Here is a 57671-nt window from a genome sequence, read left to right on the forward strand (position 1 = left end):
CGGCACCGAACCAGGAGAGTCGCTGGGGGACTGGGCACTGGCCCGTGACGTCGACCTGGAAGGGGCAGCACAGTCCGACATGCCCGTGGGCTCGGTACTGGACGTCAATGTCGTTACCACCGAAATCTCGGGTGCACCACACATCGGTGCCACTATCGCCTATCCCACTGACGTGCTGGCAGAGCGCGATGCTCGCGCCTTCGCCGAACTCTGGGTGCAGGCGTTGCGCGCTCTGGCCACGTTCGCCGAGCAGAGCGAACGCGGCGGCCTCACACCGTCGGACATCGACCTGATCGACCTGGACCAGGAGTCCATCGACCGCCTCGAACGCGAGTTCCCGACGCTGACCGACGTCTGGTCCCTCTCACCGCTGCAATCCGGACTGCTGTTCCATGCGCGCTACGCAGAACACACAGTCGACGCGTACACCGTCCAACTAGCACTCGAACTCGACGGCGTCGACGCGTCCCGGTTGCACCGCGCCGCACAGGCACTGCTCGACAGACACGAGAACTTGCGCGCGGCCTTCACGACCGATACCGGTGGGCGATCGGTGCAGGTGATCAGCGCCGACGTGGACGTGCCGTGGACCGAGATCGACATCTCTCCGCTGGCTCCCACCGAACAGGCAACCGAGATACGCGAACTCCTCCATGCGGATCGGGTGCGAGGCTTCGACATGGCTACGCCGCCCTTGCTGCGGTTCCTGCTTCTGCGCACCGGAGACGACGCGTACCGGTTGATCCTGACCAACCACCACATCCTCCTCGACGGATGGTCGATGCCATTGCTGGTCCGTGACCTGCTGACCCTCTACGCCACCGACAGTGATCACAGTGCCATCCCACGCGTACACCCCTACCAGGACTACCTGAGCTGGATCAGCACTCGCGACGACAGCGTGTCGATCGAAGCCTGGGGCGAAGCACTCCGCGGACTCGACGACCCGACACTGCTCACCGGAACTCACGCCGTCGACGAGGACGGCGCTACCTCACGCTCGACCACCACAGCCCTCGGAGAACGTGAGACGGAACTTCTGCGGGGATTCGTCCGCTCCCGTGGCCTGACGACAGCCTCCCTGATCCAGGTGGCCTGGGGAATCGTGCTCGCCGAACTCCTCGGCCGCGACGACGTAGTCTTCGGTGGAACCGTCTCCGGAAGACCACCCCAGGTTTCGGGCGTCGAGTCGATGGTGGGTTTGTTCATCAACACCGTCCCCGTCCGAGTTCGTCTCGACCCGCGAGAGTCACTGGCAGCGCTGTGCATTCGCGTCCAAGCGGAACAGGCGCGGTTGTCCGATCACCATCATGTGGGGCTTTCGCACATCACTTCGGCAGTGGGAGCCGCTGCATCGTTCGACACCCTGACTGTCTTCGAGTCGTATCCCGTCGACCGCGGTGGACTCTCCTCCGGCACCGACATCGCCGGAATGCACGTTCTCGACGTGCACGACGCCGAGGACGCCGCGCACTATCCACTCGCGATCGTTGCCTCCGCGGCAGACGGGCGCTTGCGGCTCAAGTTCGAGTACTTCCCGGGGGTCCTGGGCGATCACGACATCGACGCGATCGCGGACCGGTTGCTGCGCACCCTCGAGCTGATCACCGCACAACCGGATCTCCCGCTGGCGAAGCTGCGCCTGATGCCGGATTCGCAAGTGCAGCAATTGGTTCCCGCGCGAGGACAGCAAGGCCGCTCGGTCAGGACCCTCGATCGCATCTTCACCGACACCGCCGGCAGATTCCCCGAACGGGTCGCACTGTCCTGTGGTGAGAGAAAGATGACGTACCGAGAACTGGACGAGGCGTCGAATCAGTGGGCGCGCGTGCTGATCGCGGAAGGCGCCGGCCCGGATTCACGGATAGCGATCTGTGTGGAACGTTCCTTCGAATCGGTCGCGGCGGTCTGGGCGATCACCAAGACCGGCGCCGCCTTCGTGCCGATCGATCCTCGCTACCCGAGTGACCGGATCTCGTTCATGCTCGAGGATTCGGCATCCGCGCTCGGATTGACCACTGCAGCCCACACACCCGGCGACGGCGGTGCGACGAGGTGGATTGCACTCGACGACCCGAACAATGTCACTCGCTTCGCCGGTATCTCCACGGCGCCGCTACGTGCGGACGAGCGCCGAGGAACCCCACGGCTGGAGAACACCGCCTACCTCATCTACACCTCGGGCTCGACCGGACGACCCAAGGGCGTCGTCGTCACCCATACCGGACTCGAGAACTTCGCCGACGAACAGCGTCATCGATACGGCCTCACGGAGCATTCGCGCGCACTGCACTTCGCCTCGCCGAGCTTCGACGCCTCCGTCCTCGAGTATCTGCTCGCCTTCGCCGTCGGCGGCGAACTGGTCGTGGCTCCCACCACCGTCTACGGAGGAACCGAACTGGCCGACGTTCTCCGTGAGGGACATGTCACCCACGCATTCGTCACGCCCGCAGCGCTCACGTCGGTGGATCCCCAGGGGATCGACGAACTGACCACCATCACGGTGGGCGGCGAGGCGCCCTCGGCAGACCTGGTGCGCACCTGGGCGCCGGGAAGATCGTTCGTCAACGTCTACGGACCCACCGAAACGACCATCTCCTGCAACCTCAGCGACCCGATTCCGGCCGGCGAGAAGGTGTATCTCGGGCCGCCGAACCGCGGATTCAGTGAGGTCGTCCTCGATCGCAGACTTCAACCGGTGTCCGTCGGAGTTCCCGGCGAACTGTATGTCGCCGGAGTCGGACTCGCGCGCGGCTATCACGGGCGCTCACCGCTGACGAGCGAACGATTCGTCGCGAACCCGTACGGCGAGCCGGGGGAGCGGATGTACCGCACCGGCGACGTGGTGCGCTGGCGCAGTGACCGCACCATCGAATACCTCGGACGCAGCGACTTCCAGGTCAAGATCCGCGGATTCCGTATCGAACTCGGTGAGGTCGACACGGCGTTGGGTCAGCTGCCGGGCGTCGAGTACGCGGTCACGTTGGCGGTGCGCGGACCCTCCGACGAGCAGGCTCTGGCGGCATACGTCGTCTGTGACGACGAACGCCCGGTGAGCGCCGAGGACATCCGAGCAGCGGCACGGGAAGTACTGCCGGCACACATGGTGCCCGCGAGCGTCGTCGTGCTCGACGAACTACCACTGACCGGCGTCGGCAAGGTCGATCGGGCTGCACTTCCCGCGCCTCGTTTCGACACCGATGCCGAAACACTCACCGCACCTGCCACCGAGCTCGAACGGCTGGTGGTGGGCGTTTTCGAGGACGTGCTCGGCGTGTCCCCGATCGGCGTCGACACCCACTTCTTCGACGTCGGTGGAAACTCCCTGACCGCGACCCGCGTCATCGCCCGCGTCAACGCACTCCTCGGCACCGACATCGGCGTTCGAGGATTGTTCGAATCCCCGACAGTTCGGCAGCTGTCGCGCCTGGCGGAGAGCGTCGGCCGCGGTGAGCATCCCAGACCACCGTTGACTCGGCGATCTCGCCCGGACCCACTGCCCGTGTCGTTGGCACAGAAGCGGATGTGGTTCCTCAACCAGTTCGACGTGACGTCCCCTGCCTACAACGTTCCCCTGGCTGTACGCCTCGACGGCGACCTGGACTTCGCCGCATTGCAGGACGCGGTAGCGGACGTACTGGGTCGCCACGAAAGCTTGCGGACGAAGTTCCCCTCGATCGACGGACAGCCGGTGCAGCAGGTGATGTCCAGCGAGGAGGTCGTGCCGATCCTGGAGCCGGAAATCGTCACTGCTGCACGAGTGTCCGATCGAATCCTCGAACTGGCCTCGGCAGGCTTCGACGCCTCGGCCGAAGTTCCGATCCGCTGCGCGGTCCTGCGCGTCGACGGGGACCCACGCAGGCACGTACTCGTTATCGTCGTCCACCACATCGTCGCCGACGGGTTCTCGATGAACCCCCTGGCAGCGGACGTGGCAGCGGCCTATGCGGCCCGTAGCGCCGGCAGCGCGCCGAACTGGTCGGAACTGGCCGTGCAGTACGGCGACTTCGCTGTGTGGCAGCACGAAGTGCTCGGCTCCGAGGACGATCCGGACTCCGCCCTGACCCGTCAGCTCGACTACTGGAAGGACCGCCTCGCGGGGCTGGGCGAGCCGATCGCGCTGCCGACCTCGTCCGCACGTCCGGCGAAGCCGACCATGCTGGGCTCGGTCCACCGGTTCGCTGTATCGCCGCAGATCCATCGAGCGCTGACCGATCTGGCCCGCGAGCACGGCAGCACCATGTTCATGGTCATGCACGCAGCCCTGGCAGTACTCGCAGCGCGCCTGGCTGATACCGAGGACATCGCCATCGGTACACCCGTCGCCGGACGCGGAGAGGCCGAACTCGATCACCTGGTCGGAATGTTCGTCAACACTCTCGTGCTGCGGACACAGATCGAGCCCGCCGCGACGTTCGAGGACGTACTCGCCCAGGTTCGCGAGGGCGATCTCGGTGCGTTCCAGCACGCAGACTTGCCCTTCGAACGGTTGGTCGACGCGCTCGACCCGGAACGCTCGACGTCACACACTCCGTTGTTCCAGATCCTCATCGAGTTCCGCAACAACGCGTTGCCGAAACTCGAACTGCCAGGGCTGTCGGTCTCGGGAGTCGAGTTCGACCTACCCGTCGCCAAGTTCGATCTGCAACTCTCGGTCACCGAGCGTTACGACGCTGATGGCGGAACCGCTGGAATCGACGCCGAATTCATCTACGCCACAGACCTGTTCGACGGTGAATTGATCGAATCGTTCTCACGCAGACTGCTCACCCTCCTCGAGGTGGTCTCCCGAGAGCCGTCGACTCCTACCGGTGACATCGACGTCGTGGGCGCCGACGAGCGTCGACAGATGCTGACCGAGTGGAACACTCACGCCGAACCGGCTCCGGCCGACAACATCGCGGACCGATTCTTCGAAGCTGTTGCAGCACATCCGTCGTCGACCGCCGTCAACGACAGCGACGCTGCGATGACGTACGCCGAACTGGACGGGCGCGCGAACCGCCTGGCGCGGCTACTGATCGGCCGCGGTATCGGTCCGGAATCCGTGGTTGCCGTCGCGATGCCCAGAACCACCGATCTCGTGCTCGCGCTCGTCGCCGTCATCAAGACCGGTGCGGCATACCTGCCGGTCGACATCACCTACCCGGCCGAGCGCATGCGCTTCCTCTTCGACGACGCGCGGCCGGTATGCCTGGTCACGACCGGAGACTTCCGAAGCGACCTTCCTTCGGAGATCGTCGAATCCGGCATCGACATCGTCGAACTCGGATCGCCGGAGATCGCGGTACGCCTCGATCACTCCGCGCCCCATCGCATCACCGACGCGGACCGGACCACACCACTTCTGCCCGACTCGATCGCGTACATCATCTACACCTCCGGATCCACCGGGCGCCCCAAAGGCGTCCAGGTCAGCCACCGGAACGTGCTGACCCTGATGGACAACACATCCCCGACGTTCGGATTCGACAACACGGACGTGTGGACGATGTTCCACTCGTACGCATTCGACTTCTCCGTCTGGGAGCTGTGGGGTCCGCTGCTGCACGGTGGCCGGTTGGTCGTCGTCGACTACTACACGACCAGATCGCCGGACATGTTCCACGAACTGCTCCGCCGTGAGCGAGTGACGGTGCTGAACCAAACACCCACCGCCTTCTACCAACTCGCCGAAGCCGATCGCGCGTACTCACCGAACGGTACGGACCCCGACCTTGCACTGCGTTACGTCGTCTTCGGTGGAGAAGCGCTCGATCTCGGGCAATTGCGCAAGTGGTACGACCGTCGCGCGGACACAGCGCCGACGCTGGTCAACATGTACGGGATCACCGAGACGACAGTGCACGTCAGTCGAATCGCGCTCGACCGCAACGACAGCGAGCATGCATCGGCGAGCATCATCGGGCGAGCCGTACCAGGATTGTCCGTCTACGTACTCGACCGGCGACTGAACTTGGTACCACCAGGCGTCGTCGGTGAAATGTACGTCGCCGGCGATCAGGTGACTCGGGGATACCTCGGGAAACCCGCATTGACTTCGGTGCGGTTCCTTCCCGATCCATTCGGTAGTTCGGGGGATCGAATGTATCGGAGCGGGGACCTGGCGAGGTGGAACGACGCGGGGCAGTTGGAGTACGTGGGCCGCAGTGATTTCCAGGTGAAGGTGCGTGGTTTCCGCATCGAACTCGGAGAGATCGAAGCCGCAATGCTCCGCTGCCCCGGCGTCGCGGCCTCGGTGGCACTTGTTCGCACGGAGGGAGCGTCACCGCGGATCGTCGGGTACGTGGTCGCCGAAACAGGCAGTACCGTCGATTCAGCGACGGTGACCAACTTCGTCGCCGCCGAACTCGCGGAGTACATGGTGCCCACCGCGATCGTCGTCCTCGAGTCGCTTCCGCTGACAGTCAACGGAAAGCTCGACCGACGAAGCCTCCCGGCTCCGGACTTCACAGTGACCGGAACAGCGGAGGCGACGCGAGCACCAGCCACCGCTACCGAAGCGGTCCTTGCCGACCTCTTCGCGGAAGTACTGGGGCGGGGCAATATCGGAGTGGACGATTCGTTCTTCGGTCTCGGCGGCGATTCGATCATGTCGATTCAACTCGTCTCACGGGCGAAGTCCGCAGGTCTCGTCTTCACTCCGCGGGACGTCTTCGAAGCGAAGACAGTTGCCGGACTCACCAAGGTGCTCCTTGTCGAATCATCGGAAACCACACCGGTTCTCACGGAACTGCCGGGCGGGGGAGTCGGTATGCTACCGCTCACTCCGATCATGGAGTGGCTCGTCGAACGCGGTCGCGGTGACCTGAGCACGATCCGCAGTTACAGCCAGAGCGCACTGATCGCACTGCCGTCAGACGTGTCCGGCCCCGCGCTGGAGCGAGCACTGCAGACGATCCTCGATCGCCACGACGTGCTGCGGGCGCGCCTGGACGCCGCCACTCACCAACTCGAGATCCGCGAACCCGGCACCGTCGCAGCCTCGGACGTCCTGCGCCGAACCCCTGTCGTGTCCACCAGCGGGAACGAATTCGTCCGCGCAGCAGAAGCCGCGATGCAGGACGCGTCCAGCCGACTCGATCCCGAGCACGGCACGATGATCAGCGCAGTCTGGTTGGATCCCGTCAGCGCGAACGGCAACGGGCCCGAGGCGGGACGGTTGCTCCTGGTCCTCCACCACCTCGCGGTCGACGGTGTGTCCTGGCGAATGATCGTCCCCGGCCTGGTCACCGCATATGCTTCGGCGTTCGAGGGCGACACTCCGATACTTCCGCCTGGCGGAACCTCGATTCGTCGCTGGGCGACAGCGCTCGCCGAGACCGCCGCGGATCGACGCGACGAGGTCGACCTGTGGTCGAAGATGCGGACCGACGAACCACTGCTCGGGACGCGCGGGCTCGACCCCGCCGTCGACGTCGGAGCGACAGTCGACCGCATCAGCGTCGACGTACCGACCTCGGTGACCGAGAACATCATCTCGACCGTGCCGCAGCATTTCGGTGGCTCGGTGAACGACGGACTGCTCGCAGCTCTCGCGATTGCCGTCACCGCCTGGCGTCGATCGCGCGGACAGCGCAGCGGGGAAGTGCTCGTCAATCTCGAAGGACACGGACGTGAGGAGAACGCTGCACCGGGCGCCGACCTCTCGCGCACGGTCGGCTGGTTCACCACCCTGTTCCCGGTGCGAATCGACCTGACCGGGCTCGACGTCGTCGACGCGCTGTCCGGTGGATCAACCGCCGCCTCGGCCGTGAAGCTCGTCAAGGAAACGCTGCTCGACCTTCCCGACAACGGAATCGGCTTCGGCATCTTGAAGTACCTCGATCGAAGCGAGGAACTGAGGGCGCTGCCCACTCCGCAGATCTCGTTCAACTACCTCGGACGTTTCGCCGGCTCGGACCCCGAGCACGGCGAAGTACCGTGGCTGCCGATCTCGGAGGTGACCCTCGACGAAGCGCACAGCGGAGAGCTTGCCGCCGCGTCGGTGCTCGACATCAACGCCGTCACCACCGACACCGCACACGGTCCGATTCTGCGCGCTACGTGGTCTTTCCCTCGCGGCATTCTCAGCGAGGCCGAGGTCGCCGAACTGGCGGAGCTCTGGGCCAGAGCACTCGGCGCGCTGAGTGACTACGTGGACCGACACTCCGAGCGCGAGCTCACGCCTACCGATCTCGATCTCGTCACCACAGATCAGCAGAGCATCGAACAGCTCGAGCGCAGATTCCCCGACCTGACCGACGTCTGGTCACTGTCACCCCTGCAGTCGGGCATGCTCTTCCACGCCCAGTTCGACGAAACCGAAATCGATCCGTACATGGTGCAACTGACGCTCGAACTCGGCGGACGGGTGGACTCGTCGCGGTTGCGCCGCGCGTCGCAGGCCTTGGTCGACCGTCATCCGAGCCTGCGCGCGGGGTTCGTCTCCGCGCCGGGAGGTCGGGCGCTGCAGGTGATCCGTTCCGGTCTCGAGATCAGCTGGGCCGAGATCGACCTGTCCGGGGCCGAAGACGGTGAACTCGCATTCGGTCAGCTGCTCGAACGCGACCGCGCTCATCGTTTCGACATGGAAACAGCACCACTGATCCGGTTCATGCTCGTGCGAACCGGACCGGACACAGCACGCTTCGTCGTGACGAACCACCACATCCTGCTCGACGGCTGGTCAACCCCGCTGTTACTGCGAGACCTGCTGACTCTCTACGCAACCGACGGCGACCCCGAGATTCTGCCCAGAGTTCAGTCGTATCGCGACTACCTCACCTGGATCTCGAAGCAGCACCCCGACTCGTCGCTGCGCGCATGGCAGGAAGCGCTACGTGGCGTGGACACATCCACCCGACTCTCGCAAGCGAGCACGGCCGCCGAAACCGTTGCCAGTGACATTCACTCGTACTCGCTGCCGAACGAACGGGCCCAGACCCTTCGGGCGTTCGCGCGAAGCCGTGGACTGACCATGGCGACCCTGGTCCAAGTGGCGTGGGGAATCGTGCTCGCCGAACTCCTCGGCCGCGACGACGTCGTCTTCGGTGGAACCGTGTCCGGACGCCCACCACAGGTGTCCGGTGTGGAATCGATCGTCGGCCTGTTCATCAACACAGTGCCCGTACGAGTCCGCCTCGACGCCCGAGAAACCCTCGCGGAACTGGCCATTCGCGTCCAATCCGAGCAAGCGTCACTGCTCGACCACCACCACATCGGACTGTCGGACATCGCGGGAGCAGTGGGCGCCGCGGGTTCCTTCGACACACTGACGGTATTCGAGTCGTATCCCGTCGACGAGGCAGCCCTGACCGCCGAAACCGACATCGCGGGAATGCACGTTCTCGGCATCGACGGACGCGACTCGGCGCACTATCCGATTGCCGTTGTCGCGTCGGAAAGTGACACGCTGAACCTGAAGATGGAGTACTTGCCGACGCACTTCTCCGCCCGCGAAGTCGCGAAGATCACCGAGCGCGTGGGCATCGTCCTCGAGCAGCTGGCCTCGGCACCGGATCAGCCGCTGGCCCGCCTGCAGGTTCTCACAGAGTTCGAGAGCCGTGATCTTGCGCCGGTCTTCGGCTCCCCGGGTCGCTCTGCTCGCACGCTCCCGGAGATCCTCGCCGACGTCTCCGCCACGTATCCCGACCGCATCGCGCTCTCGGCCGGCAGCCGGTCGATGACCTACGCCGAACTGGACCGGCGCTCGAACCAGTTGGCCAGAGCCATGATTCGCCGCGGCGCCGGGCCCGAGACGTCGGTAGCCATCGGCATCGAACGGTCGGTCGAATCAGTACTCGCGGTGTGGGCAGTGGCCAAGACCGGCGCGGCATTCGTACCCGTCGACCCCACCTACCCGGCCGACCGAATCGAACACATGCTCAGCGACTCCGAAGTGTTGTTCGGGTTGACGGTCGTCGACGCCATCGACACATTGCCACCCATCGTGTCCTGGTTGGTGCTCGGAGAAGAAGCATTCGACGACGACGTCGCCACCAGTTGCACGCTGCCGATCGCCCAGGACGAACGGCGTGCACCGGTAGTCATGGACAACGCCGCGTACGTGGTCTACACCTCGGGATCCACCGGCCGACCCAAGGGAGTCGTCGTCACTCACACCGGACTCGACAGCTTCGCGCTCGACCAGCAACGTCGATTCCACGCCGATCAGCACTCTCGGACCCTGCACTTCGCCACCCCCAGCTTCGACGGAGCCATCTTCGAGTACCTGCAGGCATTCGGTGTCGGAGCAACAATGGTGATCGTCCCGACCGACATCTACGGCGGCGCCGAACTGGCAAGTCTGATCCGCCGTGAACACGTCACTCACGCGTTCGTCACCACGGCAGCGCTCGCCACCGTCGACCCGGCCGGTCTGGACGAATTCCGGCACGTCGTCGTCGGGGGAGAGGCTCTACCGCCGCATCTCGTCGGTCTGTGGGCTCCCGGACGAGAATTCGTCAACGCCTACGGCCCGACCGAGACAACCGTCATGGCCGACATCAGCGAACCCATGACGGTGGGCGCACCCATCACGATCGGTGGCCCGATCCGCGGTGTGCACGAGATGATCCTCGATTCGCGCCTGCAACCTGTACCCGTCGGAGCTCCCGGTGAGCTGTACATCGCCGGCATCGGCCTGGCTCGCGGATACCACCGGCGTCCCGGCCTGACCAGCGAACGATTTGTGGCCGACCCCTTCGGCAAGCCAGGCGACCGGATGTACCGCACCGGTGACATCGCCTCCTGGCGAAGCGATCACACCATCGAATACGTCGGGCGCAGCGACTTCCAGGTCAAGATCCGCGGATTCCGTATCGAACTGGGCGAGGTGGACGCCCAGATCACCGCAATGGCGAGTGTCACGAACTGCGTGACACTCGGCGTCGACGGACCGGCCGGCGCAACAGTTCTCGCGTCCTACCTCACCGTCGAGGAAGGATCGACGCTCACCGGCGCAGAGATCACCGCGCACCTCGCCGGACGTGTTCCCTCGCACATGGTTCCGGCCAGCATCATGATCGTCGACGAGCTACCGCGCACCGCGGTCGGCAAGCTCGATCGAAAAGCCTTGCCGACCCCGGAGTTCACCGGAACCGGCGTGGAATTCCGGGCTCCCGGCACCAGTCTCGAGCGTCGGATCGCCGATGCCTTCATCGATGTACTCGGCGTCGAGCGGGTAGGCGTCGACGACAACTTCTTCGAGCTCGGCGGCAACTCGCTGATTGCCACTCGCGTGGTCTCGCGGCTCAATTCCGCACTGGACATCGACGTCGGGGTGCGAGTGCTCTTCGAGGCGCCGACGACAGCGCAGCTCGCAGAACGGCTTTCCGACGCTGTCACTGCCGTCGGCACTGTGCCGCTCACTCCCATGGAGCGCGACGGAAACGTCCCGCTCTCGTTGGCGCAGAAGCGTATGTGGTTCCTCAACCAATTCGACACACGCTCAGCCGCGTACAACATCCCACTAGCTGTTCGCCTGACCGGTGACCTCGACGTCACCGCCATGCAACAGGCGATCGCCGACGTCGTCGAGCGGCACGAAACACTGCGGACCGTGTTCCCCGCCGTCGGCGGCGATCCGATTCAGAAAGTGCTCACCGCCGACGAGGCAGTACCGCCGGTCCGTGAAATGACCGTGGGGGAGCACGAACTCTCAGAGCGCATGCAACGACTCGCCACGACCGGCTTCGACGTGTCGGTGGACCTGCCGCTACGCGTGGCACTCTTCCGACTCGACACCGGTGAACCCGTTCACATTCTGTTTGTCGTGGTCCATCACATCTGCGCCGACGGTTCGTCGATGGCGCCGCTCGCACGCGACGTGATGACGGCCTACCTGGCGCGGACGGCTGGGACCGAGCCCACGTGGGCACCACTCGAAGTGCAGTACGCAGACTTCACGTTGTGGCAGCATCGCGTCCTCGGATCGGAAGACGACCCGGAATCTGTCATCAGTCGCCAATTGCGCTACTGGAGCGAGCAACTCGCCGGACTCGACGACGTCATCGCACTGCCCACCGACCACCCGCGGCCCGTGCAACAGACCTTCCACGGTGACCGATTCACCTTCGACATCGACGCGAACACCCACCGCGCCCTCGCGGACCTCACCAGGGCAAACGGTGTCACGATGTTCATGGCACTGCACGGCGCGCTGGCCGTGCTGATGTCCAAGCTGTCGGGCGCCGACGAAGTCACCATCGGCACACCGATCGCCGGCCGAGGTCAGGCAGCACTCGACCATCTCGTCGGAATGTTCGTCAACACGCTGGTCCTGCGAACCAGCGTCGATCCCGACATCACGTTCGCCGAACTGGTGGAGCACGTCCGGGAAATCGACCTGGCCGCATTCCAGAACTCCGACCTGCCATTCGAACGGCTCGTCGACGTCATCAACCCCACCAGATCCACGTCGTACTCACCGTTGTTCCAGGTCGCCCTCGAACTGCAGAACAACGAACCCGCACATTTCCACCTACCGGGCCTCGACATCGAAGGCCTGACCGTGGAAACCAAATTCGCGAAGGAGGACCTGGAACTCATCGTCGACGAGAAGTTCGACGAGTTCGGCATCCCGGCCGGGATGTCCGCAGCCTTCGACTTCGCAACCGATCTCTTCGAACCCGCCACCATTCGGCGGTTTGCCGACCGACTTCGCCTGATCCTGGGCGCGGTCGGACGCGAACCGGCGACACGCATCGCTGACATCGGCATCCTCGCCGCCGACGAAACAGCGGCTCTGGTGCCGGCATCCGGTGCAGCCGCGACTCGAGCACGGGTGTGGCCGGAGATCCTCGCCGAGGCAGTCGCGTCCAACCCGGATGCGCCGGCCCTCTCGAGTCGAGAGAGGTCGATGACCTACCGCGAACTCGACGACGAATCGACGAAGCTGGCGCGAGCGCTGTGCCGGCGCGGTGTCGGACCCGAAGACTTCGTGGCTCTGGGTCTGCCGCGGTCCACGGCGGAGATCATCGCCATCTGGGCGGTCACGAAGACCGGAGCGGCATTCCTGCCCGTAGACCCGAACTATCCCGACGACCGCATCAACCACATGCTCGACGATTCGCGGGCCGTACTCGGCATCACCGACGACGCTCACCGCAGTCAACTTCCCGACACGGTCGAGTGGATGGTCCTCGATGCAGCCGAGACCGTCGACGAGATCGAGCACCAGAGCGCCGCCGCGATCACCGATCGCGACCGGACGATACCTCTGCATCACGGCCACCCCGCTTACCTGATCTACACCTCGGGTTCGACCGGGAAGCCGAAGGGCGTCATCGTCACCCACCTCGGGTTGTCCAACCTCAACGCCGAAGAACATCAGAGGTTCAACGTTCAGCCCTATTCGCGGATCTCTCACTTGGCATCACCGAGCTTCGACGCCTCCGTCTTCGAACTCATGATGGCGTTCGGCAGCGGTGCCTGCTTGGTCGTCATCCCACCCACGGTCTTCGGCGGATCCGAGTTGGCCGAAATCTTTGCCGACGAACACGTCTCACACGCGTTCATCACGCCGACCGCACTCAGCTCCATCGAAAGTTCCGCGCTGCCCGAACTCCGCGTGCTCGCCGTCGGTGGCGAAGCCTGCCCACCCGAACTCGTGGACATCTGGGGCCGCGACCGTCGCATGTTCAACGGATACGGACCTACCGAATCCACGATCCAGGCCAGCGTCAGTGAACCCATGCGGCCGGGCAAGGACATCAACATCGGCCGACCGGCCATCGGCTTTGCCGGCCTGGTCCTCGACGGGCACCTCAAGCCCGTGCCAGTGGGAGTCATCGGGGAGCTGTACGTGACCGGCCCCGGACTCGCCCGCGGCTACCACAATCGTCCCGATCTCACCGCTGACCGGTTTGTCGCCGATCCGTTCGGCGACCCGGGCCAGCGCATGTACCGCACGGGCGACCTGGTGCGCTGGCGCTCCGACAGCACCCTCGAATACCTCGGCCGCAGCGACTTCCAGATCAAGGTCCGCGGATTCCGCATCGAGCTCGGCGAAATCGACTCCGTCCTGATGGCACACCCATCCGTCTACTTCGCCGCGACACTTGGGCACGAAGCGCCGTCGGGGGAGACGATGATTGCCTCCTACATCCAGCCCGTGGACGGACAGACCGTCGACGACTGGGAACTTCGACGCCACCTGTCGTCTCGCCTGCCCGCGCACATGGTTCCCGGCGCGATCGTCGTCGTCGACCGCATTCCGGTGACACCGGTCGGCAAGCTCGACCGCAAGGCACTGCCGACCCCGAGCTTCGAGCGTCGTACGGTCCCGTACGCACCGCCGACAAACGACACCGAACGAACGGTCGTCGACATCTTCGAGACGGTGCTCGGCCACGAGCACATCGGCGTCGACGACGACTTCTTCGAACTGGGTGGAACGTCGATCGTGGCCACTCGCATCACCATCGAACTCGAGAAGCGACTCGGGATGCGCGTGCCGTTGCAATCGCTTTTCCTGGACCCGACCCCTGCCGGTGTCGCCCGGGCGGCCGACGGAATGGACGCACACTCGCCGGACGATTCGTCGGATCTGCTCGCCCCGATGATCACGCTGCGTGCCGGATCCGATCGTGCACCACTGTTCTTCGTCCATCCGGGTATCGGATTGTCCTGGGGTTATGCAGAATTCGTCAAGCACCTCGAGCTGGATCAACCCGTATACGGTCTTCAGCTACCGTCCCTGAGCGGCGGGCCCAGCTTCGACTCTCTCACCGAACTCGCCGACGACTACGCGAATCGCATTGCGGCCGTGGCATCGACCGGCCCGATCCATCTGGCCGGCTGGTCGCTCGGCGGCGTCATCGCACACGCCGTGGCGCACAGCCTTACTCGCACCGGCCGTGACGTGACGCTGTCGATCCTCGACAGCTACCCGTCGTCGGATTCCGATCAGCCCGCAGAACTCTCGGTCTCCGAACTACTGGCCGGGCTCGCGATGCCCGCGGGATCCAAGGCCGTCGAGAGCTTCGAAGAAGCGGCGGAATTGCTGGAGCAGACCCTTGGCGCCGGAATCGGAATCGAAGCGGAGCATCTTGCGCGGATCAGTCGCGGTTACTCCCACTCCGTCGAATTGACGAATCGGCACCAACCGCCTGTCCACCGTGGAGACGTCGAGTTCTTCGTAGCCGGAAGATCTACGGAGAACGGACACGACGTGGCCGAATGGCGACGGTTCGTACAAGGCGACATCCGAGTCGCGGAAGTCGATTGTGAACACAACCAGATGATCGAACCGGGCCCGGCGGCAAACATAGCTGTACGATTGCGAGAAGTTATCGCTCAGTGGGGTGTCTGAACCAGGTTCGACATGGGTATGAGTGAAACACACAGGGTGATGGACCCCGGGTGGGTTCGGACGAGGGGAAAACGTTGAAACTGCGAACCAGACGCGTGTTTACCGGATCGATGCTGACTGCCGCTGCACTGACTGCCGCACTGCTCTCCGGAGGGACTGCACAGGCAGATCCCGCATATCCGGCACCTGACCCGGACCCGTTCTATTCGCAAGCTGCGGCCGAGGGGGTCGCCGGCACGCCGATCTCCGTGCGCCGGGCCCCTGACCTGATGACTTTCCCTGGTGTCGCGATCTGGCAGGTCAGTTATCGGTCCACGAACTCCGAGAACAAGCCGATTGCCGCGGTCAGTACGATCCTGGTCCCGCCGAATCAAGCGCAAGACGGACCGTTGCTCTCCTATCAGCACATCGTCAACGCACTCGGAACGGGATGTGCGCCATCTCGCGCGCTTTACGCATCGGATCCCAACATCGTCATCCGCGAAGCGCCCATCCTCAACGTCGCGCTTCAACGTGGATGGACCATTGCCCTTCCCGACCATCTCGGACCCAACAGCGCGTACGGCGCCGCGCGCCTGGGCGGACAGGTCACGCTCGACGGTATCCGCGCCGTTCAGAAAGTCCCCGAATTGCGTAGTGGCGCCAGCCCTGTCGGTATTGCCGGTTACTCAGGCGGTGGTATGGCCACTGCGTGGGCGGCCGCACTGGCCCCGAGCTACGCACCCGAGGTCAACCTCGTCGGCGTAGCCGAAGGCGGCGTTCCGATGAATCTGTCCAAGATGGCCAACGGCCTCGGACAGGATCCGCACCCGGCATTCGGCCTCGCGTTCGCCGCAGCAATGGGCCTCGAACGCGAGTATCCCGACCTTCTTCCGCTGAGCAACCAGCTCAACGACCTCGGTCGATCGATGCGGGCCGAACTCACCAACGCGTGCACCAACGACATCTTGAGGGTCGGTGCCGGGCGCAGCGCCTCTCAGGTGTCGACGTCGACTTCCCTGTTGTCCAGTCCTGAAGTGCGAAAGGTGATGGACGACAACAGCGTCGAACTCTATCCCGGTGTGCCGACTGCCCCGGTATTTGAATGGCACACGCCCGACGACGTTCTGATCCCCATCGATTCCGTGGTCAACACGATTTCGCGGTACTGCGCCGCCGGAGCCACGGTTCAATCTCAGCTGTTCCCCAGCCCGGACCACCTCACCACTGCGGTCCTCGGTCTGCCCACCGCATTCGAGTACCTGCAGGACCGGTTCGACGGAGTGCCGGCCCCACGTTCGTGCTGAATGTCTCCGGAGTGATGTATCGGGCAGGCGCGGCACATGGCCAACTCGGTGTGCCCGTGGCATCGTTGATCGTATGAGCGACACGGATGACACCGGCGCGGCCGGCAATGGCGATTACAGTCTCGATCCCGACGACCAACTTCAACCCGAAGACACCCTGATCGATCGAGGCGTGGACGACATTCTCGACGAGGGAATCTCACCACCCGAGCGCCCACTCGGACTGGACGCTCATGGGTTGACCGGCAGCGAGGAATCGGCGGGGGAGACCCTCGACGAGCGACTTGCCGAAGAAGAACCAGATCCGTACGCGTCGCTGGGAGATCCCCTGAAGGATCCGGCAGATGCCGACGAATTCGAACGGGAGGAAGAATTCCCGAACGGTGACGAAGTCGGAAATCGCCGCGTCGGGCGTCTCGTCGCCGAAGACGAGGGCCGATACGAGGACGAGGAAAGCGAACTCGTTGCCGGAGACGTCGGAATCGACGGCGGCGCCGCATCGGCGGAGGAAGCCGCGATGCATCTGATCGACGACTCAGAGGACTGAGCGTCCGTCTGACCGTTGTGGCTGCTGTGGCTGTTGATCGGTGAGAACGATGGAATGGACGCGGTTTCCGCCCATTCTCTTGCTTTCGTACATCGCCGAATCGGCTAGGCGATGGAGGTCGTGAAGGCCGCTTTCTGCTGCTTGCACGTCCGGCCAGGCGCCGTTGTGTATGGCTATGCCGATGCTCGTCGTCGAGAGTGGTTCGCCTGTGGGGGAGTTCATGATGGGGGCAATTCGTGCCAGTAAATCGCCGACGTACGGCAACGGCATCATCTGCACGACGACGAACTCGTCACCGCCGACGCGAGCGATTGCTGCGTCCGATCTGGCCCAGTCGTGAAGTCGATAGGCCGTGCGCAGTATGACGCGGTCGCCGACGTCGTGACCGTAGGTGTCGTTGAAGTGCTTGAAATTGTCGATGTCGATCACCACCACCAGCAAGGACTGGTCGAGGCCGGATTTCGCTTGCAGGAGTTCGGAAGTCCGCCGTGAGAGTCCGCGTCGATTCAACAGGTCCGTCAACGGATCGAGTTCGGAGCTTTGAGCGTCGTTGCTCAGGAGCGCCAGAGCAATCTGCGTGACCACCGGTATGACGGTGATGACAGGAATGGCAAAGGCAATGCGTCCCAGGACGTCTGAGAGGCCGGAAGGTACATCGGTGAATACGCCGATGCTCGCAACAACGATGACCGCCCCGGAAAACAGCAAGTGCCACAGCTGAGCTCGAAGATTGTGAAAGAACGCTATGTACGATCCGACGAGTCCGAAGACGAGGCATCCCAGCAGCCTTTGATCCGGATTGGCCTCCGCCAGCACGATCACCGCGACAGCGAAGTCGCCCGCGATGACGAAAAGATACGACCGTTCCCGGGTGGTCGCGGTGAACGGCAACGCTGTACCGCCGATCATCACGAGCACTGCGACGACGACGTCCAACGGAAATCCGATGGCTTGTACCGAGTGTGTGCCCAGACGCTTGAGAAGAATCGTGACGCCCAGGATGAACACCAACACGCCGATGCCTATCCGAGTCGGCATCAGAATTCCGTTGTCGCGCAGGAATCGTGTGAATCGGTCAAATTGGTCTGGCACTGCGAGCCAGCGTTGGACAGCCTTGTCGGTGCCGCTCATCGTGGCCACCGGCAATGAGCGGCCGGTCGAATACAACGCATGCGGCGATAGTAGTCCGCGGCGATGACAATGAACCTGCGCCGCCTCCAGCGATTCCAACTCAATACGTCACAGTGACGTATTAGGGTGGTGTGGCTGGAGGTGGCCTAGACTCGTTCATTGTCATCAATCCGCATCAGACGGCTTGTCGAGTGGTCTTGCCACCTGAGCGGCAAGGCTACTAGGCAGCCGCCAAGCAGCCACCTGAGGTCAGTAGCAATCCAAGGCAGCCTGCCGGCGGGCAGCCGACTCGAGATGATCAACTCACGCAAGGTGGCCGGCAAGTCAGGACGGAAGCACGTGAGCAGTGTGCAAATACACCTACGGATCGACATACGAAGGTGACGTGCGACAAGGATGCGGGAAACGAACCATGGGCTGATATCCCCAGGTCGGTAATTTGCCGATAATCTACATTATGTCAAGTAATGGATATTCGAACGTCCCCCGCCAACTCGTCGGTTAGCTTTGTCCACATGGATTCCGTTGCGCTCGTCCTCGGCTCACCGCGTGGTCGTCGGTTCTGCGCGAACGTCGGGCATGCGTGCCATGCCGATGCACGCTCGTCCGGTAGACACTGGCCACAATCGACGGAACACGCCCTCGAAGTTCTCGACGCTGTTGATGTCCGCGCGATCGCAGAAATGTCGGAACTCGAGATGTTGCACTGTCTCGCATATGCCGTGGATTTCGCGCGCTACTGGGAGCCACCCGACGAGGAAGACCTGATCTTCGTCCGTCCTGAGGTGATCGCGGCATTGCGCCCGATCACCCGAGCCGTTCTCGACTCGCCGCACACTGCCTGGTGGACCGAACCGGTTGACCTCCTGAACCAGCACCTGGTTGAGAAGCGAAACCCCATCTACGGCTGGTCGGACCTGCCCTTACGGATTTACCGTACCGAAGACGGCCTCGAACAGTGGCGCGCCGAGGCCCTCGACTACGAACGTCAGTTTCTGGAGTATCAGATCGAAGATCCGGACCGTCATATCGGAGGCGAATGGTGGTCCACCCCTTTTGCCAACGGCACCACCGAAACAACCAGAGCTCGCGACGGTATCGGGGCTCTCGGGGTATTTCTCGAAGAAGACAGCTCCTCGAACGAAGCTCGGGTGCAGCCGGTAAGGACCTACGGCGCGCCCCGCATCTACGAGATTACGGGTCCACGGGACTGGGCGAACCTGGTCGATACCTATCCCCTGCCAGTGCCGGCATCACGTCGCTCCGTTTGGTACGACACGACCGGTGAATACCGTGACTGGTTCATTCCGGACTGGGTTTCGATGGCCGCAGATTACGACGCAGTCCACCTGACAATGATGGCGTACCTGACCACGCCGGGCATCGCGATCCCGTTGTCGCGCAACGCGGGTGCCACCGTACTCGCCGGGTGGGATCCGGACGCCACAGTCTGGCTGCGAAGCAACAACATCACCGTTGACGGCGACCCGATGGGCTGACGTTCGGCTACACCGAATTCAGCAGGTGCGGCCGCACGGCCAGCCACCGTGCGGTGTCCTCGATCCCCTGTTCCAGGGTGAACGTCGGCACCCACCCGAGTAGTCGCAACGCACGATCGTTCGACGCGTAGGCGCCGGCAGTGTCACCGGTGCGTCGGCCTGCAACGACCACGTCGATGTTTTTGCCGAGCACGTTCTCGAAGGTGCGAATGAGTTCCCATACCGTGGTTCCCCGCCCACTGCCCACATTGACCACAGTCAGGCGTGATGAATCAGCGGTGATCCGGTCGAAGCTTTCCAATGCGCGAACATGAGCGTCCGCAAGGTCCCACACGTGAACGTAGTCGCGCACGCCGGACCCGTCGCGCGTCGGCCAATCTGTCCCCGCGACTCTGAAAGGTGTTCGTGTCGAATATGATTCGAACAGCTTTCCGAGTGCGTGTGTGGGGCGTGCCGATGCTGTTCCGCTTCGCAGTTCGGGATCTGCCCCCACAGGGTTGAAGTATCGGAGAGACATCGCCGACAAACCTGTGGCCGCCACGATGTCGTCGAGCATCGTTTCGAACTGCGCTTTGCTGTGCGCGTAGGGACTCTGCGGTTCGATCCGCCAATGTTCGTCGACACATCCACCGTCGCTCGGCGCGTACACCGCCGCAGAGGAACTGAATACGAAACGCTTGCACCCGTTCCGAAGGACACTCGAGACCAGCGTCAGTGACTTGGAGACATTGTTTTCGTAGTACCGCGCCGGGCTGCTCACGGAATCTCCGACCACGATCAGAGCCGCACAGTGAACTGTGGCATCGATATCGGGATGATCCGCGAATATCCTGTCGAGCAGTTTCTCGTCCGCGATGTCACCGCAGTAGAACGGGAATCGGTGTGCAAACTCGGCACGGCCGGTCAGCAGGCTGTCGAGGACAATGACATCCATCCCGGCGTCGACGCATTTCGACGCCACGGTGCTTCCGATGAATCCCGCTCCGCCGGTGATGAGGACTTTCATGCTGCTCCCCCGGCATCCTCGACGGCAGTCCTCGCACGACGGAGGAAGTGAGACACGCGTGCGCGCGCCAAGTCCCATCCGCGTAGGTCGCGCCCGTCCCGGATGGAGAGCCGATCACGGTCGAGAAAGAGCGGCACCATAACCAGATCGCGGTACAGCGAGTGCAGCCGCGGGCGATCCGCCAACCACAGCGTCCATTGCCACCACCAACGCGTCGAGATGGTCGTCACTCCGGTACTGACGCCGAAGATCGATTCCACCGCCGCCCAGTGGACGTTCACCGCCCGACGGACATCGCGTGGCAACTGGCGTCTGGAGAGCGTCACAGCGAGTTCCGGTTCGGAAGTGAGCAGGTACCCCACGTCGAAGACGCTGTTCAACGACAAATCGGCGCGAATCAAGGCCCGATCGGCGAGTCGCGCGTGAGCGATGACATGCAGCGTGACATCGGCAATCTCGAGTCTGGATCCTTCGGTCCCCGCGCTGATTCCTCGTATCGCAGATTCTCGGGTCAACGCATGACGAGCGAACCGCGGAAGCAAGTGCGAATGAATTTCGACGGAGCCGTGACGGTCGTCGCGCAGGAGCGCAGGTTCCTGGTGATCGTCGCGATCGATGGAATCCCCCACCACCTCGTCCGGGCGGACCATTCGATAGCCGAAGTCGAGGATCGCGTCGTTGGCCGGAACGGCGTGTGCGGGATCGACGACCAAGAGGTCGATGTCCGTCATCCGTCGCGCTGCCGGATTCGGCCAGATTCTTCGCTCGAGAAGGGCAGCACCTTTCAGTGCGACCGTTGGAAATCCGCTGCTGTGTAACAACTCTTGCAGTTCTACGCGCTGCGCGTCGAGGTCCGCGATACGACGCGCGTTTCGGTGATGGACAAGGCTCAGCGTCAATTCCGGACTCGACGCGGTAGCGCCGGACTCCGACAGCATTTCCGCGAAACTCGCAGGCAGGACCGAGGCGAAGCCGGCGTCGACTGCGCGGGCGGCCAGCAGCGGCAACACCTTGTGCCTGGCAGCGGTGTCGATGACTCTCGGCCAATCCTGCGGCGAACACGAACGGATGAGGTCGGCCCCGTGCTCGGAGTCCAGCATGGAAATCAGGTACCGGGTGTCACGCATGACGCCACCAGTTTCTCCACGGCGTCGGCGCCGGTATCGCCGTGATGCCGAATCATTCTGTAGCACGGGGCATTCGAGAGTAGAGCAGCGGTGTTTCTCAGAGTCAATCCGTGATTGTCGGACCACAGGGCTGATTGCTCGGCCAGTGACTGTATCGCCTGGGCTGCAGGCATCGGTGCGATGCGTGTCGTCCCCTCGTCCCAACCGTCGAGAATCAGCACCAGATCGATTCCGCGAACCGCCGAGTCGGCGTCTGGCGGTATCGACAGAGTTGACGGGTCCAGCGCCCACACCGGCGGGGCATACGGGAGATACAGCGAATCGTGTGCCTTGACCTCGGGGAGAACATCGAACGTACCCGCTTTGAGGTGAACTCGACGCGGTAAGCCCACCGATTCGGTGCCACGAATGAAGACGCCTTCGTCAGCGCGCAATTGTGCGCCCCGTAAAGCGAGGGCGAGAGCCAAGGTGGTCTTGCCGGCGCCGGAGTGTCCGGCGATTGCCACTCGCACACCGTCGCAGTCGACCAGAGCAGCGTGCAGGCGAGTCCACTGTTCGCCATGGGCGGCTTTCATGACATCCCGGTGCACGCTGCGGTACACGTTCTCTGCGAGGTGGAGGGCGTCGAGACCGGTCAGCGTGTCACTGCTGCCGTCGATGGTCGATTCGATGGTGGCGTCCCAGAGCCCGAACGTCGATCGGTTTCGCTCGATCCGGACTCCGACGTCGTATCCCGCAGGCCAGGGGCTCGCAATTCGATGCTCGACGACACCGAGTTCAGGGATGGCGGGGCCGCGCACAATCGCATCGACCCACAGGTAGTGCGCCCGGAATTGCGGTACGTGGTTGCCTGTCACTGGATTCTCACACCAGCAGACGCGAGGCGCTCAGCTGTCCATAGGTCTCGTTCACTACCGACTCCGCATCATGGACGGGGATCTCGAGTACCTCAACGACCGCCTGGACGATGTCACTGACGGTCCGGCCGTCACACAGTTCCCACACCAAAGTCGCGACGGGGTTGAGGTGATGGGCAACTTCGCTGGAGCTGTCGTACAGCACGACACCGTCGGTGAGATCGTTGCTCTCCACCGCCTGTGAGCGTTGGGGCCTCGCGTCTTCGAGTAGTTCGGTCAAGATACCTCCTTGTTGCGGCGAATCCGATGTTCGTGTCGGTGGTGAGGTCAGAGCGAGAAGCGTCGTGAGTATTCGGATTCGATTGCGCCCGAACGAAGCAGGCTGCGGGTGGAGGCGATGCCGGGGGCGAGTGTCAGACAGGTGAGCATTCCCCCGGCATTCGCCTCCACCAGGTAGTCGCCCAGTGTTCGGTGGTGACCCGCCCACTTTCCGAATGCTTCGGGATCTGCCTCCGGATCCGCAATCGCGTCGAGAATTCGCTCGAAGGCGCGCGAGTGAAGGAGAACAGCGTGAACTCCACGGTTCTCGGGACTGGTGCGTAGCATCGCCGAACCGTCGAGCAGCGCTCCGTCCCCCGATTTCGCGTCGTGTCCGAGTTGGACGACATCCCAGGGGCGGAGGTCGAGCTCTCGACGTGCATGCTCCAGAATCGACGCCGATGCGTCCAGCACATTCACGTCGTCGGCAGTGATGAGGACCGAATCCCAGCCCTTCTCGGTAGCGCGAGCAACCGCACGACGCCACGAGACGGCAAAGGCGGCATCCTGATTCGTGGCGTCCTCGAAAGCCGCCACTCTTTCCACCGCTGCCACGCGCGGTAAGCGAATGAATCGATGCCAGGACGCCTTCCACCTGTCGATGTCGAGATCGAGATTCACGACGACAACACCGAGGTCCGGCTTCGAATCCTCGATAACCGGGTCGGGCTCTCCCAGTACTCGGACCGGCGACAGAGAGCGATCGAGCACGACGTCGACTGCGCCCCGCGCGAGCAGATAGGTTGCCAGTGATAAATCTGATGGCAGGGATCCGCTGATGCTTCGTGAGAGTTCGTCTCGCAAAGTTCGGTATGCCGCCGCACGAACAACCAGTGCAGCCCCGACCGGGTCTTCGCCGTGCGCGTGGACGACAGCCGAATCGGCCTCAGCGGGGAGGTCGTCGGCAATGTTTCGCAGTTTGTACGCAAGGGCGGGTTCGATCACGCGCGCCTCGTCCAGAAAAACCACAGACTTCCAGCCCAGCAGAATTGCCTTGTCGAGTCCGGCGACGAACGCAGACGCCGTCCTCCACCCGTCCAGACCGTCGTCCTGCGACGGAATGGCACGGTGAACGGTCAGTTCGATCGACTCGGCCTCCGCCAGGCATGAACGCCAGGGAGCGACTCGGCGGTCGTCGCTGAGAACGATCACCCCACCAAAGGCCAGCTCGGGTCGCTGGACGCTCAACTCGGCACGGCGACGAATCTCGGGATATGAATCACCGAGGTATTTGGAGAACTGACGATGGAGCGAATCGATGTCCCAACCGACCTCGTTCCACCCGAGCAGGTAATTGTGAACGCGGTCTTCCCAATTTATGCGGTACGGAACACCCGCGGGACGCTCGAATCGATGGTGCCAACCGAATTCCGGAAGGCAGACGACCTTGCCGCCGTTGATCCGGAACTTCTCGTGGATGTATCCCTCTTCACCGCCGAATCCGGTGAAGTGCGAGTTCAATCCCGGCCAAGCCTCACGCCTGCAGGCGAAAGCGCCGAGGCCTTGCATGACAATCTCGAAAGGCATGTCGGGGTGCTGCTTCGCGCGCGGATCGACTCCCCACGAGCCGAACATTCCGTTGCGCCACTTGGGGTCCATGTGGGTAGCCGCGATGTGTGAGGAATCCTGGGAGAGCATCGGTCCCTGGATCAAATCGGCGGTTTCCGGATTTGCGTCGAAATACGCCAGCAGCGCCGACAACGATCCCGGTGCCAGGATCACATGCGAGTCGAGGACCAGGACATACTTTCCGGTTGCCTTGCGGAACAGCACGTCCCGCACCGCAGTCGATCGAACGTCGGTGAACGGAATGTAGCGGAACCGATCGATGTACCCCGCAAACGATTCGAGCATCGGCGCCGGCAATCCTTCGGGATTGTTGTCCAGCAACACGAACTCGACTCTGTCCAGAATCTCCCGATGATGAACCAAGATCGAGTGGATCGTGAAGTATGTGCCGTCGAAATCGTCATAGGTCGCGATTGCGATAGTGAGATCAGCCGGCTTTCCGTGCGGCGGAGTCTCCTTCACCTGGACTGGGCCCGCGCTCTGAAGGTTCTTCAGAGCGCGGTGCAAGGCGACGTCGAACTCGGTCATCGGTGTGCTCCCTGGGAACCGGTGGCGTCGTATCGGTTATGCAGGCTCCGTGGGTTCTGTCGGCTGGGTCGGGACAGTCGGAAAGGTCGGCTCGGTGCGCGTGGTCGGCACCGTGGGCACAGTGGGGACAGTCGGCTCCGTCGGCGCGGTGGGGCCGGTTGGCTTGGCTGTAGTAGTTCCACCCGAACCTGTGGAACTACCGGTTGATCCGGAACCTGTGGAACTTCCCGACGATCCCGAACTCCCGGAACTACCCGACGACCCGGAACTACCCGACGACCCTGAACTTCCCGACGACCCTGGATTGCCCGGCTCGTTCCCTCCGGGAGTATTGCCACCGGGTTGATTCCCGCCTGGCTGCTCACCGCCTGGTTGACTCGGATTCTGCTGGCCACGACCAGGCGCTCCGGAAAGATTGGGCGTGTCACCGGCTGCGAAGGCCGGTGCCGCACCACCGAGGCTGATGGACGTCACGACGGGCACAGTTACCGCCGAGGCCGCCAGAACTGTCTTGACGAACTTGCGTCGATCAACCGGAACATTCTGAAAAGCGTCGCCGCCCATAGCGTTTCTCCCCTGCCTGCGAGACGAGGTCGTCCTCACTCGATGTCGGAGCAAACGCTAGCATCCATCTGGCAACTTTACAGACTGAACGCGCCGATATTTGACGGTTATGCGAATTTGAGACCGGACTGGACCGACAGTTCGGGCAGGAGTACGGCGAACTCTTCCCGGCCGTACCGCGCGTTTGTCCTGGTCGACAACCGTCAACCGACCGGCATCTCCCACGGTGCCACGGGAAGAGTGTTTCCGGTCTCGAGATAAGACTTCAGGTTCGACAACACGGCAGACCATCCGCCGGCAACCTCCATCCGGGCCGATTCGTCGGCGAGATCGGTGTGTTTGACGGTCAGGCGCACTATCGCGTCGAATGCTTCGATGTCGAAGCTCACCCGCGAGATGTCGACGCCCGGTTCACCGTTCGGGTCGGCCCAGGTGGTGACCAACCTCGACGGGGGGTTGCTCTCGACTACGGTGCCGACCACATCGGCGATGTTCGAACCGTCGATCCGGCGGTGCTCCCACGTCGATCCGGGCTGCCAGTCGGAGACGTTGCTGTGTCCCCAGTATTCCGCTGTGGCCTGGGCGTCCGTCAGTGCTTTCCACACGTTTTCGGGCGTGCTGGCGATGTAGGTGACGTACACGAAACTGGGCTTGTCGGCCATGGCTTCCTCCGCGAGTCTTTTGACGGCACTGAGCGCGTTCAGGCGCGGTACCTCGAATTTGTTGATCCACCGCTCTCGAATTTCTTCGAGCGCAACGGGATTGAGATAGTGGAGCTTGGATCTCCCCTGCCTGACCGTGCTGATCAGATTTGCATCCTCCAGCGCGTCAAGGTGCTGGGTGACTGCCTGCCGACTCATGTCGAGGCTGTCGCACAACTCGCCGAGTGACTGTCCGTTGACTACGAACAAGCGGTCCAGAAGAAGCCTCCGTGTCGGATCGGCAAGCGCTTTGAACACTGCATTCATCCGGTCGTCCACCACTTCACAATATGCAAGCATTTACTTGCATGTCAATGGTTGGGCGTGCCGGGTTTCGGAAGTAGGGGTCGATGAGGTGTGATGACACCAGGCAAATGTGATCTGACCCCCAGATTGCAATACACGAGAGGTTGAGCACATGGACTGGGCAGCAATTGGAGTGGGTGTCGGGTATGCGTCGGTGGCACTGTCGATCCTGGTTTTCGTCGGCGGGTGCATCGCGCTGTTCATTTTGTCGGTCCGCCAGTAGCAACACCTCGACGAAGGTGGTGATCACCCCCGGTTCGGCGAAGCAGATCGCATCGGGAGTGATCACACTCGAGGCTGCTTGATCGATTCGGACACGGCTGCGCTTGCCGGGCTGCTCACAGAGAAGCTCGCGCGCGGTGGGACTACCGTAGGACTGTCGCCTAGAACTCGAGGAGTACGGAATGAGCATCCAGTCGGTTGAACCGCACCGCCACCGCGTAGTGGTGATCGGTTCCGGCTTCGGAGGACTGTTCGGCACTCAGGCTCTCAAAAAAGCCGATGCCGACATCACGATGATCGCGCGTACAACCCACCATCTGTTTCAGCCGCTCCTCTATCAGGTTGCCACCGGCATCCTCTCGGTCGGCGACATCGCTCCCGCCACGAGACTGGTGCTGCGCAAGCAGAAGAACGCCCAGGTCCTGCTCGGCGAGGTCGAGACCATCGATCTCGAGAACCAGACGGTGACCTCGCGTCTTCTCGAACGCGTCACCGTGACGCCGTTCGACAGCCTGATCGTGGCAGCAGGTGCCGGTCAGTCGTACTTCGGCAACGATCAGTTCGCAGAGTTCGCACCCGGCATGAAAACGATCGACGACGCCCTCGAACTGCGCGGACGAATCCTCGGCGCGTTCGAGCAGGCCGAGCTGTCGGACGATCCTGCGGAGCGCGCGCGTTTGCTCACCTTCGTCGTGGTCGGTGCCGGCCCCACCGGGGTGGAGTTGGCCGGACAGATCGCCGAGCTTTCCCGTCGCACGCTCGACGGCGCTTTCCGGAAGATCGATCCACGTGAAGCCCGCGTCGTGCTCCTGGACGGTGCCCCTGCAGTGTTGCCCGTGTACGGCGGGAAGCTCAGCCGCAAGGCGGCCGAGACGCTCGAGAAGCTCGGCGTCGAGATCCAGCTCGACGCGATGGTCACCGACGTCGACAACGACGGTCTGATCATCAAGGAGAAGGACGGCACGCTGCGCCGTATCGAGTCACAGTGCAAGGTGTGGTCCGCCGGAGTTCAGGCGAGCCCGCTCGGCAAGCAACTCGCAGAGCAGAGCGGCGGCGAAACCGACCGTGCCGGCCGCGTCATGGTCAATCCTGACCTGTCGATTCCCGGACACCCCAACGTCTTCGTCATCGGCGACATGATGTCGCTCGACAAGCTCCCCGGATTGGCGCAGGTCGCCATGCAAGGCGGCAAGTATGCGGCCAAGCAGATCAAAGCCTCACTGGACGGTAAGTCCCCGTCGGAACGAGTTCCGTTCAAGTACTTCGACAAGGGCAGCATGGCAACCATCTCGCGCTTCAGTGCGGTGGCGAAAGTCGGCAAGCTCGAGATCAGCGGCTTCATCGGGTGGGTCGCCTGGCTGGCAATTCACCTCCTGTACCTCGTCGGATTCCGTTCACGCGCCTCGACTCTCTTGTCGTGGGCAGTGACGTTCTTCGGGCGTGGCCGTGCTCAGATGGCGTCCACCGAGCAGCAGGTCTTCGCGCGAAACGCAATGGGCGAGTTGGAGAAGAAGAACAAGGAAGCGACGGGGTCCGGCGGCGCTTCCAACGGCGAAACCAAGAAGACGGCAGGCAAGCAACAGAAGGCTGCCGGCTGATCGATCAGTATCTGAGCGAATGACGAGGGCGGCAGTGGAGTTGAACTCCACTGCCGCCCTTCGTCATTTGATCGACTGTCGTGTCGTCAGTTGCCGATCTTCGCCACCTCGGTGATGTTGGCGAGGCGAACCTGCCCCTTGGAAACGAGTCGGTCGTTCTCGTCGGTGATGCGAACCTCCCAGAGTTGCTGGGTACGTCCGCGATGAATCGGTGTGGCTTCTGCGGTGAGAGTCCCTTCCCGCGTTGCGCGCAGGAAGTCGGTGTTGTTGTTGACTCCGACCACGTGGCCTCGCTCGCCCAGCCACACGGTGCCGCCGACGCTGGCGAGAGACTCCACCACCGAGCAGTACACGCCTCCGTGCTGGATCCCTGCCGGCTGGTGCAGCGTGGGCTTGACGGTCCATTGTGCCCGCACACGGTCCGGGCTCAGTTCGGTGTATTCCAGGCCGATGGTGGCGTCGAAGCCCGTTCCGAGGCGTTTCATCATCTCTGCGGTTTCAGCAGTGTCGACCATGCCATCTCCATCTGTGATTCTCTGGCGCCGGTGTGGCTGCCACTCCCTATCTGATTACACGAGAGGTAACTCGAGCTTGGAATCAGGTCTGGATAAAGAACCGGCGGGTTTCACATCATTCGATGTGAAACCCGCCGTGGGAAGGACCGGGAGTCTCTGCAGCCCTCAGGACTCCGGCGCGGTCCGGCAGTTTCGTCACTCTCGCGGTGTGCAACTCTCCGCGAGATGTTCCACAATCATAGGCAAGGCTGACCTAATTTAGCAAGCCCTTCATCGAATTGGTTCCAACGAGGACGCAGCGAGACCTTGCGGCGCGCGCGGACCGGCAACCCGGCTGCGACAAAGGCGTCGAGAAGACCCTGCCCCCGGCGCTGTGCTGCGGATTCGCCTTCACCGGCCAGGATGGGAACATAAGCGGCTGCGCCCAGGATCGACTCCCCCACCAGGCCCCAGAATCGGAACTGGTCGACGGGTGCGCATCGGGAGACGGCGTCGTAGATGGCACGCAGCGATGTCAGGCAGCGGTGCGCAGTCCAAATAAGGAGCGCCTCTTCGCAGGGCATGTCGACGACGCCGTCGCTTCCGGCCTCTCGCCCGTTCGGGGCTACGCGCAGCGTCTCGTCGACCACGCCGGCCCAGTCGATTCCACCGTCGCTGTCCATGTGTATGAACAGGTTCTCCAGCCCTGGGTCCCATGCGGACCCCTCGGAGACGATCGACGCGGCCACCCTGCCGACCACGGCATGAATGAGTGACGTCGCGACCTGGATCGCGGCAGCTTCAGCACTGTCGAGGTCTTGAAGTGAACGGGCGAACATCTGATGCGCCCGATCCCCGCGCAGACCCTCACTCAGTTGCCACCAGCGCCGCTTGCCTTCGCCTGACATGGCGGCAACCGCATAGACGCGAGGATAGTCAGGGTTGAGTGCTCGTAGGCGAACGCTGGTGCGGCTCAATGCGTTCGACCGGAGTTCGAATTCACGAACATCCGCATGCTGGGTGGTCAAGGTGAAGGTCACCGTGCACTCCAATCGGCCGAAGTTGTCTTGTGGTTCCTAATGTAGGTTAGCCTCACCATAATTCAAGAGTAAAGAACTGTGACGCTGGGCACCGCATATTCACAGGAACTTGCCCCGCGGGGAGCGCACCCACATAGGGTTCCGTAACCTAAGATGCGAATTCCCTGCGCACAAAGACCAGGAGCTCGAACCGCCAGTGACCATGACCAAACCACTCGGGAACGGACATCCCCGAGGACCCAGCGAGACGTACGGACGGCGCATAGTGCCGCGCGGCCCGGCTCCTGTCCGAATGCGTGTCCTAGCTGGGTTTTTCGACGCGGGAGTGTTCCTGCTTCCGTTGCTCGTCGGCTGGTACATCGTTCAGTCTCTCCGTGATGACAACGGTGGCGGCGAGGCCGACCGCGCCGTGTTCGGTGGGACGGCGATAGCCATCGCCGTCGGTCTCCTCGTCTGGAACCTCGGATTCCGTGAAGGTGCCACGGGTCGGACCTCGGGAAAGGGATGGGTCGGACTGGTCACGCGTGACGCGGAGACCAAACAGCCCATCGGTGTTCGCCGGGCTCTACGCAGACCCTTCGATCGAAGCGGAATCGAGGTGGTCCGTGAGAGCACGGCACGCGACGAAGGTTTCGAGGAACTCGCGCGCGACAACAGCGTCGGGGCAACTCGTCGGCGCCGCCTGATCGGTCTCGCGGTCCTGACGGTTCTTCTCGCACTCGTCATGCTCGCGAGCATCGCGGTGGGCGCTCGGCCGTTGACGTTTGCCGAAATCTTCCATGCCATCTTCAGTTCTGACGGCACCCAGACCGACATCATCGTGCGGACCCTGCGCGCTCCGCGAACCATCCTGGGTCTCGTTGTCGGCATCGCACTCGGTATCGCCGGCGCGCTGATTCAGGGACACACACGTAACCCGTTGGCGGATGCCGGTCTACTCGGCCTCAACGCAGGCGCAGCGTTCTTCGTCGTCATGGCGATCTACCTCTTCGGCTTCACCGCACCGAGTCAGTACCTCTGGTTCGCGTTCGCAGGATCTTTCGTGGCCAGCATCGTCGTCTTCGGCTTGTCCTCGATCGGAAACGGCGGCGCAAGTCCTCTGAGTCTGGCTCTGGCGGGCGCGGCCGTCGCGTTCTTCCTGCAAGCCATGACCAACGCCGTGATCATCCTCGACCAGACCAGCTTGGACGCCTACCGGTTCTGGGTCGTCGGTTCGGTATCCGGGCGCGGGTTCGACGTCCTGTGGCAGGTCCTGCCTTTCCTGATACTCGGTTTGGTCATCGCCTTGGCAAGTACGCCGGGGCTCAATGTCCTCAGCCTGGGTGAAGACGTCGCCAAAGCCTTGGGAACCAACATCGCGTTCAGTCGCACACTCGGCATCGTCGCGATCACCCTGCTGACCGGCGCCGCCACCGCGGCGTGTGGTCCGATCGCGTTCATCGGTTTGGTGGTCCCCCACGTGGCCCGGGCCATCACCGGACCCGACTACCGCTGGCTGGTCCCGTACGCGGGCTTGCTCGGTGCAGTCATGTTGATCACCGCGGACATCATCGGTCGTGTGGTCGTGCGCCCCGGTGAGTTGCAGGTCGGCATCATCCTGGCCCTCTTCGGCGCTCCGTTCTTCATCGCTCTCGTACGCCGCAGGAAGTTGGCAAGTCTGTGACGCTCAAGCAGGAACTTCGGGTACTCCCCCGGACCGTCCCCTCTCGTAAGTCGATCCGCCTCGGTGGATTCTCGCTGGTCTATCGCCCGCTTGCGGTGTCGGTGAGCAGTGCCCTCGCAGTTGCGCTGTTCCTTCTGCTCTGCATCAACATCGGACGTGGCGACTACCCGATCTCGATCCCCGACGTCATTTCCGTACTGCTCGGCAATGGAAGCAAGACGCAGAACCTGATCGTCTTCGACCTTCGACTTCCGCGGTCGCTCACCGCCCTCTTCATCGGTATGGCACTGGGCATTGCCGGTGCAGTCACCCAGACGATTGCCCGCAATGCCCTCGCCAGCCCGGACATCCTCGGAATCACGGCCGGATCGAGTGCTGCCGCGGTTGCTCTCATCGTCCTCGGTGGCGGTGGCTCGTTCGTGGGAATACTTGCCACACTGGGCATTCCGTTGGCTGCGCTCTGTGGCGGTCTGCTGACAGCTGTGGTGATCTACGCCTTGGCGTGGCGCAAAGGTGTAGAGGGTTTCCGCCTCATCCTGATCGGTATCGGCATCAACGCCATGCTGGTTGCAGCGACGGGATGGCTGCTCATCTCGGCGGACATCAACGACGCCTCCCGCGCACAGGTGTGGCTCAACGGCTCGCTCAACGGTGCCACGTGGAATCAGATGTGGCCCGTCGCGATCGCCGTCGCAGTAGTCGGCGGCTACGCGGTGATCGCCTCGTTCACCATGGGAGCGCTGCGGTTGGGCGACGACAACGCCACCTCACTCGGTGTTCGCTTGCAATCATCGCAGGCCAAACTGTTGCTTTCCGCCGTGGCACTGGCCGCCATCGCGACCGCAGCAGCAGGTCCGGTTGGCTTTGTCGCTTTGGCGGCGCCACAGGTTGCCATGCGCCTGGTGCGCTCGGCCGGCCCGCCCATCGTGGCTTCCGCACTGACCGGTGCTGTACTGGTAGTCGGCAGTGACGTCATCGCTCGAACAATTCTGCCTGTGGAACTCCCTGTCGGAATCGTGACTTCCGCTCTGGGCGGCCCGTTCTTGCTCTACCTGTTGGTTCGTAACAATCGGAAGGTCACAGCATGACCACCATCGCCCAGTCCACCGACGCTCCTTCGCGTCTCGTCGCGCAGAATCTGACGCTCGGGTACGGGGATCGCATCATCGTCGACGGACTCGATCTCGAGATCCCCACCGGCGTGATCACGACGGTCATCGGACCAAACGGTTGCGGCAAGTCGACACTTCTCCGTGCGCTCGGTCGTCTCCTCAAGCCCAAGGGTGGATCGGTCATCCTCGACGGCAAGGCGATCAGTTCGATGAAGACCAAGGAAGTCGCCCGGGTGCTCGGCATGCTCCCCCAGACTCCGGTTGCGCCCGAAGGACTCACTGTCGCCGATCTGGTCTCGCGTGGACGCCACCCGCACCAGTCGTGGATTCGGCAGTGGTCCGCGGACGACGAGGGCGAGGTCGCGGAAGCACTGGAGCTGACCGGTGTCTCCGACCTCGCTGATCGGCCGGTCGATCAATTGTCCGGCGGCCAGCGTCAGCGAGCCTGGATCTCGATGGCTCTCGCCCAGGGAACCGACATCCTGCTCCTCGACGAGCCCACCACGTACCTCGACCTTGCGCATTCGATGGAAGTCCTCGACCTGGTGGATCAACTCCACGAGGAAATGGGGCGCACGGTGGTGATGGTTCTGCACGACCTCAATCTCGCGGTCCGATACAGCGATCATCTGATCGTGATGCGCGACGGCGCCGTCGTCGCTTCAGGTGTCCCCAAAGACATCATTTCCGCGGAACTTCTGCTCGAGGTGTTCGGTCTCGAAGCTGCCGTTATCGACGATCCCGTTTCGGATCGGCCGCTGATCGTCCCGATCGGCACCCGGCACGTGTTCGGCGCCGTCGGCGGGCCGGCAAAGCCTGCGTGACGATCGCGAATCAGCGACCCAGAATCGTCCGAACGAGTTTGAAACCTTGACCGATCGTCACGGTCGGCAGGTATGCCCGTCCGACCGCGTTGCCGATGCTCGGCAACGCGGCTGGATCGGCGAAAGTCATGTGCATCGGCACGTACCGAGGCTGGAACTTCGATTTGAAGGCCAACAGCGATCGAAATCCGTACACCGGTTCCAGGGTGCGACCGAGTAGGTCGAGCACGCTGTCCATCATTGCCGAGAAGGTCGTGGCCTCAGGTTCGTCTGCGTTGGTCGAGGCTGAGTCCGTACCGGAGTCGCCGGCAATGGTCGCCAACGGCGCGCCGGACAGACTGAGGAACTCGACGCCCTCCTCCTCCAATTTGAGTGCAGCGGAAGCGATGAGGAACTCCATCGCGGGACGGAACCCTTCGGAGCGTCGCCTCATGAAGTCGAGGGTCCAGCCGACGACTTTGCCGTCGCGGTACACCGGTAGCCATGACGTGACACCGTGCACGGTGCGATCCTCGTCGACGGCAATCAGGCACCGCACTTGTTCGTCGTCGACCTCGTCGAGTCCCCCGAGGGTGAATCCCATCTCGGGCATCCCCTTGTCCGCTACCCATTCTTCCGAGATCGCGACGATCTGATCCTTGATCGCGAGAGGTGCATGAGGGAAGGAAATCCACTCGGCGGAGATACCGGACTTCTTCGCCCGGTTCAGAGCGGTGCGCACGTCCTGGAACCGCTTGCCCGTGAACGCGATTCCGCCCAGATCGAGGACCGTTTCCTCGGCGACCTGTAGACCGCTCCAGCCCATGGAATCGGTGATGGTGCGCGCCTCGTCCGTCACCGAATAGAAGCACGGTATCCACCCGTTCGACGACGCGAACTCGGCGAACTCCTCGATCGCTGCGCGCATGCGATCGGGAGGACCGACCGGATCACCGGTGGTGAGAGCAACGCCGGCGATGACGCGATACGCGACGTAACTCGAACCGTCCGCGCTGAACCAGTAGGTGTTCCCCTTCCACGTCGTCATCCACGACAACGGGCTGCCGGTACCGGCGATCAGCATAGATCGCGCTCGTTCGGCGGCTTCGGGATCGGCGGTCTTGACCGGCTTGAGGAAACTCACGAAAACCAACACGGCGGCAACGCCCCAGAACACGACGCCGGTCCATTCGAAGAGCAACGTCGACTCGATGTCCACGGGAAGCAGGCGCGGGTCGATCAACTGTAGGTACACCGGCGGTACAAGGCGCTGAGGGAAGTCCGCGAGCAACATCGCGACCGTCGGCTCGCGGTCGAACCCGTGCCTGGCGAGCATTCCGCCGCCCACGTAGATCAGGGCGAGGACCCCGAGCAACGCCACGATCGCAACGCCCAGACGCCGGTACGTCTTGGCCGGTGCCGCCACGTCGAAGTATCGACGTGTGGAGATCAACAGGATCAGCACGAACAGCGGCGTCAGGAACGGCACCAGAGTGCGGTACACGTTCGGATCACTGATTCCGTAGAACAGGCTGTCGCTGTCCACGGCGTCGACGAACCTGATGACGAAGTTCCCGATCGAGAGGACCAGTAGGACGACCTGAGCGCAGACAGTCGCAATCCAGGCGAATCTTCGGCCTCGACGGAGCCCGTCACTCAATACCAGAACGAAAATCGACGGCATCAACGAGAGCAGAGTCGGCCCGATGCCCGAAAGTCTCAGCTCCAGTAGTCCGCGTCGGCAGTCCGGATCCGACGCCGACTCTGCGCACAGCTCGCGAACTTCTGCGACCGTCCAGGGAACGCCGCGGAAGAGATCCCGCAGCACGGCGAGTGGGCCCACCGCTTGCGGGGACAGCGCGGCGATCATCGGTCCGATCGCACTGGCCGCCACGACGATGGCGACGAGAACGCGACCTTCCCGCTGGGTCCCGGCGATGCGCTCGCCGCGAGCCGACCGTCCCACGATCCACTGCCCGATCACCAGCCCTACGACGGCGGCGAAGAACCTGATGACGTCTTGCAGCTGGCCGCTGAACAACGCCAAGGTGATGGTCAAGGCCAGGGTGCCGACGCGGATGCGTCGACGCCACAAAGTGCCCATGTTCGAGCTGGCGGCCATCGCGGCGCCGACGATCCACGCACTCGCGCCGACAGCAGAGCCGACGTGTAGGCGGAATCCCCAGTTGGAGTCGAACACCTTCACGAACGAAGCCCAGCCGAGTCCGAGGAGAACACCGAGAATCTGGGTGCTCGCTCCGGCAATTGCGAGCTTGACCGTTCCCATCCGCCGCTCGAGGGGTGCCGCGACAGCGATCAGGAGCACACTCGCACCGATGTACCCGAGCAGGTTTCCTGCCCACAGAGCAGAGGTGAGCGGAGTCCAGATACGTCCGTGCTGGATCGAACCCATTCCCGCACCGATCGTGTGCTCGAGATCGCGGGACGGTCCGTGTACGAGGCTGCCGGTGGCAGCACCCAGGATCCACATGGTGAGAAGGAGGACGACCGTCAACGGTGCATCGCGGATGCCGAAACGAACGATGTCGGCAGCCTTCTGCGCAAGTGCCCGTATCCGTGATGTCGATTCTGTGGTGCCCGGCGAACTGTCGATCGTCATCTACGTGCGGCTACTTTCTGCGGATCGACTGTGGGCTTGCCCAGTATCGGCATTTCTGTCTACTCACACCACCGTAACCGTCATGCAGATCACTATGGCCAATACCACACCCCTGCGGAGACGGTTACTACTACCAGTAGTACGTATTTCGTCGTGGAAGTCCGTAGAATCGAAGAATGGCAGGTCTAGGTGAACTCGAACGCGCGGTGATGGATCATTTGTGGTCCACATCGGAACCGCAAACTGTGCGACAGGTGCATGAGGCACTCGCGACGCATCGCGAATTGGCGTACACGACGGTGATGACCGTTCTGCAGCGCCTGGCGAAGAAGCATCTGGTGATTCAGCAGCGTGACGATCGCGCGCATCGCTATCTTCCCGTCAACAAGCGCGAAGAACTGGTCGCGAGCCTGATGGTCGACGCACTGGCTCAGGCTCCCGAGTCCGGCGGACGCGCTGCGGCACTTGTCCACTTCGTGGGACAGGTCAATGCAGACGAAGCCGATGCTCTCCGCGAAGCTCTTGCTGCCCTCGAGGTGCGCGAGTCCGCGAAAAAGGCTGCGCAGCCCGGAATTTCTAGGCCGAACTGATTTCGTCGTGCATGATGTGTAGGACATGAACGCCACTACTGCACTGGTTTTCGGACTGCTTGCCTTGTTGCTGGCCGGTCCGGTTCCCGCACTCCTGAGCCGCTCCACGTGGCCTTACCGCGCTCCACGCGCGGCTTTGGTTCTGTGGCAAGCCGTCGCAATTGCTGCGGTGTTGTCGGCATTCAGCTCGGGCCTGGCCATTGCCAGCCAGCTGCTCGTTCCCGGCGCCGACGGTAGGCCGACGACGGCTCCGACCGCCGAGATCGATGCACTCGGGTTGCCACTGTGGATTCTGTACGTGGTTGTTTTTGCTCTGACGCTCCTGATCGGCGCCAAGCTGATCTTCTCGATCATCCAGGTCGCGGTCAGGACCCGACGACGCCGTGCACGGCACCGCGTCTTGGTAGACCTTCTCGACGACTGTGCCATGCCCGCGTCGGTGGAACGCACACCCGACCTGCGAGTGTTGGACGTGGACGAACCGATCGCCTACTGCCTACCGGGCCTGCGCCAACGCGTGGTTCTCAGTCAAGGCACTTTGCAGAACCTCGATCATGCCGAGGTCAAGGCCATCCTGACGCACGAACGCTCACATCTGCGGGCGCGTCACGACCTGGTACTCGAGGCGTTCACCGCCGTCAATCACGCGTTTCCCCGTTTCGTCCGTAGCAAGTCGGCTCTGGGATCGGTACAGCTCCTGGTGGAGTTGCTCGCCGACGATTCAGCTGTGCGCGCCACCGGCCCTACTCCCCTGGCGCGAGCCCTGGTCGCGTGTGCCGGATCGACAGCACCCCGCGGAGCGATGGCAGCAGGTGGTCCGTCGACGCTCATTCGAGTGCAGCGCCTCTCCGCCGACGATGCCGATCCTCGGATCGCAGTTTTTGCGTATCTGGGGGCGGTCGCAATTCTTGTGGTGCCCACCGTGGCGGTAGCAGTGCCCTGGCTCACCGAACTTCGCCTGCTTTTCAACGCATACTGAGTCTTGACCAGCGCAACCGCGTGTAGTAGTGCAGGTCACAGGCGGGGTTACCTGACTTCGGTGTCGCCGGTGGCGTAGAGTGGACCACGGCCACCATCGTGGTCCGTCAACATATAACGGCACACAGCCCAATTCCCCGCAGTATGCGTTCGGATTGCCAGGTGACATGTGCCCTGGCTCGTCCCTTTGCGAACTGTGTCGTGTATTTCAGCATGGCTTCTTCCGCTCCGCGACGTGCCCGTAGTCCGGAGAGGTTTCCGCGTGACCAACGCTGTCCAAATGTCGTCTTCCGAGAACATCGAAGACCCCACCGTCAACACCCCCGCTGCCGAAGAAGCAGTCGCCACCGAGCCGGGTATCACCTTCGCCGAGATCGGCCTGCCCGAGCAGCTTGTTGCCGCATTGGCGCGCAACTCCATCACCGTTCCGTCTCCCATTCAGGCGCAGTCCATCCCGGACGCGCTCGCCGGAACCAACGTTCTCGGCCGCGCACAGACCGGATCGGGCAAGACTCTCGCCTTCGGCCTGCCGATGCTGACCCGCCTCTCGCGCCACGAAGATCGCCCGGCCGCCAAGCGTCCCCGCGCTCTCGTGCTCGTCCCCACCCGTGAGCTTGCTTTCCAGGTGGTCGACTCCCTGAACTCCTACGCCGGCGCACTCGGACTCACGGTTCGTCCCGCTGTCGGTGGAACGCCCTTCGCCAAGCAGGTCGATCAGCTTCGCCGCGGCGTCGACGTCCTCGTCGCAACGCCGGGTCGTCTCGGCGACCACCTGCGTCAGGGCACCTGCATCCTCGACTCGGTGGAAATCACCGCACTAGACGAAGCCGACCAGATGGCGGACATGGGCTTCCTGCCGGAGGTTCGCTCGATCCTCGGTGAGACCCCCGCAGACGGACAGCGCCTGCTGTTCTCGGCAACCCTCGACCGTGAGGTCCAGTCGCTGGTTCGTCAGTTCCTGGCCAACCACGTCACCCACTCCACCGAAGACGGCCGCGCGAGCGTCGACACGATGGAGCACTACGTCCTCCTCGTCGACCGTGGACAGAAGGATTCCGTCCTCGCCGAGATCGGTGCCCGCGACGGACGCACGATCATGTTCGCCCGCACCAAGCTCGGTTGCGAGGGAATCACCGACCGCCTCCGTGCAGTCGGTATCGCTGCCGAGTCGCTTCACGGCGGCAAGGCCCAGAACCAGCGCACCCGCGTCCTCGAGCGTTTCAAGAACGGCCGCACCCCGGTCCTCGTCGCGACGGACGTCGCAGCGCGCGGAATCCACGTCGACGGCATCGACCTCGTCGTTCACGTCGATCCCCCGGCCGATCACAAGGACTACCTGCACCGCGCAGGTCGTACCGCGCGCGCCGGCGAGAAGGGCACCGTTGTCGCCATCGTGCTGCCCAACCAGAAGCGTCAGTTCAAGCGTTTGACCGGAATGGCCGGCGTCAACGCCGCAGCCGTTGCCGTCACCCCGGGTTCTGCTGAACTGGCACGCATCACCGGCGCCAAGAAGCCGACCGGAGAACCGTTGCGCGAGAGCTCTTCTCGTGGCGAGCGCTCCTTCGGTGATCGTGGCGGAAGCCGCGGCGGCTACCAGGGCAACCGCTCCTCCGGCGGATACCAGGGCAACCGCTCTTCGGGTGGTGGCTACCAGGGCAACCGTGACGGCGAGAGCCGCGGCGGATACCAGGGTGACCGCTCCAGCGGTGGTTACCAGGGCAACCGCGACAGCCGCCCCTCGACCGGATACCAAGGAAACCGCTCGTCGGGTGGATACCAGGGAAGCCGTGACGGCGAGAGCCGCGGCGGCTACCAGGGCAACCGTTCTTCCGGCGGATACCAGGGTGACCGCTCCAGCGGTGGTTACCAGGGCAACCGCGACAGCCGCCCGTCCTACGGAGACCGCGACAGTCGCCCGTCGACGGGCTACCAGGGCAACCGCTCTTCCGGTGGTGGCTACCAGGGAAGCCGCGACGGCGAGAGCCGCGGCGGATACCAGGGCAACCGCTCTTCCGGTGGTGGCTACCAGGGCAACCGCGACAACAACCGCTCGTACGGTGATCGCGACAGCCGCCCCTCGACCGGTTACCAGGGCAACCGCTCCTCCGGTGGATACCAGGGCAATCGTGACGGTGGCGACAACCGCGCAGCCTCGACCAGTGGTGGTGGATTCCGCAGCCGCACCGACCGTCGTAGCTATGACGGATTCGACGGCCCGAAGCGCGATCAGCGGTAATACCTACGCTGAGCTGCGGCTCGACAACTGAACACTGAGAACCTTCCGGCTGCGCCGGAAGCTGTATCGAGACGGATGCAGGTCACTGCAATTAAAGTGATCTGCATCCGTGTTTTGTATGCACGGTCTGATGTTCACGCGCGTCGCGGCCGCACAGTTTCCGGCTGCGCACAGCGCAGGATTTCACAGCCGCGGACCGAGAGGGAAAGCTGTAAGCATGTCAACCACTAGCACCGAATCACCCCGGGCTCAGATCGGCGTCACCGGCCTGGCCGTCATGGGTTCGAATATTGCCCGCAATTTCGCCCGCCACGGTCACACCGTTGCCCTGCACAACCGCAGCATCGCGAAGACCGATGCTTTGATCGCCGAGCATGGTTCCGAGGGCGATTTCGTGCGCACCGAGACCGTCGAAGAGTTTGTTGCCGCACTGCAGAAGCCGCGACGCGTTCTGATCATGGTCAAGGCAGGCGCCCCGACCGATGCTGTCATCGAAGAGCTCGCGAACGCCATGGAGCCCGGCGACATCATCATCGACGGCGGCAACTCGCTGTACACCGACACGATCCGTCGTGAAGCAGCGATCCGCGCCCGCGGACTGCACTTCGTCGGCGCTGGTATCTCCGGTGGCGAGGAAGGCGCACTCAACGGCCCGTCGATCATGCCCGGCGGCCCGAAGGAGTCGTACGAGGCTCTCGGCCCGCTTCTCGAGTCCATCTCCGCTCACGTCGACGGCACCCCGTGCTGCACGCATATCGGCCCCGACGGCAGCGGTCACTTCGTCAAGATGGTGCACAACGGCATCGAGTACGCCGACATGCAGCTCATCGGCGAGGCGTACAACCTCTTCCGTGACGCGCTGGGCTACGACGCCGGTCAGGTCGCGGACGTCTTCACCGAGTGGAACAAGGGCACGCTCGAGTCCTACCTGATCGAGATCACCGCCGAGGTGCTCCGCCAGGTCGACGCCGAGACGGGCAAGCCGTTGGTCGACGTCATCGTCGACGCTGCCGAGCAGAAGGGCACCGGCCGCTGGACGGTCAAGTCCGCTCTCGATCTGGGTGTACCGGTCACCGGTATCGCCGAGGCCGTGTTTGCTCGCGCACTGTCCGGTAGCCGCAACCAGCGCGCCGCAGCTCAGGCGCAGGGTCTGGCTGCCGGTTCTCTCGGCGACAAGCCTGCTGACGCCGAGCAGTTCGCCGCCGACATCCAGGCAGCGCTGTACGCATCGAAGATCGTGGCATACGCGCAGGGCTTCGATCAGATCGCTGCCGGCAGCGCCGAGTACGACTGGAACCTCAAGCCTGCCGACCTGGCAACGATCTGGCGCGGTGGCTGCATCATCCGTGCGCAGTTCCTCAACCGCATCAAGGATGCGTTCGACGCAGATCCGAGCCTGCCGAGCTTGATCCTGGCGCCGTACTTCCGCGAGGCCATCGAGGCAGGCATCGACAGCTGGCGCCGCGTGGTCGCAACCGCGACGATGCTCGGCATTCCGGTACCGGCGTTCGCATCCTCGCTCTCGTACTACGACGGTCTGCGTGCGGAGCGTCTGCCGGCTGCCCTGACTCAGGGTCAGCGCGACTTCTTCGGCGCGCACACCTACGAGCGCATCGACAAGCCGGGCAAGTTCCACACGCTGTGGAGCGGTGACCGCAGCGAAATCGAGGCCTGATTCACAGCGGGTATCGGTAGTTGCGGTCATCTGCCTCTACCGATACCCGGTAGCCTGGACAAATGCAGGAATCGACGATCGACTCGCCCACCTCGACCGAAGGGCGTTCGTTCGTCGACCTCGGAATCCCCGCCGTGATGGTGCACGCGTTGCGCCGAAACGGCATCGACGCTCCCTTCCCCATTCAGTCGGCCACCATCCCTGACGTCCTTGCCGGCCGGGATGTTCTCGGGCGCGGCGCGACGGGTTCCGGAAAGACCTTGGCCTTCGGGCTTCCGATGTTGGTGCGCCTCAAGGGCGGGGCCAGCAAGCGGAATCGTCCGCGCGGTTTGGTGCTCGCTCCCACCCGCGAACTGGCGATCCAGATTCACAAAGCACTCGACGACGCCGCTACCGAGATCGGTTTGCGTGTGGCCAATGCGGTCGGTGGCGTTCCGATCAAGCGCCAGGCAGACATCCTGACCAGAGGTGTCGATCTACTCATCGCGACCCCAGGCCGTCTACTCGACCTACTCGAGCAGAAGTCGGTGATTCTCGACGACGTGGTGATCACGACCATCGACGAAGCCGACCACATGGCAGACATGGGTTTCATCGACGAGGTCGCGAAGATTCTCGACACGACACCGAAAGATGGTCAGCGTCTTCTCTTCTCGGCAACCCTCGACGGCAAGGTCGACGATCTGGTCGCGGGTTACCTGCGCAATCCGGCATCGCACTCGACGGCTCCCCCGGTTGCCACCGTCTCGACCATGGAGCATCACCTGCTCTTCGTCGATCGTGACGACAAGAGATCCGTTGTCGCACATATCGCTTCACGGGCGGGGCGGACCATCATGTTCGTCAAGACCAAGCACGGCGTGGATCGTCTTGCGCAGCAACTGCATTTGATCGGTGTCTCGGCCGGGGCTCTGCACGGCGGCAAGACACAGAACAACCGGACCAAGACTCTCGCGTCGTTCTCCGACGGGACAACTCCTGTCCTGGTCGCCACCGATGTGGCAGCCCGCGGAATCCATGTGGACGACGTGACGCTCGTGGTTCACGTCGATCCCCCGGCGGAGGCGAAGGACTACCTGCACCGGGCCGGCCGGACGGCACGCGCCGGCGAATCGGGCGTCGTCGTCACCATCGTCACCGACGAAGAACGTGATGCGGTCGAGAAGTTGACCAAGCAGGCAGGCATCAAGGTTCACGGTGTGCGGGTTCGTCCGGACGATCTGGAACTCACGCGCATCACCGGAGCGATGGAACCGACGGGAATTCCGGTCGAGGCTCCCGATACGACGGTCGCCGTCAAGCACACCGCCAAGCGTGGCCGTCAGGAACACGACACTGCAGGCCGGACCGCTGCCGGAGGCCGGATGAAGAAGGACGGCGACAAACGAGCCGCCTCCTCGCGTCGGGTCACCGATCCCAAGAGTGTGAAGAAGATCCGTGCGGACGGCACCCCGGTCCCGACTCGTTCGGAGCGTCTGGCGTCCAAGGGTTTGACCCCGCGTCGCGGCGCACCCGGCGCAGGAAAGCCGTCTGCCGGAAATCGGGCGGGCAAGCGCGCACACTGAGGACATGGGTGATCTTCCACTGATCTCGGTTCTCTGCGCACTTCTCGCTGCACTGCTCTTCGCGTGCGCTTCGGTCGCTCAGCAGCGGGCAGCGTCGGCGGTTCCCGAAGGCGAGGCGTTGGTGGCGTCGCTGATCCGGAGTCCTCGGTGGTGGGCCGGATTGATCGGTGACGGCGGCGGTTACGTCATGCAGGCCGTTGCACTGTCGTTGGGTTCGGTGTTGGTGGTGCAGCCGCTGATCGTCACCTCGCTCCTGTTTGCTCTGCCGCTCTCGGCCAAGTTCTCGGGAATCCGCATCACCCGTTCGGCGTGGTCACTTGCGATCATGCTCGCGATTTCGTTGGCGATCTTCCTCGTGGTCGGCGATCCCACCGAGGGCGACAGCAATGCACCGTGGTCGGATTGGGCTGTACCCCTGACGATCACGGTCGCAGTCGCCGTGATTGCGACCATCGGCGGCCTGTCGAAACTCGACGGCGGTTGGCGCGCACTGCTTCTCGGCTCCGCGGCCGGCATCTTCTACGGTGTGGCGGTCGCATTCACCAAGTACGTCACCGACCTACTCGGACACGGCGTCGTCGGAGTGATTTCGGCGTGGCAGACCTGGGCGCTGATCGCCTCGGGCGCCATCGGGGTCTACCTCCAGCAACGCGCCTTCCAGGTCGGACCGCTGTCGGCGTCGCTACCCGCCCTGACGATTGGCGAACCGATCGCAGCCATCTTCCTGGGGATGACGGTGCTGGACGAACGCCTCCGCGTGGACGGTCCCGGAATTGCTCTCATCGGGTGCGCCGTCGCCGTCATGATCATGACCACGATCGCTCTCTCCCGCTCGCAAGCGCGCGATACCGAGGGCGCCACGGCGGAATCGACGGTAGGCTCGTGAAACGTGCAGTTCCTCGAAGGGCAACGCCCCCCATACGACCTGACCTACGACGACGTTTTTCTCGTCCCTAACCGGACAGAGGTCACCTCCCGGTTCGACGTCGATCTCACTTCTTCCGACGGATCCGGAACCACCATTCCTGTCGTCGTCGCCAATATGACGGCAGTCGCCGGCCGCCGTATGGCCGAGACAGTTGCCCGCCGCGGCGGACTGGTCATCATTCCGCAGGACGTCCCCACCGAAGCCGTCGCCGAGACCGTGGCGTTCGTCAAGAGCCGCCACCTCGTCGCCGACACGCCGGTCACGTTGAGTCCGGACGACGCCGTCTCCGACGCGCTGGCGCTGCTTCCCAAGCGTGCACACGGCGCCGTCGTGGTGGTCGAAGAGGGCAAGCCACTCGGCGTGGTCACCGAGGCCGCGTGCGCTGACGTCGACCGGTTCACGCGTCTGCGCTCGGTCGCCATCACCGACTTCGTCACAGCCCCGGTCACCGCGACGCCGCGCGAGGTGTTCGAACTCCTCGAAGCCAAGCACGATCCGCTCGCGGTCATCGTCAACGAAGACGGCACTCTTGCCGGCGTCCTCACCCGCACCGGCGCGATTCGTGCCGGCATCTACGACCCTGCAGTCGACGAGCGCGGCGCACTCCGGGTCGCTGCGGCGGTCGGTGTGAACGGCGACGTGGGCGCCAAGGCCAAGGCACTCGTCGACGCCGGTGCCGACGTGATCGTCGTCGACACGGCGCACGGTCACCAGCAGAGAATGATCGATGCGCTGACCACGCTCAAGGCGCTCGACCTCGGCGTTCCGTTGGTCGCCGGCAACGTGGTCTCGGCACAGGGCACCCGTGATCTGATCGCTGCCGGCGCGGACATCGTCAAGGTTGGAGTCGGGCCGGGTGCCATGTGCACGACCCGCATGATGACCGGCGTCGGACGCCCACAGTTCTCGGCCGTCGCGGAATGTGCGTCTGCGGCGCGCGAGCTCGGCAAGCACGTCTGGGCCGACGGCGGCGTTCGCCACCCTCGCGACGTTGCCCTCGCCCTCGCGGCGGGCGCGTCGAACGTCATGATCGGCTCGTGGTTCGCCGGCACGTACGAGTCCCCCGGCGACCTCAAAGTCGATCAGGCGGGCAACGCGTACAAGGAGAGCTTCGGTATGGCTTCCAAGCGCGCTGTTGCCGCTCGCACAGCCACCGAAACTGCTTTCGATCGCGCCCGTAAGGGATTGTTCGAGGAAGGCATCTCGAGTTCGCGGATGCGTCTCGATCCCGAGCGCCCCGGAGTCGAGGACCTGATCGATCAGATTTGTTCCGGCGTGCGCAGTACCTGCACGTACGCGGGTGCACGCTCACTCGAAGAGCTGCACGAGAAGGCGGTTCTCGGTGTTCAGTCCGCCGCCGGATTCGCCGAAGGACGGCCACTCCCGTCGGGTTGGTGAACCACGTTCTGTGACAGTCGGCGGGTGCTCGGGTCCCTACTCCCGGGCACCCGCCGGTATCATTGGATCCGTAAACAAGAAATAAAACTCGGTCGGGTGCCCTTCGGCGACCCGACCGAGCCCGCTACAGCCGAGAAATCCTCGGCTCTGACGAGAGGAACCCGGTGCCCGAGGCACCCACACACTTACCCGGCGCTACACCCGTCATTTTATCCGAGGAATCGTCTGATTCCGCCGGTTCGGAGGGCTCCTCTAGCGAGCCGGGAGACAAACCCGGCGGCCCCCGTGCACACCTCAGGTGGCGATGACACATGGACATCGTTTTCACCATTCTCAGCCTCTTCGGCTTCATCGCGCTGACTGCAGGCACCGCCCTCTTCGTGGCGGCCGAATTCTCGCTGACTGCTCTCGAGCGCAGCACCGTCGACGAAGCCGCTCGCGACGGCGACCGACGCTCGCGTCAGGTTCAACACGCGCACAAGACGCTCTCGTTCCAGCTCTCCGGTGCCCAACTCGGCATCACGATCACCACCCTGATCACCGGTTACCTGGCCGAGCCCGTTCTGGCGCGGTTCATCACGCCGGTCGCGAAGGCCGTCGGACTCGGTGAATCCGCCGCTTCCACAACGTCTTTGATCTTGGCGCTGGTTCTTGCGACCTCGTTCTCCATGATCTTCGGTGAGCTCGTACCGAAGAACCTCGCAATCTCCAAGCCGATGCCCACTGCTCGCGCGACTGCGGGTCTGCAGGCAGGCTTCTCGCTGATCTTCCGGTGGGCCATCAACGGCCTCAACGGAACCGCCAACTGGATCGTGCGACGCCTGGGCATCGAACCCGCGGAAGAGTTGCGCTCCGCGCGATCACCGCAGGAACTCGGGTCACTCGTGCGTACGTCCGCGCAGCGCGGGTCCATCGACAAGGGCACGGCGATGCTCGTCGACCGTTCACTGCAGTTCGGTGACCGCACCGCAGAAGAACTGATGACTCCGCGAGTGAAGATCGAATCGCTGGAACTCTCGGACACCGTCGCAGACCTCATCGTGACGGCGTCGCGGACCGGCTACTCGCGCTTCCCCGTCGTCCGCGGCGATCTGGACGACACGGTCGGCGTCGTACACATCAAGCACGCGTTCACCGTTCCCGCGGAACGCAGGCGCACGACGCGCGTCGACAGTCTGGCGCAACGTGTTCCGGTCGTGCCGTCGAGCTTGGACGGAGACACCGTCATGGAGCGGATCCGCTCCGACGGCATGCAGGTCGCTCTTGTCGTCGACGAATACGGCGGAACAGCCGGCATCGTCACGATGGAAGACCTCATCGAGGAAATCGTCGGCGACGTGCGCGACGAACACGACGAACCCGAACTCGACGTACAACGCGTCGGCGACGGATGGTCGTGCTCCGGGCTCTTGCGCATCGACGAGGTCACGTCGGCGACGGGATACACCGCCCCCGAAGGCGACTACGACACCCTCGGTGGGTTGGTGCTCACCGAACTGGGGCGCATCCCCGACGAAGGTGACGAAGTGGAGTTGCCCGATGTCGACTCGTCCGGCGATTCCCGTGGCAAGTGGATCGCGCGAGTGACCAGCATGGACGGCCGTCGTATCGACCGGGTGACTATCACGCCGGTCCCCGCTTACGTCGAACCCGAATCCGCAGACGACGACAAGAAGGAGTCCGACGATGAATAACCTCTTCGGTGTTCTCCTCACCGTCGTGCTGCTTGCCGGCAACGCATTCTTCGTCGGTGCGGAGTTCGCGCTGATCTCCGCACGACGTGACCGCCTCGAGGCACTGGTCGCTCAAGGTAAGAAGCGAGCGCTCACGGTCATCAAGGCCGGTGAGAACCTGTCGCTGATGCTTGCTGCGGCTCAGCTGGGCATCACGATCTGCTCGATCCTCCTCGGTAAGGTCGCCGAGCCTGCCATTGCGCATCTCCTCGAGGTGCCGATGGAAGCCGTGGGCCTTCCCGATGGATTGCTGCACCCGATTTCGTTTGCGATCGCGCTGTCGCTGGTCGTCGTGCTGCACATCCTGCTCGGCGAGATGGTGCCCAAGAACATCGCGTTGGCGGGCCCCGAGAAGACGGCCATGCTGCTCGTTCCCGTGCATCTGGCCTTCATCAAGATCGCTCGCCCGATCATCGCGTTCTACAACCTCTGCGCAAACGGAGTGCTGAAGCTCCTGCGCGTCGAGCCGAAGGACGAACTCGACGTCACGGTCTCTGCCGTGGAGTTGTCGGCGATGATCGGTGAATCGCGATCCGAAGGTCTGATCGACGCCGAAGAACACCGGCGATTGAAGCAGGCACTCGAATCGACCGATCGCACCGTCTCCGAGGTCCTGATCACTCTCGACAAGGTGCGGACCATTCCCCTCACGCCGTCGGGAACAACACTGGGTGAGATCGAGCGCGCGGTCATCGAGACCGGATACTCCCGTTACCCGGTGCGAGCGAGCGACGGATCTCTGGCCGGGTACGTGCACCTCAAGGACGTGCTAGACGAGGTGCTCGACGAAGCCGCCGGGCCGGACACCGTCGTTCCGACGTCGGATATCCGCCCGCTGCCCATCGTTCCGCTCAGCACGCCGCTGGCCGAAGCGTTGGCCGGCCTACGTCGGGCGAGCTCTCATCTCGGCGCAGTCGCGGACGCCGACGGAGTCGTGATCGGTATCGTCGCGCTCGAGGATCTGCTCGAGGAGTACGTCGGAACGGTCCGCGATGGCACCCATCGAGGCACGGATGCTGTTCCCGGACAAAGAAACAGCTGATCGATGACACGTTCGGTGCCTTCACTCGCACTCGCGCAGAGAGAGTGGACGGCTCGGCGGGCACTTCACCTCGAGGAGGTGGAGAAGCTCGTCGAGCCGCACCGAGCGCGTCGGAGCGCCGGTATCTCTCACCCGGTGCACGACTTCCTCTTCACGTACTACAACTTCAAGCCCGCCCAACTGCGCCGCTGGCACCCCGGTTACGGAGTCGCACTCGAGAACGCCGGTGAATACGCAGCCTTCTCCGGCTATCGCATCGACGATTCGGGTACCGCGACGGTCGACGACTCAGTGCTGGAGCGTCGGCGTCACACAGTCGAATTCGTGTGGAATCTGTTGAATCAGACGTCTGCGCGGCCCGCCGTGCTGGGCTGCTTCGGCCTCCACGAATGGGCGATGGTCTATCGCGGCGGCGAGGACGCGATCCGTCACCAGTCAGTGCCGTTGCGGCTGGGGTTCGCCGGTACCGACGCGGTCGTCGAATCCCTGCCACTCAAATGCACGCACTACGACGCGTTCCGGTTCTTCACGCCGGACGCGGCGCCCAAGAACGCGCTCCCTCTTGCCCGGGAAACCCAGGTCGATCACGAACAGCCGGGCTGCCTGCACGCAGGGATGGACCTGTACAAGTGGAGCTTCAAGCTGTTGCCGCTCGTCGATTCGGATCTGGTGATGCAGTGCTTCGAACACGCGCTCCTGGCACGTGAACTCGACATGCGCGCGAGCCCCTACGACCTCGCCGAGTACGAGTACTCCCCCATTCGTATCGAAACTCCCGCGGGCCGCGCCGAATACGTGCGTCAGCAACAAAACCTGGCGGATCGTGCTGCGCCGCTCCGCGATACGCTGGCAGAGAAGTGCCGGGAGCTTCTCGGCCACTGAACTGCCGAAAGGCGTCACATGGATCACGGGTACGGGTTCTATCTCGACGAATACCAACGTGACGTCGGGGTGCACGCCGACGACCGACGCGGGCACATCGAATGCCCGGACTCTGCGGGCTTCCTTGCGGCACACCTGCCGGTGTTCGACCTGGCCGTGGGCTCGGTCGCGGCGTTCGCCTCGGCAATTGACCGATCAGACGGCCAGGTCGACAGGCACTGGAGCCTCGATCCCGAGCGCATCGCCGCGTCCTTCTCGAGCGATCGACTGTTCCGCATCGGCGGCGAACCGATAAGCGGGTTCTCCGAATACTCGGGGTTCTTTGCCGCACGTGACGGTTGGGTCCGCACGCACGGCAACTATCCGCACCATCGCGACCGTCTGCTCAGCATTCTGGAACTCGATCCGACTGCAACCAAGGATGATGTAGCGCAACGGATATCCGAACTCAGCGCCATCGAGATCGAGCAGCAGGCCGCCGAGATCGGAGCCATCGCGGTCCGTGTTCGTACCGAGACCGAATGGCGCATGAGTGAGCAGTGTGCAGCCGCGAGATCTGCGCCTTTGGTGTCCGTCCGAGCACGCGGCGAAGGAAAAGCCCTCCCGAACTCGGAGCGGTTGCGTGTCCTCGATCTGACTCGGGTCATCGCCGGCCCGGTCGCGACCCGTGCCCTCGCTTTGGTCGGTGCTGACGTTCTGCGGATCGATCCCCCGGCGATCCCCGAGATCGGATGGCAGCACCTCGACAGTGGACAGGGCAAGCGGTCGGCGCTTCTCGACCTGAAATCCTCGGCGGGCGCGGCAGCGTTCCGAGAACTCCTCGAAACCGCAGACGTGCTGGTCACCGGCTACCGGCCCGGCGCCCTCGAAGCGCTCATCGGGCAGGATTTTCCTGCGCACCTGATTCACGGGCGCGTCAGTGCCTGGGGATGGGAAGGTCCGTGGGCGAATCGGCGCGGCTTCGACAGCATCGTGCAGGCCGCGTCCGGTATCTCGCTTCTGGAGGGCGGTGAGAATCCGGGCGCCTTGCCCGCGCAGGCCCTCGACCACTCGACCGGGTACTTCCTGGCAGCAGGGATCCTCGACGCGTTGACGCTGCGCTCGCACGACGGCCGTGGCCGCGATGTCGACGTGTCCCTGGCAAGCACAGGCGCTCGTCTTCTCGACGCACCCGGCCGAACCGTCCATCCCGGTCTACCGACCGCTCCCGGCCTGAATGTTGTTGTCAACCATGGCGACATGACCACCGCACGACCCGCGCTGGCAGAGTTCGAGGACTACCCCGAACCGGCCCGACCGTGGGGAACGGATCGGGCGGAGTGGGCACACTGAGGGACCGGCACATTCAGGGCAAGATGGACCTGTGAAGTCACATACCTACACACTCGACCTTCAGTGGACGGGCGACCTGGGATCCGGAACGTCCAGCACGCAGGCATATTCGCGCAATCATGCAATATCCGCGGTCGGAAAGCCCGAGCTTCTCGGGAGCTCGGATCCCTCGTTCCGCGGCGACGCGCAGCGATGGAACCCCGAGGAACTGCTCGTAGCCTCCCTCGCCCAGTGCCACATGCTCTGGTACCTCGGTCTGGCAGCGGCTTCGGGTGTGGTCGTTCTCGACTACAGCGATCAGCCGGTCGGCAGCATGATCGAGGAATCCGATGGCGGCGGCCAGTTCATCGAAGTGACGTTGAATCCGACGGTGTTGGTAGCCGAGGCGGAGATGGTCGAGACTGCGAAAGAGCTTCACGGCCCCGCACACACGAAATGTTTCATCGCTCGATCGGTGAACTTCCCCGTCCTGCATTCCCCGACGATCCTGGTGGCCACCGATGAGTGACATGCACAAGCTCATCGTCGACGTCGACACCGGTATCGACGACTCGTTGGCGCTTCTCTATCTCCTTGCCAGCTCCGAGGCCGAGATTCTGGGGATAGCGAGCACCGCCGGCAATGTTCCGGTGGAGCAGGTCGCGGCCAACAACCTCAATTGGCTTGCTCTCTGCGGCGCCCCGGACATCGAGGTTGCACTCGGTGCCCGCGAGCCACTGGTGATCCCGCTGCGCACCACCGAGGAGACTCACGGTCCGCAAGGGATCGGGCATGCCGTCCTCCCCGATTCGGGTCGCAAGCTCTCGGTCCGAACAGCCACCGACCTCTGGGTTGATCTCGTCCGTGAGTACCCCGGACAACTCACCGGGCTGGTCACGGGGCCGCTCACCAACCTTGCGCTGGCGATCAGGCGTGAACCCGATCTTCCGTCTCTGTTGAAGCGACTGGTCGTGATGGGTGGGTCGTTCAACTATCCGGGCAACACGACGCCGACCGCGGAGTGGAACGTCTCGGTGGATCCGCACGCCGCCAAGGAGGTGTTCGACGCGTTCTCCGTCGTACCCGCGCACCGGCGCCCGATCATCTGCGGCCTCAACGTCACCGAATCCATCGAGATGTTCCCGGAACATGTGCGTCGGCTCGCGGAAGCTGCCGGGAGCACTCCGGAAGAGATCATCTCGCCCGACGACGGCCCCGACGTCCGCAGTTCCGCGTCCAACAGCGTGATCAGGCATATGTCCGACGCGATCCGGTTCTACATGGAGTTCCATCGAGAGTACGACCAGGGATTTCTTGCTCACATGCATGATCCCTTTGCTGCTGCTGTCGCGCTCGACCCGAGGTTGGCGACGCTGAAACCGGCAACGGTGGATGTCGAAACCGAGAGTCCGCTGCTGATCGGAACGACGGTTGCTGACTGGGTCGGGCACTGGAAGCGTGAGCCCAACGCGGACGTCGCCGTCAGCACCGATCCGGCGGAATTCTTCGATCGACTTGTCCACCGAGTGGGAAAGTTCGCCCGCGCCGTGGGTTGATCGAGCTCGAGACCGGTTATGCTCGCATGGACAGAACACCAACGAACGAGAACAGAAGGACCCTGACGTGCAGATTTCCAGCCACGATGCCTCCCCGGCATTTGCGCTTGGATTGATGGCGTTCTGGCCCACTCGTCGTAGCGCATGCTTCGATCAGGCGTGTTGCTGAGCGGCGATTCTCGCTGCCTGCACCCCTGACTTTGTCGCTTCTTCGCTCGGAGTCTGTCTTCTCATGTTCAACCTTCTTTTGTTCACCCTTGTCGGCGTCGGCGCCCAGCTCGTCGACGGTGCCCTCGGCATGGCCTTCGGTGTCACCGCGACCACTCTGCTGATGATCGGTGGCCTCGGTCCGGCGCAGGCCAGCGCCGCTGTTCACCTGGCCGAGGTCGGCACCACCCTCGCTTCGGGTGTGTCGCATTGGAAGTTCAAGAACATCGACTGGAAGCTGGTCGCCAAGCTCGGTGTGCCCGGCGCCGTCGGTGCATTCATCGGCGCCACCGTGCTCTCGGGTCTGTCCACCGAAGCAGCGGTCCCCATCACGGCGACGATTCTGCTGGCAATCGGTGTCTATGTGGCACTTCGCTTTTCGGTCCGCCCACCGGCCGTGGCCGATGCTCGCACCACCCCGCACACTGCACGTTTCCTGTCCCCGCTCGGCCTGTTCGGTGGTTTCATCGATGCATCCGGCGGTGGTGGTTGGGGTCCGATCACCACCAGCACGCTGCTCTCGCGGGGCAAGACCGCGCCGCGCACCGTGATCGGTTCGGTCAGCGCCTCGGAGTTTCTGGTCGCGTCGGCCGCGTCGCTGGGATTTCTTGTCGGATTGGGTCGTGAGTCGGCGGGAAACCTTCTCGTTGTCGCCGGTCTCGCGCTCGGCGGCGTCATCGCAGCACCGTTTGCGGCGTGGCTCGTCAGCCGGGTGCCTGCAACCTTGCTCGGAACAGCGGTGGGCGGCGTGATCGTGTTGACCAACGCGCAGAAGCTGTTCAAATCCTTCGACATCACCGGGGCGGTGACGGTGGCCGGTTACCTGGCCATTCTCGGCGCGTGGGCGGCGTTGCTGTTCTACGCGTGGAAGCGGTCCACGCTCACCCCGGCCGAGGCCGAAGGCGATTTCACGGGAGTCGAACTCGCTGTCGAGACCGAACTCACCGAGCCTGCGGTCAAGCGCGAACGATAGATCGTCACAGAAGAAATCCCGGGTATCCGCTGTCGGATACCCGGGATTTCGTTCTTTCCGCTCTAGCTGCTTCCGTCGAACGCGTCGAGAATTCGCCCCGCCGCCAACGCTGCTGTCAGCGAACCGTCACGCACGCTCTGCTCGACGTCGGCCCGGATCGCACGCACCCGATCGTTGCTCGAGAGCCTGCGCAGTAGCTGATCGTTGACCATCGTCCAGGTCCAATCGACCTGTTGCTTGCGACGCTTCTCCTCGAACTGACCTGCTTCGGTGAGCACCTCACGGTGCTTGGTGACAGTTCCCCAGAACTCGTCCAGCCCGATACCTTCGAGACCGCTCATCGTGATGACGGGCGGCTTCCAGATGGCGTCGTGCGGGTAGATCAGGCGAAGCGCTCCCGCAAGTTCGCGGGCAGCACCCTTTGCCTCGCGCTCATGCTTGCCATCGGCCTTGTTGACCGCCACCAGATCTGCGAGCTCGAGGACACCCTTCTTGATGCCCTGGAGCTGATCACCGGTACGAGCGAGGGTCAGGAAGGTGAAGCAGTCCACCATGTTGGCAACAGTGACCTCGGACTGCCCGACACCCACCGTCTCCACCAGGATGACGTCGAAACCGGCGGCTTCGAGAAGCACGATTGTCTCGCGAGTCGCCTTGGCAACTCCGCCGAGTGTGCCGGACGTCGGTGACGGCCGGATGTACGCGTTCTTCTCGACCGTGAGCCGAGCCATGCGCGTCTTGTCACCGAGAATCGAGCCACCGGTGCGGGTGGAGGACGGATCGACCGCCAACACCGCAACCCGATGTCCCTTGCCGAGCAAGTACATTCCGAGCGCGTCGATGAACGTCGACTTGCCGACGCCGGGAACGCCGGTGATGCCGATCCGGTGCGCTCCCCCGGCCTCGGGCAGCAACTTCAGCAGAAGCTGCTGCGCGAGCGCTCGGTGGTCGTCACGAGTGGATTCGACGAGGGTGATCGCCCGAGCGAGGCCGGCACGCTCATTTCCGCGCACCGCCTCGGCGAGAGAATCAATGTCGATGGGCTGACGTGCCATCTTCAGTGACCCCCTTCTCAGCTGTGGTCGTGACCCAGTTGGGCGGAGAGCTTCTCCAACAATCCGCTGGCAGCGTCGGCGATGACGGTGCCGGGCGGGAAGATGGCAGCAGCGCCGGCCTCGTAGAGTTCGTCGAAGTCACCGGGCGGAATGACGCCGCCGACGACGATCATGATGTCGGGACGACCGGCTGCAGCCAGAGCTTCCCGCAGCGCCGGCACCAAGGTGAGGTGACCGGCTGCCAACGACGACACACCGACTACGTGGACGTCGTTGTCGGCCGCCTGATTGGCGACCTCTTCGGGGGTCTGGAACAGCGGTCCGACGTCGACGTCGAATCCGATGTCCGCGAAGGCCGTGGAGATGACTTTCTGGCCACGGTCGTGACCGTCCTGGCCCATCTTCGCGACGAGGATGCGGGGACGACGTCCTTCGTCCTCGGCGAACTTCTCGACCAGTTCCATCGCCTTGCTGATGTTGCTCACCGTTCCTGCCTCGTCGCGGTACACACCACTGATGGTGCGGATCTCGGCCTGGTGGCGTCCGTACACCTTTTCGAGGGCGTCGGAAATCTCGCCGACGGTTGCCATGGCGCGGGCGGCGACGACAGCGAGAGCGAGGAGATTGTTCTCCATGCCGCCTTCGGTGGACGCGGCAGCGCGGGTGAGGTTCGCGAGTGCGGCCTCGACGGCTTCCGGATCACGTTCCGCGCGAAGACGAACCAGCTTCTCGAGCTGTTCCTTGCGCACCTTGGAGTTCTCGACCTTGAGAACCTCGATGGTGTCGACCTCGTCGGGAACGTACTTGTTGACGCCGACGAGCGGCTGCCGACCGGAGTCGATGCGTGCCTGGGTGCGAGCGGCGGCTTCCTCGATACGCAGCTTCGGGATGCCTTCGTTGATGGCCTGAGCCATACCGCCGGCTTCCTCGACCTCTTCGATGTGCTTACGAGCCCGATTGGCGAGCTCGTTGGTCAGCCACTCGACGTAGTACGAGCCACCCCACGGGTCGATGGGACGCACGGTGCCGGACTCCTGCTGCAGCAGCAACTGGGTGTTGCGGGCGATGCGGGCGGAGAAGTCCGTCGGCAGCGCAATGGCCTCGTCGAGCGCGTTGGTGTGCAGGGACTGGGTGTGTCCCTGGGTGGCAGCCATGGCCTCGACGCAGGTGCGCGGCACGTTGTTGAAGACGTCCTGCGCGGTCAGGGACCAGCCGGAGGTCTGCGAGTGGGTACGCAGCGAGAGCGACTTCGCGCTCTTGGGGTCGAACTTGGCCACCAACTCGGCCCAGAGGAGGCGTCCGGCCCGCAGCTTGGCGACCTCCATGAAGAAGTTCATGCCGATGGCCCAGAAGAAGGACAGGCGAGGTGCGAACTTGTCGATGTCCATACCCGCGTCGAGGCCGGCGCGGATGTACTCGACGCCGTCCGCGAGGGTGTACGCCAGTTCCAGATCGGCCGTCGCTCCGGCTTCCTGGATGTGGTAACCCGAGATCGAGATGGAGTTGTACTTCGGCATTTCCGCACTGGAGTACGCGAAGATGTCCGAGATGATCCGCATGGAGGGCTTGGGCGGATAGATGTAGGTGTTACGAACCATGAACTCTTTGAGGATGTCGTTCTGGATCGTTCCGGCCAGCTTGTCCGGAGTGACACCCTGCTCACCTGCCGCTGCGACGTACAGCGCGAGGATCGGCAGTACAGCGCCGTTCATGGTCATCGAGACCGACACCTGCGAGAGGTCGATTCCGTCGAAGAGCTGACGCATGTCGAGGATGGAATCGATTGCGACACCGGCCATTCCGACGTCGCCGGCGACGCGTGGATGGTCGGAGTCGTAGCCGCGGTGCGTGGCGAGGTCGAAGGCGACCGACAGGCCTTTCTGGCCGGCTGCGAGGTTACGACGGTAGAACGCATTCGACTCCGCGGCAGTGGAGAAGCCGGCGTACTGACGAATGGTCCACGGCTGGTTCACGTACATGGTCGGGTACGGACCACGCAGGAATGGCGCCGCGCCCGGGAAGCTGTCGAGCGGGTAACCGGACTCGGCGGCGGCTGCGCGGTCGGCTGCGGTGTACACCGGCTTGACGTCGATGCCTTCCGGGGTCGACCAGACAACCTGCTCGGCGGCGTAGTTGTTGGCGTTTGCACCCTCTTCGATGAGCGCCTGGGCCTGCTCGACCGACGGCGGTGTGGGTGCCGGAGACTGAGGGTCCTCGAGTGGGACCTCGGCGAAACTGCCGATCACGTGCTTGACCTCTCGTGTCGTCACTTGGAGCTTCCCGTCTCGATGAAGTCGAGCAGTTCGGTCAGAGCCGACACTGCGTCGATGCGGGCGGTGAGGAATCCGTCCGGGCGAGAATCGCCGGTCGCGTCTGCGACTGCCTTTTCCGGTCCGGCCAGCAGCACCTTGGTGATACCGGCGGCGCGAAGTTCGGCGACAGCTGCTGCGGCACTCTCGCCGTAGCGCTTGTCCGTGCCACACAGCACGGCGACGGTGGCACCGGAAGCCTTGACAGCTGCGGAGATCGCCTCGGCGCCCACCTCGAGCGGGCCCGGGTTGACTGCGTCGATACCACCCGAAGCGAGCAGGTTGGACGCAAACGTGGTGCGCACATTGTGTTCTGCGACCGAGCCCAGCGGCGCGAGAAGCGCAGTGGGACGTGCGCCGCCGGCGGCGAGGAACGCATCCGAACGGTCACGAAGTGCTTCGAATGCAGCTGCATAGCGGGCGACGGTCTGACCGGGCTCGACCGCTTCGGCGGACAGCGGTGTTTCGCCGAGGTTCGGGAACTCGTTGACTCCGGTGACCGTGGTTTTGCGATGTGCGATGTCGGAGTCACGCTTTGCTTTGGTGGCAGCGATGCGACCGGAGACGATTCCCGCTTCGAGGGCCGCCAGGTATCCGCCGGCTGCTTCGATCTCCTGGAAGAACTCCCACGCGGTGGCGGCGATCTGCTGTGTCAGGTCCTCGACGTACCAGGATCCGGCAGACGGGTCGAGGACACGGCCCAGGTGTGACTCTTCGAGCAGCAGCAACTGGGTGTTGCGGGCGATGCGTGAAGAGAAGGACTTGCTGACGCCGAGGGTGCCGTCGGCAAGAGCGACGTCGAACGGAAGGACCGTCACCGCGTCTGCTCCGCCGACACCGGCGCCGAATGCGGCGAGGGTGGTGCGCAGCATGTTCACCCAGGGATCACGCTGAGCCATCATCGCGGCGGAGGTGACCGCATGCTGAGGTGCTCCGCCGAAATCGGA

36 protein-coding genes (2 of these 36 running past the window's edge) are annotated in these 57671 nt (G+C 63.6%); 23 read left to right on the forward strand and 13 right to left on the reverse strand.

The annotated features are described in order from the left end of the window. The 3 genes from G8767_RS11005 to G8767_RS11015 all read left to right on the forward strand — a co-directional run. Positions 1 to 15295, forward strand: the 3' portion of a protein-coding gene (locus G8767_RS11005) for a non-ribosomal peptide synthase/polyketide synthase (protein ID WP_166810176.1). Its footprint begins 11282 nt before the window's first position; only the last 15295 of its 26577 coding nucleotides appear in the window; its start codon lies off the left edge, out of view; its stop codon occupies positions 15293 to 15295. 110 nt (positions 15296 to 15405) lie between these two features. Continuing rightward, entirely contained in the window at positions 15406 to 16581 is a 1176-nt protein-coding gene (locus tag G8767_RS11010; protein ID WP_185564782.1) for a lipase family protein, read from the forward strand. A 73-nt stretch (positions 16582 to 16654) separates the two neighbouring features. Further along, positions 16655 to 17128 carry a DUF5709 domain-containing protein gene (locus G8767_RS11015; RefSeq protein ID WP_095970125.1) on the forward strand — a complete coding sequence of 158 codons (474 nt, stop codon included), beginning with the start codon at positions 16655 to 16657 and terminating at the stop codon, positions 17126 to 17128. Here the strand turns inward: G8767_RS11015 and G8767_RS11020 are convergent. Continuing rightward, on the reverse strand, positions 17117 to 18259 hold the full coding sequence (locus G8767_RS11020) for a GGDEF domain-containing protein (RefSeq protein WP_166810178.1): 1143 nt from the start codon (positions 18257 to 18259) through the stop codon (positions 17117 to 17119). The genes G8767_RS11015 and G8767_RS11020 overlap by 12 nt on opposite strands. 515 nt (positions 18260 to 18774) lie before the next feature. Between G8767_RS11020 and G8767_RS11025 the strand changes: the two genes are divergently transcribed. After that, positions 18775 to 19758, forward strand: a complete 984-nt coding sequence (locus G8767_RS11025) for a hypothetical protein (protein WP_166810179.1) — start codon at positions 18775 to 18777, stop codon at positions 19756 to 19758. A gap of 7 nt (positions 19759 to 19765) precedes the next feature. On the opposite strand, the gene galE is transcribed toward G8767_RS11025, so the two are convergent. From galE to G8767_RS11050, 5 genes are read right to left on the reverse strand one after another with little or no spacing between them, the layout of a single operon-like run. Then, the gene (gene galE / locus G8767_RS11030; RefSeq protein WP_124568583.1) at positions 19766 to 20764 is read right to left on the reverse strand and encodes a UDP-glucose 4-epimerase GalE; all 999 of its coding nucleotides are present in this window, start codon (positions 20762 to 20764) and stop codon (positions 19766 to 19768) included. Further along, a complete protein-coding gene (locus tag G8767_RS11035; protein WP_166810180.1) occupies positions 20761 to 21891 on the reverse strand; it encodes a nucleotidyltransferase family protein in 1131 nt (376 codons plus the stop codon). The genes galE and G8767_RS11035 overlap by 4 nt, the downstream gene beginning before the upstream one ends. Beyond that, complete coding sequence (locus G8767_RS11040) at positions 21870 to 22748, reverse strand: hypothetical protein (RefSeq protein ID WP_234036697.1); 879 nt, start codon at positions 22746 to 22748, stop codon at positions 21870 to 21872. The genes G8767_RS11035 and G8767_RS11040 overlap by 22 nt, the downstream gene beginning before the upstream one ends. Positions 22749 to 22755: 7 nt before the next feature. Continuing rightward, on the reverse strand, positions 22756 to 23028 hold the full coding sequence (locus G8767_RS11045) for a PqqD family protein (protein WP_095970129.1): 273 nt from the start codon (positions 23026 to 23028) through the stop codon (positions 22756 to 22758). 47 nt (positions 23029 to 23075) lie between these two features. Next, positions 23076 to 25163: a glycosyltransferase gene (locus G8767_RS11050; protein ID WP_166810181.1), complete on the reverse strand. Its 2088-nt coding sequence runs from the start codon at positions 25161 to 25163 to the stop codon at positions 23076 to 23078. A 49-nt stretch (positions 25164 to 25212) separates the two neighbouring features. Here G8767_RS11050 and G8767_RS11055 point away from each other — a divergent pair, with 49 nt between their 5' ends. Beyond that, a complete protein-coding gene (locus G8767_RS11055) occupies positions 25213 to 25509 on the forward strand; it encodes a hypothetical protein (RefSeq protein ID WP_095970131.1) in 297 nt (98 codons plus the stop codon). 421 nt (positions 25510 to 25930) lie between these two features. Here G8767_RS11055 and G8767_RS11060 read toward each other — a convergent pair whose 3' ends face one another. Beyond that, a complete protein-coding gene (locus G8767_RS11060) occupies positions 25931 to 26728 on the reverse strand; it encodes a metalloregulator ArsR/SmtB family transcription factor (protein ID WP_095970132.1) in 798 nt (265 codons plus the stop codon). Positions 26729 to 27138: 410 nt separating this feature from the next. On the opposite strand from G8767_RS11060, the gene G8767_RS11065 reads away from it, so the two are divergent. Beyond that, a complete protein-coding gene (locus tag G8767_RS11065; protein ID WP_166810182.1) occupies positions 27139 to 28554 on the forward strand; it encodes an NAD(P)/FAD-dependent oxidoreductase in 1416 nt (471 codons plus the stop codon). Between the two features lie 86 nt (positions 28555 to 28640). Here G8767_RS11065 and G8767_RS11070 read toward each other — a convergent pair whose 3' ends face one another. Beyond that, on the reverse strand, positions 28641 to 29069 hold the full coding sequence (locus G8767_RS11070; RefSeq protein WP_003945020.1) for a PaaI family thioesterase: 429 nt from the start codon (positions 29067 to 29069) through the stop codon (positions 28641 to 28643). Positions 29070 to 29305: 236 nt separating this feature from the next. Beyond that, positions 29306 to 30088 (reverse strand): hypothetical protein, encoded by a 783-nt coding sequence (locus G8767_RS11075; RefSeq protein WP_166810183.1) that lies wholly within the window; start codon positions 30086 to 30088, stop codon positions 29306 to 29308. 196 nt (positions 30089 to 30284) lie between these two features. Here G8767_RS11075 and G8767_RS11080 point away from each other — a divergent pair, with 196 nt between their 5' ends. Genes G8767_RS11080 through G8767_RS11090 form a run of 3 tightly spaced genes read left to right on the forward strand, consistent with a single transcriptional unit; the run spans position 30285 to position 33687 of the window. Next, complete coding sequence (locus tag G8767_RS11080) at positions 30285 to 31751, forward strand: iron ABC transporter permease (protein WP_166810184.1); 1467 nt, start codon at positions 30285 to 30287, stop codon at positions 31749 to 31751. Further along, positions 31748 to 32839 (forward strand): iron chelate uptake ABC transporter family permease subunit, encoded by a 1092-nt coding sequence (locus G8767_RS11085; protein WP_166810185.1) that lies wholly within the window; start codon positions 31748 to 31750, stop codon positions 32837 to 32839. Before G8767_RS11080 ends, G8767_RS11085 begins: the two co-directional genes overlap by 4 nt. After that, entirely contained in the window at positions 32836 to 33687 is an 852-nt protein-coding gene (locus G8767_RS11090) for an ABC transporter ATP-binding protein (protein ID WP_020907760.1), read from the forward strand. Before G8767_RS11085 ends, G8767_RS11090 begins: the two co-directional genes overlap by 4 nt. A gap of 10 nt (positions 33688 to 33697) precedes the next feature. On the opposite strand, the gene G8767_RS11095 is transcribed toward G8767_RS11090, so the two are convergent. Then, complete coding sequence (locus G8767_RS11095; protein WP_166810186.1) at positions 33698 to 36286, reverse strand: phosphatidylglycerol lysyltransferase domain-containing protein; 2589 nt, start codon at positions 36284 to 36286, stop codon at positions 33698 to 33700. Between the two features lie 176 nt (positions 36287 to 36462). On the opposite strand from G8767_RS11095, the gene G8767_RS11100 reads away from it, so the two are divergent. The 14 genes from G8767_RS11100 to G8767_RS11165 all read left to right on the forward strand — a co-directional run bounded on the left by G8767_RS11100 (position 36463) and on the right by G8767_RS11165 (position 53360). Continuing rightward, positions 36463 to 36876, forward strand: coding sequence for a BlaI/MecI/CopY family transcriptional regulator (locus G8767_RS11100; RefSeq protein WP_003944876.1), 414 nt, complete (start codon positions 36463 to 36465; stop codon positions 36874 to 36876). Positions 36877 to 36901: 25 nt separating this feature from the next. After that, the gene (locus G8767_RS11105) at positions 36902 to 37855 is read left to right on the forward strand and encodes a M56 family metallopeptidase (RefSeq protein ID WP_003944922.1); all 954 of its coding nucleotides are present in this window, start codon (positions 36902 to 36904) and stop codon (positions 37853 to 37855) included. Between the two features lie 261 nt (positions 37856 to 38116). After that, positions 38117 to 40090: a DEAD/DEAH box helicase gene (locus G8767_RS11110; protein ID WP_166810187.1), complete on the forward strand. Its 1974-nt coding sequence runs from the start codon at positions 38117 to 38119 to the stop codon at positions 40088 to 40090. Positions 40091 to 40307: 217 nt separating this feature from the next. Continuing rightward, positions 40308 to 41765, forward strand: coding sequence for an NADP-dependent phosphogluconate dehydrogenase (gene gndA, locus G8767_RS11115; RefSeq protein ID WP_007730904.1), 1458 nt, complete (start codon positions 40308 to 40310; stop codon positions 41763 to 41765). A 62-nt stretch (positions 41766 to 41827) separates the two neighbouring features. Next, positions 41828 to 43330, forward strand: coding sequence for a DEAD/DEAH box helicase (locus tag G8767_RS11120; protein ID WP_095970140.1), 1503 nt, complete (start codon positions 41828 to 41830; stop codon positions 43328 to 43330). Between the two features lie 4 nt (positions 43331 to 43334). Continuing rightward, the gene (locus G8767_RS11125; RefSeq protein WP_095970141.1) at positions 43335 to 44216 is read left to right on the forward strand and encodes a DMT family transporter; all 882 of its coding nucleotides are present in this window, start codon (positions 43335 to 43337) and stop codon (positions 44214 to 44216) included. A 3-nt stretch (positions 44217 to 44219) separates the two neighbouring features. Next, positions 44220 to 45656 carry a GuaB1 family IMP dehydrogenase-related protein gene (locus G8767_RS11130; RefSeq protein ID WP_124568593.1) on the forward strand — a complete coding sequence of 479 codons (1437 nt, stop codon included), beginning with the start codon at positions 44220 to 44222 and terminating at the stop codon, positions 45654 to 45656. A 311-nt stretch (positions 45657 to 45967) separates the two neighbouring features. Next, positions 45968 to 47350 carry a hemolysin family protein gene (locus tag G8767_RS11135; RefSeq protein ID WP_095970143.1) on the forward strand — a complete coding sequence of 461 codons (1383 nt, stop codon included), beginning with the start codon at positions 45968 to 45970 and terminating at the stop codon, positions 47348 to 47350. Next, the gene (locus tag G8767_RS11140) at positions 47343 to 48431 is read left to right on the forward strand and encodes a hemolysin family protein (RefSeq protein ID WP_095970144.1); all 1089 of its coding nucleotides are present in this window, start codon (positions 47343 to 47345) and stop codon (positions 48429 to 48431) included. Before G8767_RS11135 ends, G8767_RS11140 begins: the two co-directional genes overlap by 8 nt. Positions 48432 to 48434: 3 nt before the next feature. Next, entirely contained in the window at positions 48435 to 49313 is an 879-nt protein-coding gene (locus tag G8767_RS11145) for a 3-methyladenine DNA glycosylase (protein WP_166810188.1), read from the forward strand. A gap of 18 nt (positions 49314 to 49331) precedes the next feature. Beyond that, the gene (locus G8767_RS11150; RefSeq protein ID WP_166810189.1) at positions 49332 to 50645 is read left to right on the forward strand and encodes a CoA transferase; all 1314 of its coding nucleotides are present in this window, start codon (positions 49332 to 49334) and stop codon (positions 50643 to 50645) included. Positions 50646 to 50676: 31 nt separating this feature from the next. Further along, the gene (locus tag G8767_RS11155; protein ID WP_095970147.1) at positions 50677 to 51153 is read left to right on the forward strand and encodes an OsmC family protein; all 477 of its coding nucleotides are present in this window, start codon (positions 50677 to 50679) and stop codon (positions 51151 to 51153) included. After that, positions 51146 to 52180 (forward strand): nucleoside hydrolase, encoded by a 1035-nt coding sequence (locus G8767_RS11160; RefSeq protein ID WP_166810190.1) that lies wholly within the window; start codon positions 51146 to 51148, stop codon positions 52178 to 52180. The genes G8767_RS11155 and G8767_RS11160 overlap by 8 nt, the downstream gene beginning before the upstream one ends. Positions 52181 to 52412: 232 nt before the next feature. Beyond that, a complete protein-coding gene (locus tag G8767_RS11165; protein ID WP_095970149.1) occupies positions 52413 to 53360 on the forward strand; it encodes a sulfite exporter TauE/SafE family protein in 948 nt (315 codons plus the stop codon). Between the two features lie 62 nt (positions 53361 to 53422). Here the strand turns inward: G8767_RS11165 and meaB are convergent, their stop codons facing one another. The 3 genes in view from meaB to mutA are tightly spaced (at most 17 nt apart) and all read right to left on the reverse strand, a layout consistent with a single transcriptional unit that may run on beyond the window. Then, a complete protein-coding gene (meaB, locus tag G8767_RS11170) occupies positions 53423 to 54415 on the reverse strand; it encodes a methylmalonyl Co-A mutase-associated GTPase MeaB (RefSeq protein WP_166810191.1) in 993 nt (330 codons plus the stop codon). A gap of 17 nt (positions 54416 to 54432) precedes the next feature. Next, positions 54433 to 56685: a methylmalonyl-CoA mutase gene (gene scpA, locus G8767_RS11175; RefSeq protein ID WP_095970151.1), complete on the reverse strand. Its 2253-nt coding sequence runs from the start codon at positions 56683 to 56685 to the stop codon at positions 54433 to 54435. Then, positions 56682 to 57671: the 3' portion of a methylmalonyl-CoA mutase small subunit gene (mutA, locus tag G8767_RS11180; RefSeq protein WP_166810192.1), read on the reverse strand. 906 nt of this gene lie beyond the right edge of the window; only the last 990 of its 1896 coding nucleotides appear in the window; the start codon falls outside the window, past its right edge; it ends in the stop codon at positions 56682 to 56684. The genes scpA and mutA overlap by 4 nt, the downstream gene beginning before the upstream one ends.

This window comes from Rhodococcus sp. IC4_135, assembly GCF_011602025.1.
Classification (GTDB): Bacteria; Actinomycetota; Actinomycetes; order Mycobacteriales; family Mycobacteriaceae; genus Rhodococcus_F; species Rhodococcus_F baikonurensis.

Excerpts from the sequence above, each read along its gene's own strand:
- G8767_RS11010 (WP_185564782.1), top strand. The coding sequence starts at position 15,406 with ATGCTGACTGCCGCTGCACTGACTGCCGCACTGCTCTCCGGAGGGACT.
- G8767_RS11015 (WP_095970125.1), top strand. The coding sequence starts at position 16,655 with ATGAGCGACACGGATGACACCGGCGCGGCCGGCAATGGCGATTACAGT.
- G8767_RS11020 (WP_166810178.1), bottom strand. The coding sequence starts at position 18,259 with ATGAGCGGCACCGACAAGGCTGTCCAACGCTGGCTCGCAGTGCCAGAC.
- G8767_RS11025 (WP_166810179.1), top strand. The coding sequence starts at position 18,775 with ATGGATTCCGTTGCGCTCGTCCTCGGCTCACCGCGTGGTCGTCGGTTC.
- galE (WP_124568583.1), bottom strand. The coding sequence starts at position 20,764 with ATGAAAGTCCTCATCACCGGCGGAGCGGGATTCATCGGAAGCACCGTG.
- G8767_RS11035 (WP_166810180.1), bottom strand. The coding sequence starts at position 21,891 with ATGCGTGACACCCGGTACCTGATTTCCATGCTGGACTCCGAGCACGGG.
- G8767_RS11050 (WP_166810181.1), bottom strand. The coding sequence starts at position 25,163 with ATGACCGAGTTCGACGTCGCCTTGCACCGCGCTCTGAAGAACCTTCAG.
- G8767_RS11060 (WP_095970132.1), bottom strand. The coding sequence starts at position 26,728 with ATGCTTGCATATTGTGAAGTGGTGGACGACCGGATGAATGCAGTGTTC.
- G8767_RS11065 (WP_166810182.1), top strand. The coding sequence starts at position 27,139 with ATGAGCATCCAGTCGGTTGAACCGCACCGCCACCGCGTAGTGGTGATC.
- G8767_RS11070 (WP_003945020.1), bottom strand. The coding sequence starts at position 29,069 with ATGGTCGACACTGCTGAAACCGCAGAGATGATGAAACGCCTCGGAACG.
- G8767_RS11090 (WP_020907760.1), top strand. The coding sequence starts at position 32,836 with ATGACCACCATCGCCCAGTCCACCGACGCTCCTTCGCGTCTCGTCGCG.
- G8767_RS11095 (WP_166810186.1), bottom strand. The coding sequence starts at position 36,286 with ATGACGATCGACAGTTCGCCGGGCACCACAGAATCGACATCACGGATA.
- G8767_RS11100 (WP_003944876.1), top strand. The coding sequence starts at position 36,463 with ATGGCAGGTCTAGGTGAACTCGAACGCGCGGTGATGGATCATTTGTGG.
- G8767_RS11105 (WP_003944922.1), top strand. The coding sequence starts at position 36,902 with ATGAACGCCACTACTGCACTGGTTTTCGGACTGCTTGCCTTGTTGCTG.
- gndA (WP_007730904.1), top strand. The coding sequence starts at position 40,308 with ATGTCAACCACTAGCACCGAATCACCCCGGGCTCAGATCGGCGTCACC.
- G8767_RS11120 (WP_095970140.1), top strand. The coding sequence starts at position 41,828 with ATGCAGGAATCGACGATCGACTCGCCCACCTCGACCGAAGGGCGTTCG.
- G8767_RS11125 (WP_095970141.1), top strand. The coding sequence starts at position 43,335 with ATGGGTGATCTTCCACTGATCTCGGTTCTCTGCGCACTTCTCGCTGCA.
- G8767_RS11135 (WP_095970143.1), top strand. The coding sequence starts at position 45,968 with ATGGACATCGTTTTCACCATTCTCAGCCTCTTCGGCTTCATCGCGCTG.
- G8767_RS11140 (WP_095970144.1), top strand. The coding sequence starts at position 47,343 with ATGAATAACCTCTTCGGTGTTCTCCTCACCGTCGTGCTGCTTGCCGGC.
- G8767_RS11145 (WP_166810188.1), top strand. The coding sequence starts at position 48,435 with ATGACACGTTCGGTGCCTTCACTCGCACTCGCGCAGAGAGAGTGGACG.
- G8767_RS11150 (WP_166810189.1), top strand. The coding sequence starts at position 49,332 with ATGGATCACGGGTACGGGTTCTATCTCGACGAATACCAACGTGACGTC.
- G8767_RS11160 (WP_166810190.1), top strand. The coding sequence starts at position 51,146 with ATGAGTGACATGCACAAGCTCATCGTCGACGTCGACACCGGTATCGAC.
- G8767_RS11165 (WP_095970149.1), top strand. The coding sequence starts at position 52,413 with ATGTTCAACCTTCTTTTGTTCACCCTTGTCGGCGTCGGCGCCCAGCTC.
- meaB (WP_166810191.1), bottom strand. The coding sequence starts at position 54,415 with ATGGCACGTCAGCCCATCGACATTGATTCTCTCGCCGAGGCGGTGCGC.